This window comes from Citrobacter sp. Ca225 (assembly GCF_030337175.1).
In the GTDB taxonomy this organism is placed as follows: Bacteria; Pseudomonadota; Gammaproteobacteria; order Enterobacterales; family Enterobacteriaceae; genus Citrobacter_A; species Citrobacter_A amalonaticus.
In genome coordinates, this window is record NZ_JAOWCD010000061.1 from 1 (window position 1) to 57,671 (window position 57,671).

The 57,671-nt window shown below is 54.8% G+C and carries 49 protein-coding genes and 2 pseudogenes (1 of these 51 running past the window's edge); 17 read left to right on the forward strand and 34 right to left on the reverse strand.

The genetic code is table 11. The features are described 5' to 3' along the window. Positions 1-37: 37 nt before the first annotated feature. The 19 genes and pseudogenes from OGW13_RS06805 to rpsB all read right to left on the reverse strand — a co-directional run bounded on the left by OGW13_RS06805 (position 38) and on the right by rpsB (position 21,907). Positions 38-1,245, reverse strand: a protein-coding gene (locus OGW13_RS06805) for an IS3 family transposase (protein ID WP_109455549.1) whose coding sequence is annotated in 2 segments (ribosomal slippage) — positions 38-924 and positions 924-1,245 — 1,209 coding nt in all. Because the reading frame shifts where the segments join, the coding sequence is not laid out codon by codon here. Positions 1,246-1,336: 91 nt separating this feature from the next. Then, a pseudogene (gene ldcC, locus OGW13_RS06810) lies at positions 1,337-1,996 on the reverse strand (lysine decarboxylase LdcC); the annotation flags it as partial. Between the two features lie 99 nt (positions 1,997-2,095). Continuing rightward, entirely contained in the window at positions 2,096-3,055 is a 960-nt protein-coding gene (accA, locus tag OGW13_RS06815; protein WP_042997855.1) for an acetyl-CoA carboxylase carboxyl transferase subunit alpha, read from the reverse strand. A 12-nt stretch (positions 3,056-3,067) separates the two neighbouring features. Next, positions 3,068-6,550, reverse strand: coding sequence for a DNA polymerase III subunit alpha (gene dnaE / locus OGW13_RS06820; RefSeq protein ID WP_042997856.1), 3,483 nt, complete (start codon positions 6,548-6,550; stop codon positions 3,068-3,070). A 24-nt stretch (positions 6,551-6,574) separates the two neighbouring features. Then, positions 6,575-7,171, reverse strand: a complete 597-nt coding sequence (gene rnhB / locus OGW13_RS06825; RefSeq protein ID WP_042997857.1) for a ribonuclease HII — start codon at positions 7,169-7,171, stop codon at positions 6,575-6,577. Continuing rightward, the gene (gene lpxB, locus OGW13_RS06830; protein ID WP_042997858.1) at positions 7,168-8,316 is read right to left on the reverse strand and encodes a lipid-A-disaccharide synthase; all 1,149 of its coding nucleotides are present in this window, start codon (positions 8,314-8,316) and stop codon (positions 7,168-7,170) included. Before lpxB ends, rnhB begins: the two co-directional genes overlap by 4 nt. Then, on the reverse strand, positions 8,316-9,104 hold the full coding sequence (gene lpxA / locus OGW13_RS06835) for an acyl-ACP--UDP-N-acetylglucosamine O-acyltransferase (protein ID WP_042997859.1): 789 nt from the start codon (positions 9,102-9,104) through the stop codon (positions 8,316-8,318). Before lpxA ends, lpxB begins: the two co-directional genes overlap by 1 nt. A gap of 3 nt (positions 9,105-9,107) precedes the next feature. Then, complete coding sequence (gene fabZ / locus OGW13_RS06840) at positions 9,108-9,563, reverse strand: 3-hydroxyacyl-ACP dehydratase FabZ (protein WP_003018528.1); 456 nt, start codon at positions 9,561-9,563, stop codon at positions 9,108-9,110. A gap of 103 nt (positions 9,564-9,666) precedes the next feature. Next, positions 9,667-10,692 carry a UDP-3-O-(3-hydroxymyristoyl)glucosamine N-acyltransferase gene (gene lpxD, locus OGW13_RS06845; protein ID WP_042997860.1) on the reverse strand — a complete coding sequence of 342 codons (1,026 nt, stop codon included), beginning with the start codon at positions 10,690-10,692 and terminating at the stop codon, positions 9,667-9,669. A 3-nt stretch (positions 10,693-10,695) separates the two neighbouring features. Beyond that, entirely contained in the window at positions 10,696-11,181 is a 486-nt protein-coding gene (skp, locus tag OGW13_RS06850; protein ID WP_042323679.1) for a molecular chaperone Skp, read from the reverse strand. 125 nt (positions 11,182-11,306) lie between these two features. Continuing rightward, the gene (bamA, locus tag OGW13_RS06855) at positions 11,307-13,736 is read right to left on the reverse strand and encodes an outer membrane protein assembly factor BamA (RefSeq protein WP_044255371.1); all 2,430 of its coding nucleotides are present in this window, start codon (positions 13,734-13,736) and stop codon (positions 11,307-11,309) included. 31 nt (positions 13,737-13,767) lie between these two features. After that, on the reverse strand, positions 13,768-15,120 hold the full coding sequence (gene rseP, locus OGW13_RS06860) for a sigma E protease regulator RseP (protein WP_044255374.1): 1,353 nt from the start codon (positions 15,118-15,120) through the stop codon (positions 13,768-13,770). An 11-nt stretch (positions 15,121-15,131) separates the two neighbouring features. After that, on the reverse strand, positions 15,132-15,989 hold the full coding sequence (gene cdsA / locus OGW13_RS06865; protein WP_042997863.1) for a phosphatidate cytidylyltransferase: 858 nt from the start codon (positions 15,987-15,989) through the stop codon (positions 15,132-15,134). 12 nt (positions 15,990-16,001) lie between these two features. After that, complete coding sequence (gene ispU, locus OGW13_RS06870; protein WP_042997864.1) at positions 16,002-16,760, reverse strand: (2E,6E)-farnesyl-diphosphate-specific ditrans,polycis-undecaprenyl-diphosphate synthase; 759 nt, start codon at positions 16,758-16,760, stop codon at positions 16,002-16,004. Positions 16,761-17,073: 313 nt separating this feature from the next. Further along, the gene (gene ispC, locus OGW13_RS06875; RefSeq protein ID WP_044255378.1) at positions 17,074-18,270 is read right to left on the reverse strand and encodes a 1-deoxy-D-xylulose-5-phosphate reductoisomerase; all 1,197 of its coding nucleotides are present in this window, start codon (positions 18,268-18,270) and stop codon (positions 17,074-17,076) included. Positions 18,271-18,362: 92 nt separating this feature from the next. Then, complete coding sequence (gene frr / locus OGW13_RS06880) at positions 18,363-18,920, reverse strand: ribosome recycling factor (protein ID WP_042323692.1); 558 nt, start codon at positions 18,918-18,920, stop codon at positions 18,363-18,365. 272 nt (positions 18,921-19,192) lie between these two features. Beyond that, the gene (gene pyrH, locus OGW13_RS06885; RefSeq protein ID WP_042997866.1) at positions 19,193-19,918 is read right to left on the reverse strand and encodes a UMP kinase; all 726 of its coding nucleotides are present in this window, start codon (positions 19,916-19,918) and stop codon (positions 19,193-19,195) included. A 152-nt stretch (positions 19,919-20,070) separates the two neighbouring features. Next, a complete protein-coding gene (gene tsf, locus OGW13_RS06890; RefSeq protein WP_042323696.1) occupies positions 20,071-20,922 on the reverse strand; it encodes a translation elongation factor Ts in 852 nt (283 codons plus the stop codon). 259 nt (positions 20,923-21,181) lie between these two features. Beyond that, positions 21,182-21,907: a 30S ribosomal protein S2 gene (gene rpsB / locus OGW13_RS06895; protein WP_012133990.1), complete on the reverse strand. Its 726-nt coding sequence runs from the start codon at positions 21,905-21,907 to the stop codon at positions 21,182-21,184. 322 nt (positions 21,908-22,229) lie between these two features. On the opposite strand from rpsB, the gene map reads away from it, so the two are divergent. The 4 genes from map (at position 22,230) to OGW13_RS06915 (ending at position 27,156) form a co-directional block, all read left to right on the forward strand. Continuing rightward, positions 22,230-23,024, forward strand: coding sequence for a type I methionyl aminopeptidase (gene map / locus OGW13_RS06900; RefSeq protein ID WP_042997867.1), 795 nt, complete (start codon positions 22,230-22,232; stop codon positions 23,022-23,024). Positions 23,025-23,132: 108 nt separating this feature from the next. After that, on the forward strand, positions 23,133-25,805 hold the full coding sequence (gene glnD, locus OGW13_RS06905) for a bifunctional uridylyltransferase/uridylyl-removing protein GlnD (protein ID WP_042997868.1): 2,673 nt from the start codon (positions 23,133-23,135) through the stop codon (positions 25,803-25,805). A 30-nt stretch (positions 25,806-25,835) separates the two neighbouring features. Continuing rightward, positions 25,836-26,660, forward strand: coding sequence for a 2,3,4,5-tetrahydropyridine-2,6-dicarboxylate N-succinyltransferase (gene dapD / locus OGW13_RS06910; protein ID WP_042997869.1), 825 nt, complete (start codon positions 25,836-25,838; stop codon positions 26,658-26,660). Positions 26,661-26,769: 109 nt separating this feature from the next. After that, on the forward strand, positions 26,770-27,156 hold the full coding sequence (locus OGW13_RS06915) for a DUF3461 family protein (protein WP_042997870.1): 387 nt from the start codon (positions 26,770-26,772) through the stop codon (positions 27,154-27,156). A 94-nt stretch (positions 27,157-27,250) separates the two neighbouring features. On the opposite strand, the gene cdaR is transcribed toward OGW13_RS06915, so the two are convergent. From cdaR to dgt, 3 genes are all read right to left on the reverse strand, one after another. Continuing rightward, positions 27,251-28,408 (reverse strand): DNA-binding transcriptional regulator CdaR, encoded by a 1,158-nt coding sequence (gene cdaR, locus OGW13_RS06920; protein WP_044255383.1) that lies wholly within the window; start codon positions 28,406-28,408, stop codon positions 27,251-27,253. Between the two features lie 150 nt (positions 28,409-28,558). Continuing rightward, positions 28,559-29,986 carry a serine endoprotease DegP gene (gene degP / locus OGW13_RS06925; RefSeq protein WP_044255385.1) on the reverse strand — a complete coding sequence of 476 codons (1,428 nt, stop codon included), beginning with the start codon at positions 29,984-29,986 and terminating at the stop codon, positions 28,559-28,561. Positions 29,987-30,115: 129 nt separating this feature from the next. Beyond that, on the reverse strand, positions 30,116-31,633 hold the full coding sequence (gene dgt, locus OGW13_RS06930; RefSeq protein WP_042997873.1) for a dGTPase: 1,518 nt from the start codon (positions 31,631-31,633) through the stop codon (positions 30,116-30,118). 82 nt (positions 31,634-31,715) lie between these two features. Between dgt and mtnN the strand changes: the two genes are divergently transcribed. The 3 genes from mtnN to OGW13_RS06945 are packed head-to-tail and all read left to right on the forward strand — an operon-like array spanning position 31,716 to position 33,867. Next, complete coding sequence (mtnN, locus tag OGW13_RS06935) at positions 31,716-32,414, forward strand: 5'-methylthioadenosine/S-adenosylhomocysteine nucleosidase (protein ID WP_044255386.1); 699 nt, start codon at positions 31,716-31,718, stop codon at positions 32,412-32,414. Then, a complete protein-coding gene (btuF, locus tag OGW13_RS06940; protein ID WP_042997875.1) occupies positions 32,407-33,207 on the forward strand; it encodes a vitamin B12 ABC transporter substrate-binding protein BtuF in 801 nt (266 codons plus the stop codon). The genes mtnN and btuF overlap by 8 nt, the downstream gene beginning before the upstream one ends. A gap of 36 nt (positions 33,208-33,243) precedes the next feature. Continuing rightward, the gene (locus tag OGW13_RS06945) at positions 33,244-33,867 is read left to right on the forward strand and encodes a TRIC cation channel family protein (RefSeq protein WP_042997876.1); all 624 of its coding nucleotides are present in this window, start codon (positions 33,244-33,246) and stop codon (positions 33,865-33,867) included. Positions 33,868-33,933: 66 nt separating this feature from the next. Here the strand turns inward: OGW13_RS06945 and erpA are convergent, their stop codons facing one another. The 3 genes and pseudogenes from erpA to clcA all read right to left on the reverse strand — a co-directional run bounded on the left by erpA (position 33,934) and on the right by clcA (position 35,781). Next, positions 33,934-34,278 (reverse strand): iron-sulfur cluster insertion protein ErpA, encoded by a 345-nt coding sequence (gene erpA, locus OGW13_RS06950; protein WP_042997877.1) that lies wholly within the window; start codon positions 34,276-34,278, stop codon positions 33,934-33,936. Next, positions 34,275-34,328: pseudogene (yadW, locus tag OGW13_RS25690) on the reverse strand (small protein YadW); the annotation flags it as partial. The gene erpA and the pseudogene yadW, both read right to left, overlap by 4 nt. Positions 34,329-34,359: 31 nt before the next feature. Then, on the reverse strand, positions 34,360-35,781 hold the full coding sequence (gene clcA, locus OGW13_RS06955; RefSeq protein WP_042997878.1) for a H(+)/Cl(-) exchange transporter ClcA: 1,422 nt from the start codon (positions 35,779-35,781) through the stop codon (positions 34,360-34,362). A gap of 168 nt (positions 35,782-35,949) precedes the next feature. Here clcA and hemL point away from each other — a divergent pair, with 168 nt between their 5' ends. Then, entirely contained in the window at positions 35,950-37,230 is a 1,281-nt protein-coding gene (gene hemL, locus OGW13_RS06960; RefSeq protein WP_042997879.1) for a glutamate-1-semialdehyde 2,1-aminomutase, read from the forward strand. A 111-nt stretch (positions 37,231-37,341) separates the two neighbouring features. Here the strand turns inward: hemL and fhuB are convergent, their stop codons facing one another. The 6 genes from fhuB to hrpB form a co-directional block, all read right to left on the reverse strand. After that, the gene (gene fhuB / locus OGW13_RS06965) at positions 37,342-39,324 is read right to left on the reverse strand and encodes a Fe(3+)-hydroxamate ABC transporter permease FhuB (RefSeq protein ID WP_109739885.1); all 1,983 of its coding nucleotides are present in this window, start codon (positions 39,322-39,324) and stop codon (positions 37,342-37,344) included. Beyond that, positions 39,321-40,211: a Fe(3+)-hydroxamate ABC transporter substrate-binding protein FhuD gene (gene fhuD, locus OGW13_RS06970; protein WP_042997881.1), complete on the reverse strand. Its 891-nt coding sequence runs from the start codon at positions 40,209-40,211 to the stop codon at positions 39,321-39,323. The genes fhuB and fhuD overlap by 4 nt, the downstream gene beginning before the upstream one ends. After that, positions 40,211-41,008, reverse strand: a complete 798-nt coding sequence (gene fhuC / locus OGW13_RS06975; RefSeq protein ID WP_109739884.1) for a Fe3+-hydroxamate ABC transporter ATP-binding protein FhuC — start codon at positions 41,006-41,008, stop codon at positions 40,211-40,213. The genes fhuD and fhuC overlap by 1 nt, the downstream gene beginning before the upstream one ends. 47 nt (positions 41,009-41,055) lie before the next feature. Beyond that, a complete protein-coding gene (gene fhuA, locus OGW13_RS06980; protein ID WP_042997883.1) occupies positions 41,056-43,308 on the reverse strand; it encodes a ferrichrome porin FhuA in 2,253 nt (750 codons plus the stop codon). Between the two features lie 281 nt (positions 43,309-43,589). After that, positions 43,590-46,118 (reverse strand): bifunctional glycosyl transferase/transpeptidase, encoded by a 2,529-nt coding sequence (mrcB, locus tag OGW13_RS06985; RefSeq protein ID WP_044255398.1) that lies wholly within the window; start codon positions 46,116-46,118, stop codon positions 43,590-43,592. A gap of 124 nt (positions 46,119-46,242) precedes the next feature. Then, a complete protein-coding gene (hrpB, locus tag OGW13_RS06990) occupies positions 46,243-48,672 on the reverse strand; it encodes an ATP-dependent helicase HrpB (RefSeq protein ID WP_287115831.1) in 2,430 nt (809 codons plus the stop codon). Between the two features lie 73 nt (positions 48,673-48,745). Between hrpB and thpR the strand changes: the two genes are divergently transcribed. The 9 genes from thpR to panD all read left to right on the forward strand — a co-directional run bounded on the left by thpR (position 48,746) and on the right by panD (position 55,795). Further along, positions 48,746-49,276, forward strand: a complete 531-nt coding sequence (gene thpR, locus OGW13_RS06995) for an RNA 2',3'-cyclic phosphodiesterase (protein ID WP_287115832.1) — start codon at positions 48,746-48,748, stop codon at positions 49,274-49,276. A gap of 15 nt (positions 49,277-49,291) precedes the next feature. Next, complete coding sequence (sfsA, locus tag OGW13_RS07000; protein WP_042997887.1) at positions 49,292-49,996, forward strand: DNA/RNA nuclease SfsA; 705 nt, start codon at positions 49,292-49,294, stop codon at positions 49,994-49,996. A gap of 177 nt (positions 49,997-50,173) precedes the next feature. After that, complete coding sequence (dksA, locus tag OGW13_RS07005) at positions 50,174-50,629, forward strand: RNA polymerase-binding protein DksA (protein WP_003829221.1); 456 nt, start codon at positions 50,174-50,176, stop codon at positions 50,627-50,629. A gap of 64 nt (positions 50,630-50,693) precedes the next feature. Beyond that, positions 50,694-51,590, forward strand: a complete 897-nt coding sequence (gene gluQRS / locus OGW13_RS07010; protein ID WP_187251088.1) for a tRNA glutamyl-Q(34) synthetase GluQRS — start codon at positions 50,694-50,696, stop codon at positions 51,588-51,590. An 80-nt stretch (positions 51,591-51,670) separates the two neighbouring features. Beyond that, positions 51,671-53,068: a polynucleotide adenylyltransferase PcnB gene (pcnB, locus tag OGW13_RS07015; RefSeq protein WP_205685287.1), complete on the forward strand. Its 1,398-nt coding sequence runs from the start codon at positions 51,671-51,673 to the stop codon at positions 53,066-53,068. Then, positions 53,065-53,544 carry a 2-amino-4-hydroxy-6-hydroxymethyldihydropteridine diphosphokinase gene (gene folK / locus OGW13_RS07020; RefSeq protein ID WP_044255410.1) on the forward strand — a complete coding sequence of 160 codons (480 nt, stop codon included), beginning with the start codon at positions 53,065-53,067 and terminating at the stop codon, positions 53,542-53,544. The genes pcnB and folK overlap by 4 nt, the downstream gene beginning before the upstream one ends. Before the next feature lie 119 nt (positions 53,545-53,663). Beyond that, the gene (gene panB, locus OGW13_RS07025; RefSeq protein WP_042997890.1) at positions 53,664-54,455 is read left to right on the forward strand and encodes a 3-methyl-2-oxobutanoate hydroxymethyltransferase; all 792 of its coding nucleotides are present in this window, start codon (positions 53,664-53,666) and stop codon (positions 54,453-54,455) included. Positions 54,456-54,466: 11 nt separating this feature from the next. Then, the gene (gene panC, locus OGW13_RS07030) at positions 54,467-55,321 is read left to right on the forward strand and encodes a pantoate--beta-alanine ligase (RefSeq protein WP_042997891.1); all 855 of its coding nucleotides are present in this window, start codon (positions 54,467-54,469) and stop codon (positions 55,319-55,321) included. Positions 55,322-55,414: 93 nt separating this feature from the next. Next, positions 55,415-55,795, forward strand: a complete 381-nt coding sequence (gene panD, locus OGW13_RS07035; protein ID WP_042323756.1) for an aspartate 1-decarboxylase — start codon at positions 55,415-55,417, stop codon at positions 55,793-55,795. A 5-nt stretch (positions 55,796-55,800) separates the two neighbouring features. On the opposite strand, the gene OGW13_RS07040 is transcribed toward panD, so the two are convergent. The 3 genes from OGW13_RS07040 to OGW13_RS07050 form a co-directional block, all read right to left on the reverse strand. Then, a complete protein-coding gene (locus OGW13_RS07040; RefSeq protein WP_042997892.1) occupies positions 55,801-57,027 on the reverse strand; it encodes a polysaccharide deacetylase family protein in 1,227 nt (408 codons plus the stop codon). A 64-nt stretch (positions 57,028-57,091) separates the two neighbouring features. Further along, positions 57,092-57,532 carry a PTS sugar transporter subunit IIA gene (locus tag OGW13_RS07045; RefSeq protein ID WP_044255413.1) on the reverse strand — a complete coding sequence of 147 codons (441 nt, stop codon included), beginning with the start codon at positions 57,530-57,532 and terminating at the stop codon, positions 57,092-57,094. A gap of 106 nt (positions 57,533-57,638) precedes the next feature. Continuing rightward, on the reverse strand, positions 57,639-57,671 hold the 3' portion of the coding sequence (locus OGW13_RS07050) for an ABC transporter permease (protein ID WP_042997893.1). 738 nt of this gene lie beyond the right edge of the window; the window shows 33 of its 771 coding nt (coding positions 739-771); its start codon lies off the right edge, out of view — the gene reads right to left on this strand; the stop codon is at positions 57,639-57,641.

The window sequence follows — 57,671 nt, forward strand, 5'->3', positions numbered from 1 at the left end:
TGATCTTGACCCGCCATCTCCGGACAGCTTTTGTATCTTAAGTTAACGATGTCCGCTGCCGCCGATATTCCCTCGGGGAGTGATATCCCAGCGCGCTGTGCGGGTGGTTTTCATTGTAATGTGTGAACGCTGCTGCAAGGTTTCGCAGGGCTGTTCTCACATCTGGTTTTGGCATGAACGCGATATAGTCTTCCTTCATCGTCTTCACGAATCGTTCGGCCATGCCATTGCTCTGCGGGCTGCTCACCGCTGTTGTACACGGCTCCAGATTCAGCTCTCTGGCGAACCTCCGCGTTTCATGCGCGGTATATGCTGAACCGTTATCCGTCAGCCATTGAACCGGTGTGGTCGGCAGCCCGTCGCCGAAGCGCTTTTCCACCGACCTCAGCATCACATCCTGCACCGTCGAACTGTCGTAGCCTCCTGTGCTCGCTGCCCAGTCTATGGCTTCTCTGTCGCAGCAGTCCAGCGCGAACGTGACCCGCAGCTTCTCACCGTTGTCGCAGCCGAACTCGAAGCCATCTGAACACCAGCGCATATCGCTTTCTGCCACCGCGATTTTGCCCTTATGTTCACGCTTCGACCGCTCTGGTTTGTCATGCAGTAACAGCAGATTATGCTCACTCATAAGCCGGTAAAGCCGTTTGGCGTTCACGGGGGGCAGTCCCTCTGTACGGCGTTGCGTACGCAGGATGCCCCACACACGGCGATAGCCGTAACTGGGCATATCGCTGATGATATCGAGGATCTCTGACAGTATTTCAGCGTCTGCTTCGTCATCACGCCGGTTACAGCGCCTGTCCTGCCAGTCGGCAGAACGGTTAATTCGCAGTGACAGCTGCGCACGCGACACGCCCATGGTGCGGCTGACCAGGGCTATTCCCCGTCCTTTGGCAACAAGGGCGCGTGCGCTATCCATTTTCGCGACTGAGCGTACTCCACGGCTTCTTTCAGGATCTCAACTTCCATCGTCTTCTTGCCCAGCAGGCGCTGAAGCTCCCGGACCTGCTTCAGAGCAGCAGTAAGCTCAGAAGCTGGAACAACTTCTTCTCCGGCCGCAACGGCGGTGAGGCTGCCTTCCTGATATTGCTTCTTCCACTTAAACAGCAGGCTGGGCTGGATGCCATGCAGGCGGGCGACATGGGAGACATTCATGCCCGGCTCCATCGTCTGCTGGATAATGGCGATCTTCTCCTGAGGAGTTTTACGTTTACGGACTTCTTGCCCTAACAGGATCCCGGTCATCTCAAAATTGGCGTTAGTGTTAGACATATATTCAAGCCTATCTCTTATCTGGAGATACAGCTACTGTCTGGTGTTTCAGGGGGCTACATCAGGTGCCGTTAGTCACCATATAACTCTGCTCTGCGCCGAACGTTCGGGCGATATACTCTTCAGCCTCCAGATGTGGCCCGGTGTGATCGAGTAACGAACCCAGTTCAGTGACTGATATCGACACATCCGCTTTCAGGGTATTGCCACCGAAAAAGTCATAGAACAGGCAGCCAACCGGACTTTTTTGATAGGCCGTTCCGGCCATGTGACCCGGCGTGCAGAAGGTGTATTTCCCCTCTTTCACATAGGTGAACAGCGCTCTGGTAAAAGGCGGCGTGATATTGTCGAGGTACTCGTTGGTGTACTGGCGAATGCGCGTCGCGATATCTTCCGCCTGCCCGAGCGCATACTCGAAAAACCATAGCGCCATGCGCATGTCGTGAACGCTGACATCCATCGTCGAATGCGTGTTGATAAACGCATACAGCGGTAAATACTCATTGAGCTGGTTAATCTCACTGCACAAATCGAGACTGTACTCATCCCAGTCAAAAATCACCCCACAAATGCGCGGGTTGTGTTCGATAAATTTCAGCAGGTCGACGCTGTTTTGCGGCCAGATAATCTGAAATCCCTGTGATTGCAGCGCACGCTCAAGCTCGTTAATGGGCTCGTCTTTATAAAAAACCCCGTGCGGCCCCATAATGGCGATGATATTCATGCGTTCCTCCTGGAAAAACCTTAGCTAATCATAGCCTGTTCAAACCGCAGGTAAAAAAAAAGGGCCACAAATTGTGGCCCTTTTCGGAATGGTCAACGCTTAGGCGTAGCCGTAGCTCATCAGACGCTGATAGCGACGGTTCTTCAAATCTTCTGTGCTCAATACATCGAGATCCGCGAGGTCAGCCAGCAGCTGCGCTTTCAGCGAAGCCGCCATCGCTTCCGGATTGCGATGCGCGCCGCCCAGCGGTTCCGGGATGATGGAATCAATCAGCTTCAGCTCTTTCAGACGTGGCGCAATGATCCCCATCGCTTCTGCGGCCAGCGGCGCTTTGTCCGCACTTTTCCACAGAATGGAAGCACAGCCTTCCGGAGAGATAACGGAATAGGTGCTGTATTGCAGCATATTCACTTTATCGCCCACGCCGATCGCCAGCGCGCCACCGGAACCGCCCTCGCCGATCACGGTGCAGATAACCGGCACGCTCAGACGTGACATTTCACGCAGGTTACGGGCGATAGCTTCGGACTGACCGCGCTCTTCGGCACCCACGCCTGGGTAAGCCCCCGGAGTGTCGATAAAGGTAATGATCGGCATGTTGAAACGCTCGGCCATTTCCATCAGACGCAGCGCTTTACGATAGCCTTCCGGCGCCGGCATACCGAAGTTACGACGGATTTTCTCTTTGGTCTCGCGGCCTTTCTGATGACCAATGATCATCACCGGACGACCGTCCAGACGCGCAATGCCGCCGACGATAGCTTTATCGTCCGCATAAGCGCGATCGCCCGCCAGTTCGTCAAATTCATCAAACGCCAGGCGAACATAATCCAGGGTGTAAGGACGCTGCGGATGGCGTGCCAGTTGGGCAACCTGCCATGCGCCAAGATCGGCGAAGATTTTACGCGTCAGTTCTACGCTTTTTTCACGCAGACGATGCACTTCTTCATCGATGTTAATATCCAGTTTCTCGTCCTGACGGCTCACCGCAGTCAGAGAATCGATTTTTGCTTCCAGCTCTGCAATCGGCTGTTCAAAATCAAGGAAATTCAGACTCATAGTATTCCTGTATTAGTCAAACTCCAGTTCCACCTGCTCCGAACCAATGAGGCCACGGAGATCGTTAAGCAAACGATCGCTCGGAGAGACACGCCACGTCGCGCCAAAACGCAACCGCGCGCGTGCATCCGCCCTCTGATAGTAGAGATGTACTGGAATTGTCCCCGAGCGGTGGGGTTCCAGAGACTGACGGAGTCGGTTTAAAAGCTGGTCATCAATTTGCCTGTCCGTCAGCGAGATAGCAAGCCCGCGAGCATATTTTTCCCGGGCTTCGTCAATATCCATGACTTCGCGGGCGGTCATTTTAAGCCCCCCGCTGAAGTCATCAAAGCTGACCTGTCCGCTGACGATAAGTATGCGGTCTTTTTCCAGCAATTGCTGGTATTTATCCAGGGCGTCGGTAAATAACATCACCTCCAGACGTCCGGAACGGTCATCCAGCGTACAGATGCCGATACGATTGCCGCGCTTGGTGACCATAACCCTTGCGGCAATGACGAGCCCCGCAGCCGTGGTCACTTTACCACGTTCTGTCGGATGCATGTCTTTCAGCCGGTAGCCTCCGACATAGCGCTCAATTTCTTTCAAATACTGGTTGATCGGGTGACCCGTCAGGTACAACCCCAACGTTTCGCGTTCCCCATCTAACACCACCTGCTCTGGCCACGGCTGGCAGCTGGCGTAGGATTGTTCAATTTGCTCCGGCTCTTCCGCCAGCACGCCGAACATATCTGCCTGACCAATCGCTTCTGCTTTCGCGTGCTGATCGGCGGCTTTCAGCGCATCGCCCAGCGAATTCATCAGCGCAGCACGATGCGGCCCCAGCCTGTCAAAGGCCCCGGACATGATCAATTTTTCCAGCACCCGCCGGTTGAGCTTTTTGGTATCGGTGCGCGCGCAAAGATCAAACAGCTCACGGAAATAGCCGCCGTTGTTACGCGCCTCAATGATCGCCTCGATCGGGCCTTCACCCACGCCTTTGATCGCGCCGATACCGTAGACAATCTCGCCATCGTCGTTGACGTGGAAGTGGTACAGCCCGGAGTTGATATCCGGCGGCAGGATTTTCAGCCCCATGCGCCAGCATTCATCCACCAGCCCCACCACCTTCTCGGTGTTGTCCATATCGGCAGTCATTACCGCCGCCATAAACTCAGCAGGATAGTGCGCTTTCAGCCACAGCGTCTGGTAAGAGACCAGCGCGTAGGCAGCAGAGTGCGATTTGTTAAACCCGTAACCGGCGAATTTCTCCACCAGGTCGAAGATTTTCATCGCCAGTTCGCCGTCAATACCGTTTTTCTTCGCGCCGTCTTCAAAGATGGAGCGCTGTTTGGCCATCTCTTCCGGCTTTTTCTTACCCATCGCACGACGCAGCATATCCGCACCGCCAAGAGTATAGCCAGAAAGCACCTGGGCAATCTGCATGACCTGTTCCTGATACAGGATGATGCCGTAGGTTGGCTCCAGTACTGGTTTCAGGCTTTCGTGTTGCCACTGCACATCCGGATAGGAGATCTCTTCGCGCCCGTGCTTACGATCGATGAAGTTATCTACCATCCCGGACTGCAACGGCCCCGGACGGAACAGGGCCACCAGGGCTATCATATCTTCGAAGCAGTCAGGCTGTAGACGCTTAATCAGGTCTTTCATGCCGCGGGATTCAAGCTGGAAGACCGCCGTGGTTTCCGAGCGTTGCAGCATATCGAAGCTTTTCTTATCGTCCAGCGGGATAGCGGCAATATCCAGCGGCGGCTCACCGTTCTTTTCACGGCGGGCGTTAATCATCTCCAGCGCCCAGTTAATGATAGTGAGTGTACGCAAGCCAAGGAAGTCGAACTTCACGAGGCCGGCATATTCCACGTCGTTTTTATCAAACTGGGTAACCGGGTGCAGCCCCTGTTCATCACAGTACAGCGGCGCAAAATCGGTGATTTTCGTCGGGGCGATAACCACACCACCAGCGTGTTTACCGGCGTTTCGGGTCACGCCTTCCAGCTTACGCGCCATGTCGATCAGCGCTTTAACCTCTTCATCTGCCTCGTAGATTTCTGGCAGTTGCGGTTCAGCCTCGAAGGCTTTCGCCAGCGTCATCCCCGGATCGGGGGGCACCAGTTTCGAAATACGATCGACAAAGCCGTACGGGTGGCCCAGTACGCGACCCACGTCGCGGATCACCGCTTTCGCCGCCATCGTACCGAAGGTAATAATCTGCGATACCGCATCACGGCCGTACATGTCGGCCACGTGTTCAATCACCTGGTCGCGTTTCTCCATACAGAAGTCAACGTCGAAGTCAGGCATCGAGACACGTTCCGGGTTAAGGAAACGTTCGAACAGCAGGTCAAATTCCAGCGGGTCGAGGTCGGTAATTTTCAGCGCGTAAGCCACCAGCGAGCCCGCACCGGAACCACGGCCTGGCCCTACCGGCACGCCGTTATCTTTCGACCACTGGATAAATTCCATCACGATGAGGAAGTAACCCGGGAACCCCATCTGGTTGATCACCTGCAGTTCAATATCCAGACGTTCATCGTAAGGCGGCCGCTTTTCTTTTCGCACGGCTTCATCCGGGAATAAGAAGGCCAGACGCTCTTCCAGCCCTTCTTTCGATTTCTGGACCAGGAAATCTTCCGTGGTCATATCGCCTGTCGGGAACTGCGGCAGGAAATACTCGCCCAGACGTACCGTTACGTTACAGCGTTTGGCAATTTCAACGGTGTTTTCCAACGCTTCCGGAATATCAGAGAAGAGTTCGCACATCTCCTCTTCCGAGCGCATATATTGCTGCGGCGAGTAATTACGCGGACGTTTGGGATCGTCGAGGGTGAAACCATCGTGGATAGCAACGCGAATTTCATGCGCGTCAAAGTCATCACTGTTGATAAAGCGCACGTCGTTGGTGGCGACCACCGGCAAACTGCGCGCTTCCGCCAGCGCAACGGCAGCATGAAGATAGTTCTCTTCATCGGGACGACCAGTGCGGATAAGCTCAAGGAAGTAACGATCCGGGAAGTGTTCTTCATAGAACGCGACACACTCATCAACCAGCGCGCCGTTGCCGCGCAGCAGACTGCGCCCGACGTCACCCATGCGCCCGCCGGAAAGCAGGATCAACCCTTCTTTCAGTTCGATCAGCCAGTCACGATCGATGATCGGCCCCGCCGCGCCATAGCCGCGCTGATAAGCTTTGGATATCAGCAGGGTAAGATTTTGGTACCCGGTGTTATTGGCAGCAAGCACGGTCAGATGCGTCAGTTCATCCCCCATCAGCTCGCTCTGAACATGGAAATCAGCGCCAACAATGGGTTTAATCCCTGCACCATGACCCGCTCCGTAGAACTTCACCAGACCACAGAGGTTAGTAAAATCGGTGATCGCCAGCGCAGGCATGCCCAACGCGGCCGCCTTTTTCACCAGCGGCCCGGTTTTTGCCAGCCCATCGATCATGGAGTAGTCGCTGTGCACCCGCAGGTGGACGAAACGAGGTTCAGACATCTTCAGATTCCTTCGACACAAGAATCAGGACGCGAGTCCCAGTGCGCGTTTAACGGGAGCAAAACTACGTCGGTGATGCTCCGTTGCGCCATGTTCAGCCAGTTTTTCCAGATGGAAAGCGGTTGGATACCCTTTGTGCTGGGCAAAACCATATTGCGGGAAAACGCTATCCAACGCGGCCATTTCGGCGTCACGCGTGACTTTTGCAAGAATAGACGCGGCGCTGATCTCCGCCACCCGACTGTCGCCCTTCACTACCGCCAGAGACGGCACAGGTAATGCCGGACAGCGATTACCATCGATCAGCACATATTCCGGCGCAATATGTAACCCCGCCACCGCTCGCTGCATGGCCAACATCGTGGCGTGGAGTATATTCAGCTCATCGATCTCGTGCGGTTCCGCACGACCGAGGCTCCAGCTCAACGCTTTTTCTTTGATTTCGTCATACAGCGCCAGACGGCGCTTTTCAGATAATTTTTTGGAATCGTTAAGACCCACAATCGGGCGAGCCGGGTCGAGGATCACGGCTGCGGTAACGACCGCGCCAACCAACGGACCACGTCCGACTTCATCCACACCCGCCACTAAGTGCGTGTGTGGATAAACAAATTCGATCATCGTGCTAACTCCAGGACCGCATCCGCCGCCTGCTCATCAGCATTACAGCGGATCTGCTGATGCAGTTCGCGGAAAGTATCGTGCATCGCATGACTGGTTTTACCGTTCGCCAGTAAGGGAAGAAGCGCCTCAGCCAGCTTTTGCGGCTCGCACTCTTCCTGCAACAGCTCTTTCACCAGTTCCCTTCCCGCCAGCAGGTTTGGCAGCGAGACATAATCTGTCTTCACCAGTCGCTTCGCCAGCCAGAACGTAAAGGGCTTCATGCGATATCCCACCACCATCGGGCATTTGGCCAGCATGCACTCGAGCGCAGCGGTACCGGATGCCAGCAACGCGGCATCGCTGGCAATCATCGCTTCTCGCGCCATCCCATCCAACATATGGACGGAAAGCGTCGGGGCGACTTCTGCTTTGATCTGCTCAAACTGCTCGCGCCGTTTGGCGTTCACCAATGGCACCACCACCTCAAGATCAGGATAGGTCTGGCGCAACAATTGGGCCGTTTTCAGGAAGTCGGCACTGAGCATTTCGACTTCCGCACCGCGACTGCCGGGTAATAACGCCAGACAGTGCGCGTCACGGGGGATCCCCAGCACATCTCGCGCCGCGTTTTTATCCGGGTCCAGAGGCATCGCGTCCGCCATGGTGTGACCGATAAAACGGCACGGCACGTTGTACTTGTCGTAAAACGCTTTTTCGAAAGGCAGAAAAGCCAGAACCATATTGGTGGATCTGCCTATTTTGAAAACGCGTTTCTGTCGCCACGCCCAGACGGACGGACTGACGTAATGAATCGTTTTGATACCCTGTTTTTTCAGATTCCCTTCGAGGGTGATATTGAAATCGGGTGCATCTATACCAACGAAAACATCGGGCTGCAGCTCAGTGAATCGACGAGTCAGATCGGCGCGGATATGCAGCAGACGACGCAGGCGTCCAAGCACTTCCACAATGCCCATCACCGCCAGTTCTTCCATTTCATACCAGGCTTCACAGCCTTCGGCCTGCATACGTGGGCCTGCGACGCCGACAAAACGCGCGTCGGGAACACGCGCCTTCAGCGCCCGGATTAAGCCAGCACCAAGAATATCGCCGGAGGTTTCTCCGGCGACCAGGGCAATCGTTAAGGGGCGCTGCTCAGCCATTAACGAATCAGACCGCGCGTTGAGCGGGCAAAGAAATCGCTGAACGCCTGTACTTCCGGATACTGCTTCGCCAGTTCGGCGATTTCCGGTTTTACGTCTTCCAGCGTTTTGCCGCTACGGTACAACGCTTTGTAAGCATTGCGGATGGCGGTGATTGCTTCGCGAGTAAATCCGCGACGCTTCAGCCCTTCGATGTTGACGCCAAACGGCGTCGCGTGGTTGCCCTGCGCAATAACGTACGGCGGAACGTCCTGAGCAACGCCAGAACAGCCGCCAACCATCACGTGTGCACCAATAATGCAGAACTGGTGCACAGCGGTCATGCCACCGATGATGACATAATCATCCAGGGAGACGTGACCCGCTAGCGTGGCGTTATTAGCCAGAATACAGCGATCCCCTATTGTGCAATCGTGTGCCACATGAGCATTGATCATCAGTAAGTTATCGCTGCCCACCTTCGTCAATCCACCGCCCTGCACTGTGCCACGATGAATGGTAACGCTTTCGCGAATGCGGTTACGATCGCCAATTTCCACACGGGTCGGTTCACCAGCATATTTCAGATCCTGGTTCACTTCGCCAATGGAGGCGAACTGATATATCTCGTTATCGCGGCCAATTTTGGTATGACCATTCACGACAACGTGAGACTTCAGTACGGTACCCTCACCAATTTCAACATGGGGTCCAACAAGGCAAAAAGGACCAATGTGAACGTTAGCGCCAAGTGAAGCGCCCTCTTCCACAATGGCGGTCGGATGAACAAAGGCGGAATTATCAATCACGTATCAGGCCTCCCGGCTACGAGCGCACATCATCGTTGCTTCGCAAACTACTTTACCGTCGACCAGAGCAACCCCTTTGAAGCGGGTCAGGCCACGGCGCGTTTTCTCGAAAGTGACTTCCATGATCATCTGATCGCCTGGCACGACAGGACGCTTAAAGCGCGCTTCATCGATACCGGCGAAATAATAGAGTTCTCCCGGCTCCAGTTTACCAACGCTTTTAAACGCCAGAATACCGGTAGCCTGTGCCATGGCTTCCAGAATCAGCACGCCAGGGAAAATCGGTTTACCCGGGAAATGCCCCTGGAAAAACGGCTCGTTAACGGAGACATTTTTCACTGCGCGCAGAAAACGACCTTCTTCAAAGTCCAGCACGCGATCAACCAGTAAAAACGGAAAACGGTGCGGCAGAAGTTCTAAAATCTCTTCAATATGCAGAGTATGAGTGTTAGTAGTCAAAATACTCTTCCTGTCCAAATATGCTAAAAGCCAATAATAACACGGCCTGCCGCAATCGTATGAATGCCGACAGGCCGTAAAGTATGTGTGACCGGGTGAGAGTTTAGTCTTGTTGATTAACCTTGCGCTCAATGGCTTTGAGGCGCTTGCTCATATCATCAATGTTCATCACCAGTGCGGCTGTCTTACGCCATACTTTATTAGGTTGCAGCGGAATGCCTGAGGAATAGACGCCAGGTTCAGTGATGGGACGCATCACCATTCCCATGCCCGTCACGGTAACCTTGTCGCATATTTCCATATGCCCGTTGATTACGCTGGCACCGCCGATCATGCAATAACGGCCAATCTTCAGGCTACCCGCCATGATGACGCCACCGGCAACTGCCGTATTGTCGCCAATCACAACGTTATGTGCAATCTGACACTGGTTATCAATGATAACCCCATTGCCGATCACAGTATCATCCAGCGCGCCACGGTCGATGGTGGTACAGGCGCCGATCTCCACACGATCGCCAATAATAACGCGACCTAACTGCGGGATCTTCACCCAGTTGCCGCGATCGTTGGCATAGCCAAAACCGTCAGCACCGATGACCGTACTGGACTGGATCAGGCAATTCTCACCGATCTGAATGTCGTGGTAAACCGATACATTCGCCCACAGACGCGAACCGGCCCCAATTTTCGTATTTTTCCCGACGAAGCAGCCCGGGCCGATAACCACGTTATCGCCAAGCTCCACGCCAGACTCAATCACCGCATTTGCGCCAATTGAAACATTGCTACCCAGCGTTGCCGTCGCATCAACCACTGCACTCGGTGCAATGTTCTGTGCCGGCTGCGGCGTGGTATCTAAAATTTGCGCCATTCGCGCATACGTCAGGTAAGGATTTTTCACTACCAGCGCAGCACTCTTAGCAAAAGGAAGATCGTCCTGCGTCATGACAACGGCAGACGCCTGGCATAAGGCCAGGTGCTCACGGTATTTTGGATTCACCATGAAGGTGATGTGACCCGTTTGCGCAGATTGCATGGACGCAACGCCGGTGATGACGATATCGCCATCACCGTGTAATTCTGCATCCAACTGTTCTGCTAAATCAGCCAGTCGAATTGAAGGCATTACTTATTTAACCTGTTTCAGTACGTCAGCGGTGATGTCTTTTACATCGCTGCTGTTATAAGCAACGGTGTTTGCGTCAACGACCAGATCGATGCTCTGGCTGCTCGCAACAGATTTCACTGCAGTCTGGATACGGGTAACCAGTTTGCCACGTTCTTCGTTGGAACGACGTGCACGATCCTGCTCAAAAGCCTGCGCTTTCTGAGAGAAGGTCTGGCGCTGAGCCATCACGTCTTTTTCCAGCTTAGTACGATCGCTGCCCGCTTTCATGGACTGCAGACGCTGCATTTTAGATTGCAGATCGGATTCCATACGCTGCAGTTCGCTCGCGCGGCCTTTAAACTCATTTTCCAACGTGTTGGAAACACCGGTCTTCTGTGCAACCTGCTGGAACAGGCTACCCATGTTGACGATAGCAATTTTGTCAGCAGCCTGTGCAGACGTAACCATTGCTAAACCGAGACCTGCCGCTAATAACCACTTTTTCACAATAAACTCCTTACCATCCCATTTGCACCCGAAGGTGCAGTTCTTTGCGTGGCCAGGCGATCCCATGCAAGATGATCGCCTTAAGTCATCGCTACACTACCATTACATTCCTTTGCGAAGAACAATTACCAGGTTTTACCAATGTTAAACTGGAACTGCTCTTTTTTGTCTCCATCGTAATCCTTAAACGGCTGGGCGTAGGAGAAGACCAACGGCCCCAATGGGGACATCCATTGTAATGCGATACCAGCAGACATACGGATATTGCTTGGATCACTGTAGTCTGGATAACCGGAATATGCACTTGAATCCCAGTTAGTATCCCAGACGGTACCCATATCCCAGAAGAACGAAGTACGTACCGAGTTGGCGTATTTATCACTGATGAACGGCGTTGGGGTAATGAACTCCAAGCTGGCGACAGCCATGGCGTTACCGCCCACTGCATCATCCGATTTACACGGCGCCGATTGCGTGCTTTCACATTCGTTATCGTAGTCGCTATCGCCATCATGACGACTGCTGGATGGATAATAAACGGCTTTCGGACCAATGGTATTGGACTGGAAGCCACGCACGGTGCTGGAGCCACCGGCATAGAAGTTCTCATAGAACGGCATCTCTTTACCGCCGATTCCATCCCCATAACCCCAACGGGTACGACCGAGGACCACCCACTTATGATCGTCGTCGATCGGTACGTAGGTTGCGGTATCCAGTGTCGCTTTGTAGAACTCGTTATCAGAGCCAGGGATCGTCACCTTACCGTTCAGGTTGATACGCGTCCCTTCCGTCGGGAAGAAGCCACGGTCAAGCTTGTTATAAGTCCAGCCATAGTTGAAGGTGAAGTCGTTGGCGCTAAAGGAGTTGCGGTCATTCGATTCACTCGGGTATTCACCCACGGAGTTCAAATAACGCCACATCGCGACCTGCGGCTGCATATTAGACAGGGAGTTATGCACATACCCTAAACCCGCACGCAGGGTGTTGTATTCGTTGACCGGGAAGCCCAGCGTGACGTCTGTACCATAACTTTTGTTGGTATAGTCAGACAGATCCGCATCGTTCGCATCAAAGTCGTTATAGAAGATGCGCCCACCCAGACTCACGCCATCAACAGTGAAGTACGGGTTGGTGACGGACAGTTCGCTGTAGGTCTGGTAATCGTTCTTGGTACCGTTAATCCCTACCGCGTAACCCGTGCCCAGCCAGTTATCCTGCTGAACACCGGCCTGGAAGCTTACGCCGCTTTCCGTACCGTAACCGACACCAAAGTTAAAGCTACCGGTGTTACGCTCTTTCACCTTATAGACCACGTCTACCTGGTCCGGGCTGCCCGGAACACGCTGCGTGTCGGTGTCGACCGTTTCAAAGTAACCCAGACGGTTCAGACGCTCTTTACCCTGATCAACCATATCACTGCCCAGCCATGCCCCTTCCATCTGGCGCATTTCGCGACGCAGGACGGCATCTTTGGACGTGTCGTTACCTTCAAAACGGATCTTACGCACGTAGAAACGGTTACCCGCATCAACGTTTACGCGCAGCATAACGGTTTTGTCAGTATCGTTGATTTCCGGCTGTGACTGAACACGCGGATAGGCGTAACCATAGCGACCCAGAAGCTTCTTAATATCATCTTCCATTTTGGTCACTTTGGTGCCGTTATAGAGTTCGCCCGGCTCAATTTTGGTCAGGCTTTCGATCTCCGCAGAATGCCCCGCCAGGTTCCCCGTTACCTGAACGCCAGAAAGCTTATACTGCTCGCCTTCCGTGATGTTCACGGTAATGTAGATCCCTTTCTTATCCGGGGTCAGGCTGACCTGCGTTGAGTCGATGTTGAAACGCGCGTAACCGCGATCCAGGTAGTAACTGCGCAGGGTTTCAAGGTCACCCGCCAGTTTCTGCTTCTGGTATTTGCGATCGCCAACAACGTTCCACCACGGAACTTCATCACGCAACTGGAAGTGAGAGATCAGTTCATCCGTGCTGAAGGCATGATTACCGACGATATTGATCTGCTGGATCTTCGCCGATACCCCTTCCTGGAACACCAGTTTAAGGTCAACACGGTTGCGCGGCAGCGGCGTGACAACGGCTTTCACGCTGGCACTGTATTTACCGACGCTGTAGTAGAAGTCTTCCAGACCTTTCTCGATATCGGCAATGGTGGTGCGATCCAAAGATTCGCCAACACGCACGCCAGAAGCCTCGAGGTTTTGCTTCAGCATGTCATCTTTCACCGATTTGTTACCGGAGAAGGTGATGCTGGCAATAGTCGGACGTTCTTTTACCTGAACCAGAAGCGTATCGCCATCGCGAAGGACACGAACATCCTCAAAGTTGCCAGTGGCAAACAGTGCGCGAATGGTATTACTGATATCTTCATCATTAACCGTGTCGCCTGTGCGCACCGGCATACTGAGGAGGGCCGCACCAACGGCGACACGCTGCAGGCCTTCGAAATGAATGTCCTTCACTACGAACCCTTCAGCACCGTATACGGTCGCGCTGCTAAACAGCAGCGACGCTATGAGCAACTTTTTCATCGCCATCGTTATTATGCGTTCTTCCTAACTAACTCTCTTACAACCGAGAGAAATCATTGAAAAGTGCAAGCCCCATTAACAGCACCAGCAATATCGAGCCAATGCGATAACTAAAGTCTTGAACCCGCTCGGATACCGGTCCGCCCTTAAGCTTTTCAATCGCCAGGAACAGCAGATGCCCCCCGTCAAGAACGGGCAACGGAAACAGGTTGATTATCCCTAAGTTCACGCTAATCAGCGCAAGGAACATCAGATAATAAATCACCCCGAACTCCGCTGACATCCCAGCCCCCTGAGCGATAGAAATCGGCCCACTGAGGTTGTTCAGTTTCACATCACCGGTTATCAATTTTCCCAGCATACTGACCGTCAGCTTCATCAACTGCCACGTTTTATCCGTGGCCTGTGCAATGGCGCTGAATGGCCCATACTGGCGTACTGTCTTGTACTCATCCGGCAGAGGAATGATTTTCGGCACAACACCGGCAAACCCTTCTGCCTTCCCATTACCCGGTTTCGAATCCGGAATTAATGTTAAAGACAAGGCACTGCCCTGCCTTTCAATTTCCAGCGCTAACGGCTGACCCGGATTATCGCGCACCAGGTTCACGAACGTCATCCACTGCGTTAGCGGTTGACCATCGACTTTAACGATCCTGTCGCCAGCTTGCAAACCCGCCTTACTTGCGGCGGACTGAGCCTGGACTTCTGACAGCACCGGTTCAATCTGTGGTCCGCGCGGTCGAATCCCTAAAGAAGATACAGGATCTTCCTTATCAGGCTCAAATGCCCACTGCCGCAAATCCAGCGTTTTTTCCTGTCGCTGGTTGCTGCCGAAAGGCGCCACGCTGATTGTCGTCTGTTCGTCGCCAATTTTTGCGACCAACTGTAAACGCACTGCGTCCCAATCAGGGGTTTCGATACCATCAACGGCTTTAAGTTCCGTGCCAGGAATAATTTGCGCCTGAGCGGCAATCGAGTTGGGCGTAATTTCACCAACAACCGGACGAACACCGGGGACGCCGATGATAAACACCAGCCAGTAAGCGAAGATGGCAAAGAGGAAATTGGCAACCGGACCGGCGGCAATGATCGCGGCGCGCTGGCCGACGGTTTTATTGTTGAAAGCGTGGTGGCGCAGCTCCGGGATCACCGGTTCCGCGCGCTCATCCAGCATTTTGACATAGCCGCCCAGCGGGATCAGGGCGATGACATATTCGGTCCCAGACCGATCGGTACGGCGCCAGAGCGCTTTACCAAATCCAATGGAAAAGCGCTCGACACGGACACCGCAGCGCCGGGCAACCCAGAAATGACCAAATTCATGCACGGTGATCAGCACACCCAGTGCGACAATGAATGCAGCCAGATTCCAGAGAATACTCAGCATAAAACCTTCCGTTAAAGCGTCTTGAATACCAGTAACAACAGGCAAGCAAAGACCGGTACTGCCGCCGTCAGGCTGTCAATACGGTCCAGAATACCACCGTGTCCTGGAATCAAATGACCGCTGTCTTTAATTCCTGCTTCACGCTTAAACATGCTCTCAGTCAGATCGCCCAGCACGGAGGCCAGCGCAGCGACAATAGAACAGATTAATAAGGTGACAGGCGCAACATCCAGATTCGCCCACATGCCGTAACCCCAGGAGATCACAGCCGCTGTGGCAAGGCCACCAAAAAAGCCCTGCCAGGTTTTCCCCGGCGACACTTTCGGCGCCAGTTTATGTTTGCCAAACAGTTTGCCAAACATATACGCCCCGGAGTCCGCCCCCCAGACCAGGATCATGACATAGAGCAGCCATATTGCGCCACTGTAATGATTCTCGTCATAGTGCCATGCACGCAGCGCCAGCATTCCCCAGAAGAAGGGAACGATCGTGAGCACGCCAAAAATTATGCGTAATGTCTTCGAATTACGCCAGATCGTCGCCGAGTCGGGGTAAAAAAACACCAGCACTAACGCAACAACCCACCAGCCCAGCGATGCCCACAACGAGGCTTCGACCATCGGCTGATGAATATTATGATGATATTCCGGCAACAGAAACAGCATCAGTGCGAGCAATAACCCACACAGCACCGCCAGCCAGACGCGTTGCGTGCGCGTGGCAAAACCGCTTAACTGTCCCCATTCCCACGCGGCCAGCATACAAACAACCAACGTCACAATGGCGAACCCCACCGGCGGCAGCAGAAACAGCGCCGCGATGACCACGGGTATTAAAACGAAAGCAGAAATTAGGCGATACTTCAGCAAAAGCGACCCCCATCAGGCTTTGTCATCACCGGGCTCGGTGCCGCCGAAACGACGCTCTCGATTAGCAAAGGCATGCAGTGCACCTTCAAAGTCTTGTTCATCGAAATCGGGCCAAAGAACATCTGTAAAGTAAAGTTCGGCATAGGCAATTTGCCAAAGCAAAAAGTTACTTATTCGATGCTCTCCCCCAGTCCTAATTACTAAATCCACCGGAGCCAGCTCATGCATACAGATTTGTTGGTTGAGCATGTCTTCATCAATCTGATCAGGACGCAGTAAACCTTCCTGCACCTGTTCTGCCAGTTGTCTGACTCCCTGGACAATGTCCCAACGTCCGCCGTAATTCGCCGCAATATTCAGCGTCAGCCCGGTATTCTGGGCGGTAAGCGCTTCAGACTTACGAATACGTTCTTGCAAACGCGAGTTAAATCGACTGGTGTCGCCAATAATGCGCAGGCGGACGTTATGGCGATGCAGGCTTTTCACTTCACTATCAAGCGCCCACACAAATAGCTCCATTAACGCACTCACTTCCTGCGCCGGTCGGTTCCAGTTTTCACTACTAAAGGCATACAGCGTTAACGCATCAATACCATTGTTGGCAGCAAAAGAGACGGCACGGCGGACGGATTTCGCTCCGGCCTTATGCCCAAATGCGCGAATCTTCCCTTGCTTTTTCGCCCAGCGACCATTGCCATCCATAATGATCGCGACATGGCGACAGCCATGTGCAGGCAAATTTTCGCTTACTGGTTGAGTTGCAGACAACATAACGCGTTTATAGTCCCTGAAAGGATTTAGCGGTACTCAGGAATACTGAAGCCTTTTGCTCTTCATCCTTCAGGCTGCCTCTTCGTTGGCTGTGATCATTCGCCTCAGTCACATACTCTTTGTATGCGCCTGGAAACTCATTCACTTGCCACCTTGATGCAACCTGAATGATTTTGTGCATCCACAAAAAAGCCGTGTCAAACCACGGCTTACCTGACCGAAAAAAGCCAAATACCTGCGATCAGGTGGCGCAGACTATATCACTGAAGCACAACGCTAACAAATAGCACGATCTCCTCCGGGAGGATAATCCTCAGCTTGCGAGTCGCATCACTTGTTTTCTGGCGACTTCTCGCGCAATCGCATCGACCTTAAGTACGTCATCGACGCTCTGCGGTTCTTGTAGATCCATCTGCTCCAGCACGGCTAAATTGAGATCGGCGATATCGGTAAAGCGTATTTCTTCAGCAAGAAATGCAGCAACGACAATTTCATTGGCTGCATTCAGCGCGGTTGTAGCGGCCTGCCCCTGCTCAAACGCCTCCATCGCCAGTTTCAGGCACGGGTAACGTTGGTAATCCGGCGCGCTAAACGTCAACGCACTGAGTTTGCAGAAATCGAGCGGTGCAACACCAGAGGTTACGCGATTCGGCCAGGCCATCGTATGTGCGATAGGCGTGCGCATGTCTGGCTCACCCAGTTGCGCCAGAACGCTGCCGTCCTGATAACGCACCATCGAGTGAATCACCGACTGCGGGTGAATCAGCACTTCCATCTGACGGGCACTGGCGTTAAACAACCAACGCGCTTCAATGTATTCCAGACCTTTATTCATCATAGTGGCTGAGTCGACGGAGATCTTACGTCCCATCGACCAGTTCGGATGACGGCATGCCTGATCGGGCGTCATCGACACCAGTTCATGCAGCGGCGTTTCCCGGAACGGGCCACCAGACCCGGTAAGCAAAACGGACATCACGCCATTCTGCTCCAGGTCAGCGTATCCCAGATTGTGTTGAATGGGTTGGGGCATACTCTGAAAAATAGCGTTATGTTCGCTGTCTACCGGTAAAAGTCGGGCTTTACTGTGCTTCACGGCGTCCATGAACAGGCGTCCACAGGTCACCAAAGATTCTTTGTTTGCCAGCAGAATGGTTTTTCCCGCGCGAATGGCGGCAAGCGTTGGCAGCAGGCCCGCCGCGCCAACGATGGCCGCCATGACCTGATCGACCTCATCAAGCGCCGCCATATCACAAGCCGCCTGTTGCCCGCTGAGAACGTCCGTATGGCTACCATGCTGCTTTAGCGCGTCATTGAGAAGGCGCGCGCTGGCGTCATCGTCCATCACGGCATAACGCGGGGAGAATTCCAGGCACTGCTCCACCATACGGCTGACATTTTTACCTGCCACCAGCGCGATAACGCGGAAGTGCTCAGGGTTTTGACGCACCACGTCCAGCGTGCTGCAACCGATAGAGCCGGTCGAACCCAGAATGGTTAATTGCTTCATCAAACATCCGAAAAAATGAGACAGGATAAAAAGCAAAACGCCGCCAGCCGATCGTATGATCTTCTGAGCGGCGTTTTGAGCGTACAGCGGAATCAGAACTGCATCAGTTCTGCTTCTTTATCTGCCAGCGCCGCATCCACTTTCTTGATGGCGGCATCCGTCATTTTCTGTACGTCGTCCTGAGAACGGCGATCGTCATCTTCGCTGATCTCTTTGTCTTTCAGCAGTGCTTTCACTTTGTCGTTCGCGTCACGGCGGACGTTACGTACGGCAACACGCGCCTGTTCAGCTTCACCACGAACGATTTTCGTCAGATCTTTGCGACGCTCTTCCGTCAGCGGAGGCAGCGGAACGCGAATATCGCTGCCTGCGGAGCTCGGGTTCAGACCGAGGTCAGAAGCCATAATCGCTTTCTCAACGGCCGGGCTCATGGAGCGATCAAACACGTTGATTTTCAGGGTACGGGAATCTTCTACCGTTACGCTTGCCAGCTGACGCAACGGCGTTGGCGTGCCGTAATATTCCACGACAATGCCATCCAGCAGGCTGGGAGAAGCACGACCCGTGCGTATTTTGCTGATTTGGTTTTTGAACGCTTCTACGCATTTTTCCATGCGTACTTCAGCATCTTTTCTGATATCGCTAATCACGTTACGAATCCTTGGATACTAGTCTCAGTCAGACCAGACAGCACACAATACACTTCATCCTTCAAGCTGCCTCTGCGTTGACTGCAAGCGTTCACTCCAGTCACGTACTCAGGTACGCTCCTGGAGATTCACGCTCTTGTCGCCTTGACGCAGCATGAATGACTTTGTGTATTCAGAATGTGCTCAGTATAGTCTCGTTTAATTTATGACACAGGATATAAAAGTCCCGCCGGGTAAAGGCAAATCTTACCCGTAATTGGCCAATACGGGAATTATTCCGTAATTAATGTGCCTTCTTTTTCACCCATGACGACGCGACGCAGTGCGCCAGGTTTGTTCATGTTAAAGACACGAATCGGCAATTTGTGGTCACGCGCCAGCGTAAACGCCGCCAGATCCATCACTTTCAGTTCTTTATCCAGAACTTCATTGTAGGTCAACTGCTCGTACATCGTAGCAGCAGGATCTTTCGCCGGATCGGCAGTAAAGACGCCATCGACTTTCGTCGCTTTCAGCACCACGTCGGCTTCGATTTCAATGCCACGCAGGCACGCCGCAGAGTCAGTGGTGAAGAAAGGATTACCGGTACCCGCAGAGAGGATAACCACGCGGTTATTACGCAGCAGGCTGATAGCCTCTGCCCAGCTGTAGTTGTCGCATACGCCATTCAGTGGGATAGCGGACATCAGGCGGGCGTTCACATAGGCGCGGTGAAGCGCATCGCGCATTGCCAGGCCGTTCATCACGGTGGCCAGCATGCCCATGTGGTCGCCCACAACTCGGTTCATACCCGCTTTCGCCAGACCAGCACCACGGAACAAGTTACCGCCACCAATCACCACACCAACCTGAATACCCAGTTCAACCAGTTCTTTGATTTCCTGAGCCATACGATCCAGTATGCTTGCGTCAATACCGAAGCCTTCCGAACCCTGCAGAGCTTCGCCACTTAACTTAAGCAGAATGCGTTTATAGACGGGTTTTGCATTGGTAGCCATGTTTCTTTCCTGAGACTGTCAACGATTAAAAATGGGGGTAAATTCTGGCGACAATGATATGTCGCTACTCAGTACAACGAAATAAGAGCCATACTGATTTTGCGAGACGGGTGACAAAAAGAAGCCGCCCTCAGGCGGCTCCTTTTCGACAATTAAGACTGCTTGGACATCGCAGCAACTTCTGCTGCAAAGTCAGTCTCAACTTTCTCGATGCCTTCGCCCACTTCGAAGCGGATGAAGCCAGTAACGTCAGCGTTGTGCTCTTTCAGCAGCTGACCAACAGACTTGCTTGGCTCCATAACGAAAGGCTGACCCGTCAGAGAAACTTCGCCGGTGAATTTCTTCATGCGGCCTTCAACCATTTTCTCTGCGATTTCTTTCGGCTTACCAGACTGCATCGCGATGTCCAGCTGAACCTGGTATTCTTTTTCTACCACTTCAGCAGACACGTCTTCCGGCTTAACAAATTCAGGCTTGCTTGCAGCAACGTGCATTGCCAGCTGCTTAACCAGCTCTTCGTCTGCGCCTTTAGCGGCAACCAGAACACCGATGCGCGCACCGTGCTGGTAGCTACCCAGAACGTCACCTTCCAGGGAAGCGATACGGCGGATGTTGATGTTCTCACCGATTTTCGCTACCAGCGCAACGCGCTCTTCTTCGAACTGCGCTTTCAGCACTTCAACGTCAGTGATTTTGCCAGCAACAGCGGCATCCAGCACTTTGTCAGCAAATGCCTGGAAACCACCATCTTTAGCAACGAAGTCAGTCTGGCAGTTAACTTCCAGAATGAAAGCGATGTTGCCGTCGATTTTGGTTTTGATCACGCCGTCAGCAGCAACGTTGCCTGCTTTTTTCGCCGCTTTGATAGCGCCGGACTTACGCATGTTTTCGATTGCCAGCTCGATGTCGCCATTAGCTTCAGTCAGTGCTTTTTTGCAATCCATCATGCCTGCGCCAGTACGCTCACGCAGCTCTTTTACCAGGGATGCGGTAATTTCAGCCATTCTAAAATCCTCGGAAGATTTGATCTGCCCGGCGTCAAACCGCACAGATTTAAAAGTGAAAAAGGGGGCCATATACAGGCCCCCTAACCAAACATGATACTACCTGGTTTATAAGGGCTCTTCCCCTTCATATTCCGAACCGCAGGAACGTTTTCTTCGCTCGCTCATCCCAGTCACTTACTGATGTAAGCTCCCGGGAATTCTCGAGCTTGCCGCCTTCCTGCAACTCGCACTATTTCAGGGAAGTTATCAAGCCTTATTATTCAGCTTCTACGAAGCTTTCTTCCGCCTGGGAAGCCAGATCCTGAGAACGGCCTTCACGAACGGTTGCAGCAACAGCGCCCAGGTACAGGCTAACAGCACGGATTGCGTCGTCGTTACCCGGGATAACGAAGTCAACACCATCCGGATCAGAGTTGGTATCAACGATAGCAAATACCGGAATACCTAGGTTGTTTGCTTCTTTGATAGCAATGTGCTCGTGGTCAGCATCGATGACGAACAGAGCGTCCGGCAGACCGCCCATGTCTTTGATACCGCCCAGGCTGTTTTCCAGTTTCTCAAGCTCACGAGTACGCATCAGCGCTTCTTTCTTGGTCAGCTTTTCGAAAGTACCGTCCTGAGACTGAGTTTCCAGGTCTTTCAGACGTTTGATGGACTGACGAACGGTTTTCCAGTTAGTCAGCATACCGCCCAGCCAGCGATGGTTCACGAAGAACTGGTCGCAGCTGTTAGCAGCGTCTTTCACCGCTTCGCTTGCAGCGCGTTTAGTACCAACGAAAAGGATTTTACCTTTACGAGAAGCAATCTTGTTCAGTTCAGCCAGCGCTTCGTTGAACATCGGTACAGTTTTCTCAAGGTTGATGATGTGAACTTTGTTACGCGCACCGAAGATGAACGGCTTCATTTTCGGGTTCCAGTAACGGGTCTGGTGACCGAAGTGAACACCAGCCTTGAGCATGTCGCGCATGGAAACAGTTGCCATGATTAAAACCTCTATAGATAAAGTTGGGGTTATGCCTCCACGTATCCCATATTACCGACCCCAAAGGGCACCCCGGAATATGTGCCGATACGTGTGTGTTGTTACACAAAGTGAGATTTGTCGCTTCCGTCCATTCTGTGTATACGAAATGAGATCGGAAGTCCGGCGCGCTTTATACCACAAATACGCCGTGGACACCAATAATTGTTGGCTTGCTGTGCTGTTAATGATTCTCAATTTGGCAGCATGTATGCTGGACTGATACCATTGACAGCACTTACACAATTATTGTCGAAATAATCGACACTGATGGACAGAATTCATGGCTATCTCAATCAAGACCCCTGAAGAAATCGAAAAAATGCGCGTCGCGGGCCGTCTGGCCGCGGAAGTGCTGGAGATGATCGAACCGTATATCAAACCGGGCGTTAGCACGGGTGAACTGGATCGTATCTGTAACGACTACATCGTTAACGAGCAGCATGCGATCTCGGCCTGTCTCGGCTATCACGGTTATCCGAAATCCGTCTGCATCTCTATTAATGAAGTGGTATGTCACGGGATTCCGGATGATGCCAAACATCTAAAAGATGGCGATATCGTCAACATCGACGTGACCGTCATTAAAGACGATTACCACGGCGATACCTCCAAAATGTTTATCGTTGGCAAACCGACCATACTGGGCGAGCGTCTGTGCCGCGTCACCCAGGAAAGCCTGTATCTGGCGCTGCGAATGGTGAAACCAGGTATCCGTCTGCGTACGCTCGGTGCGGCGATCCAGAAATATGCGGAAGGAGAAGGTTTCTCCGTGGTGCGTGAATACTGCGGACACGGCATTGGTCGTGGCTTCCACGAAGAGCCGCAGGTGCTGCACTATGATGCGGATGACGGCGGCGTGGTGCTGAAACCGGGCATGACCTTTACCATCGAACCGATGCTCAACGCCGGTGATTACCGTATCCGCACAATGAAAGACGGCTGGACGGTCAAAACCAAAGACCGGAGCTTGTCTGCACAATACGAGCATACTATTGTGGTGACCGATAACGGCTGTGAAATTCTGACGTTACGTAAGGATGACACCATCCCGGCGGTCATTACGCACGACGCATAACTTTTTTGCCTGATGGCGCTCTCGCTTATCAGGCCTACAAATGGCACTATTCCGTAGGCCGGATAAGGCACTTTCGCCATATCCGGCTTTTTTAATGGGTGGCGCATAATGAATACACTTCCTGAACAACACGCGAATACCGCACTCCCCACCCTCCCCGGTCAGCCGCAGAACCCGGGGACCTGGTCTCGCGACGAACTCACCGTCGCCGGAATCAAAACGCATATCGACGCGTTCCAGCAATGGCTGGGCGATGCCTTCGACAGCGGGATTTCCGCCGAACAGCTAATTGAAGCCCGGACCGAATTTATCGACCAGTTGCTGCAACGTCTGTGGATCGACGCCGGTTTTGGGCAGATTGCCGATCTGGCGCTGGTCGCCGTCGGTGGCTACGGACGCGGTGAGCTGCACCCGCTTTCTGATATCGACCTGCTCATCCTGAGTCGTAAAAAATTACCGGACGATCAGGCGCAAAAGGTCGGCGAGCTGCTGACATTGCTGTGGGACGTCAAACTGGAGGTCGGGCACAGCGTACGTACGCTGGAAGAATGCCTGCTGGAAGGGTTGTCGGACCTGACCGTCGCCACCAACCTGATTGAAACCCGTCTGTTGATTGGCGACGTGGCCCTTTTTCTGGCGCTGCAAAAACATATCTTCAGCGAAGGTTTCTGGCCCTCCGACAAGTTCTACGCCGCCAAAGTGGAAGAGCAGCATCAGCGCCACCAGCGCTATCACGGCACCAGCTATAACCTCGAGCCGGATATCAAAAGTAGCCCCGGCGGTCTGCGCGATATCCACACGCTGCAGTGGGTCGCCCGTCGCCATTTCGGCGCTACCTCGCTCGACGAAATGGTCGGCTTCGGCTTTTTGACTCAGGCAGAACGCGCTGAGCTCAACGAGTGCCTGCACATTCTGTGGCGCATTCGTTTTGCCCTGCATTTAGTGGTCAGTCGTTACGATAACCGCCTGCTGTTCGATCGCCAGTTGAGCGTCGCTCAGCGCCTGAATTACAGCGGCGAAGGCAACGAGCCGGTTGAGCAGATGATGAAGGATTATTTCCGCGTCACCCGCCGCGTCACGGAACTCAACCAGATGCTGCTGCAGCTGTTTGACGAAGCGATCCTCGCGCTGTCCGCCGACGAAAAGCCGCGTCCTATTGATGACGATTTCCAGCTACGCGGCACGCTGATCGATCTGCGTCAGGACGATCTGTTCATCCGCGAACCGGAAGCGATCCTGCGGATGTTCTACACCATGGTACGCAACAGTGCGATCACCGGGATCTACTCCACCACCCTGCGCCATCTGCGCCATGCGCGCCGCCATCTGAATCAGCCGCTGTGCTACATCCCGGAGGCGCGATCGCTGTTTCTTAGTATGCTGCGCCATCCTGGTGCGGTCAGCCGCGGTCTGCTGCCGATGCACCGCCATAGCGTGCTGTGGGCCTACATGCCCCAGTGGTCACGTATTGTCGGGCAGATGCAGTTTGACCTGTTCCATGCTTACACGGTGGACGAACACACGATTCGCGTGATGCTGAAGCTGGAAAGTTTTGCCAAAGAAGAGACCCGTCAGCGCCACCCATTGTGCGTGGATCTCTGGCCGCGTCTGCGCCAGCCTGAGCTCATTTTTATCGCCGCGCTATTTCATGATATTGCCAAAGGACGCGGCGGCGACCACTCGGTGCTGGGCGCACAGGACGTGCTCAAGTTTGCGGAACTGCACGGCCTGAACTCGCGCGAAACGCAGCTGATTGCCTGGCTGGTTCGCCAGCACCTGCTGATGTCGGTGACCGCTCAGCGCCGGGATATTCAGGATCCCGAAGTGATTAAGCAGTTCGCCGAAGAAGTACAGACGGAACATCGCCTGCGCTTCCTGGTTTGCCTGACGGTGGCGGATATATGCGCCACTAACGAAACGCTATGGAACAGCTGGAAGCAAAGTTTGCTGCGCGAGCTGTACTTCGCCACGGAAAAACAGCTGCGTCGGGGAATGCAAAACACGCCGGATATGCGTGAACGCGTGCGCCATCACCAGTTGCAGGCGCTGGCGCTGCTGCGGATGGATAACATTGATGAAGAAGCATTGCACCATATCTGGTCGCGCTGTCGCGCCAACTACTTCGTGCGCCACAGCCCGAACCAGCTGGCCTGGCATGCGCGTCATCTGTTGCAGCACGATCTCAGCGAGCCGCTAATTCTGCTCAGCCCGCAGGCAACACGCGGCGGGACGGAAATCTTCATCTGGAGTCCGGATCGCCCGTATCTGTTTGCCGCCGTTTGCGCCGAGCTGGACCGACGTAACCTCAGCGTCCACGATGCGCAGATTTTCACCACCCGCGATGGCATGGCGATGGATACCTTTATCGTACTGGAACCGGACGGCAGCCCGCTGTCGTCAGACAGGCATGAAGCCATCCGCTTTGGGCTGGAACAGGCAATCACCCAGCGCAGCTGGCAGCCGCCGCAGCCGCGCCGACAGCCGGCAAAATTACGCCACTTTACCGTCGATACCGAGGTCACATTCCTGCCCACGCACACCGACCGCAAATCGTTCCTCGAGCTTATCGCGCTCGATCAGCCAGGGCTGCTGGCGCGGGTCGGGCAAATTTTTGCCGATCTGGGAATTTCGCTTCATGGCGCCCGAATTACAACCATTGGTGAGCGAGTAGAAGATTTATTCATAATCGCTACAGCAGACCGGCGTGCACTTAATAATGCGCTGCAGCAGGAAGTGCATCAACGGTTGACAGAGGCCCTCAATCCAAACGATAAAGGGTAGTGTGTTTATTTATAGGGAAAGAGTTTAACAATGCAGCAGTTACAGAACGTTATTGAGACCGCTTTTGAGCGCCGTGCCGACATTACTCCGGCCAATGTGGATACCGTGACCCGTGAAGCGGTGAATCAGGTGATTTCCCTGCTGGACTCCGGCGCGCTGCGCGTGGCAGAAAAGGTAGACGGTCAGTGGGTGACTCACCAGTGGTTGAAGAAAGCGGTGCTGCTCTCTTTCCGTATCAACGATAACCAGGTGATCGATGGCGCGGAAAGCCGCTACTTCGATAAAGTGCCGATGAAATTCGCCGACTACGACGAAGCACGCTTCCAGAAAGAAGGCTTCCGTGTGGTTCCGCCTGCGGCAGTTCGTCAGGGTGCGTTTATCGCCCGTAACACCGTGCTGATGCCGTCCTATGTCAACATCGGCGCTTACGTTGATGAAGGCACGATGGTCGATACCTGGGCAACCGTCGGTTCCTGCGCGCAGATCGGTAAGAACGTTCACCTGTCCGGCGGCGTCGGCATCGGTGGCGTACTGGAGCCGCTGCAGGCGAACCCGACCATCATCGAAGATAACTGCTTTATCGGAGCACGTTCTGAAGTCGTAGAAGGCGTGATTGTCGAAGAAGGCTCGGTGATTTCGATGGGCGTTTATATTGGTCAGAGCACCCGCATTTACGACCGTGAAACCGGTGAAGTCCATTATGGTCGCGTTCCGGCAGGCTCCGTTGTCGTTTCCGGCAACCTGCCGTCGAAAGATGGCAAGTACAGCCTGTACTGTGCGGTAATTGTGAAAAAAGTCGACGCCAAAACCCGTGGCAAGGTCGGCATCAACGAGTTATTGCGTACCATCGACTAACGGCGATTTGAAAAAGCGGGCTAAGCCCGCTTTTTTTACATCTGCGAGTGGCAGAAACAGGGCTTTTCGTTAATTATTCAATAGTTATAGTGAGCTTAAGGGTACCGCTATGTATGACAATCTGAAAAGTCTGGGCATTACTAATCCTGAAGAAATCGATCGTTACAGCCTGCGGCAAGAAGCCAATAACGATATCCTGAAAATCTATTTCCAGAAGGATAAAGGTGAGTTCTTTGCCAAAAGCGTGAAGTTTAAATACCCCCGCCAGCGCAAAACCGTGGTTGCCGATGGAGTGGGTCAGGGATACAAAGAGGTACAGGAGATCAGTCCCAACCTGCGCTATGTGATCGACGAACTCGATCAGATCTGCCAGCGCGATCGCACGGAAGTGGATCTGAAACGTAAGATCCTTGATGATTTACGCCATCTGGAAAGCGTGGTGGCGAATAAGATCACCGAAATCGAAGCCGATCTGGAAAAACTGACGCGAAAATAAGCAGTTTGTTGCCGGATGGCGGCGTCATACGCCTTATCAGGCCTACAGGCACATCCGGGTAGGCCTGATAAGCGTAGCCCCATCAGGCAATGAATCAATGCTGCTCATCCAGCTGTAACGCCACATACAGCAGCAGCCGATCGTCGAAATTCCCCAAATCCAGCCCGGTTAATTCCGAGATGCGATTCAGTCGATACTCCAGCGTATTCCGGTGAATAAACAGCGCCTTAGAGGTTGCCAGTGGCTGCACGTTGTGGCGAAACCACGCCGCCAGAGTGCGGCGCAACAGGCCGTTATTGTCCATCGCCTTCAGCCGCACCAACGGACGCGCCAGCTCATTGGCCTGCCAGCCGCCGCGCAGACTGTCGAGCAGTACCGGCAGCATTAAGTCCTGATAAAAGTAGCTGCGGCTTTCCGGCATTCGTTGTTTGCCGACCATCATCGTCGTGCGCGCAGTACGGTACGAACGCGCGATACTGCCAGGCCCGGTAAAATAGTTGCCCAGCGAAACGCGAAAGCGCAACTGTCCGTTCTCTTTCATGCGCGCAATCAGCTGCTCAACGCGCTTGCGGTGATCTTCGGCATCCCAACGGCCAAACGAATTCAACGCCGGTTTTAACACCACCATCTCGGTCAGCGAAACGATCGCAATCAGGTTATTACGCTCCGGGGTGGTCAGTGCGTTCTGTAACTGCTGCAACTCCGCCATAGCGCTGTCCACGCCGAGTTGTCCGCTGTCCACTTCCACCACCGCCACCACGCGCGGCTGGTTGAGGTCGATCCCTAAACGTTGCGCCCACTCGGTCAACGCTGGCGTGTTCTCTTCCGCCTGAATCAGGTTCATCACCAACTCTTCACGCAGGCGACTGTCCTGGGCCAGCAGATGCATCAGGCGCGACTGCTCCAGCATCATCTCCGCCGTCATGCACACCAGTTCGCCATATTTGCGCAGATGTTCCGGTTCGCCGGTCAGGCCGATCACGCCCACAATTTCGCCTTCCAGGCGCAGCGGCAGGTTGATCCCCTGACGAACGCCATGCAGATGACGCGCAACGGCATCATCGATGTCCACCACGCGGCCCTGAGAGAGGACTAACAGCGCGCCTTCGTGCAATTCCCCAATTCGCTCGCGATCGCCGCTGCCGATGATCCGTCCACGGGCATCCATCACGTTGATATTGGTATCAATAATGCGCATCGTGCGTGCCACGATATCCTGCGCCATTTTGGTATCAAGATGCCAGCCAGCCATAAAGCCCTCCTGTGAGCAGAGCTCCAGCATAAAGAAGATAACAAACGCTGACATTGTGCAGATGCACAAAGCAAAGGGAAGAAGTATGGAGTTGTGGGAAATATCACAAAAAGAAACCCCTTCCTGTGGCAGGAAGGGGTTTTGGGGAGATTACTGCATCAACAGGTAGATATTGCTGTCGCCACGCTGAATGTTCAACGCCAGGACAGACGGTTTGCTGTCGAGGATTTTACGCAGTTCGGCGATGTTTTTCACCGGCTGCTGGTTAGCGCCGACAATCACATCCCCTTTCTTGAGGCCAATCTGCGCCGCCGGGGTGTTCGCTTTCACGTTGTTCACCACGACGCCTTTATCCTGACCTTTATTACTCATTTCAGCCCCTTCAATACCGCTGAAGATGGAGCTGGAATCAACCTGAGTCTGGCTGCTCTGCTGCAGTTCCAGATTCACGGTAACCGGCTTACCGTCGCGCAGCAGGCCGAGGGTAATTTTGCTGCCCACCGGCATGGTGCCAACCTGCGCACGCAGTGCGGCAAAGCTGCTGATCGGCTTACCGTTCAGGGAGGTGATCACATCACCGGCTTTAATACCGGCCTTCGAAGCGGACGAGTTCGGCATGACCTGGCTGACAAAGGCACCGCGCTGTGCATCGACTTTCATCGCTTTCGCCAGTTCGGAGCTCAGTTCGGTACCCATGATACCCAGTTCGCCGCGTTTCACCTGGCCGAATTCCACCATCTGAGAGGTCAGGTTTTTCACCATATTGCTCGGGATCGCAAATCCGATACCGATGTTGCCGCCGTCCGGCGCGAGGATCGCCGTGTTAATACCGATCAACTCGCCGTTCAGGTTAACCAACGCGCCGCCGGAGTTACCGCGGTTGATCGCCGCATCGGTCTGAATGAAGTTTTCATAGTTCTGCGCATTCAGGCCGCTACGGCCCAGCGCAGAGACGATACCGGAAGTGACCGTCTCGCCGAGACCAAACGGGTTACCGATGGCGACAGTGTAATCCCCCACTCGCAGGGTGTCGGAGTCAGCCAGCTTAATCGCCGTCAGGTTTTTCGGATCCTGAATCTGGATCAGCGCAATATCAGAGCGCGGGTCTTTGCCGACGATCTTAGCGTCGAATTTACGGCCATCGCTCAGTTGAACCTTAATCACCGTGGCGTTATCCACCACGTGGTTGTTGGTGACGACATAGCCTTTCGCGGCATCAATGATGACACCGGAACCCAGTGCCATAAACTTCTGCTGCTGGCCGCCGCCATTACCGCCCTGCGGGCCGCCCTGGCAGAAAGGCGAACTCTGGAACGGGGAACCGTCCTGGCAGAACGGGGAATCATCACCAAAGAACTGCTGGAAATTACGCGGCATCCGCGGCGTATTGACGGTTGTGCTACCTTCCACGTTAATGCTGACCACCGATGGCATCACTTTTTCGAGCATCGGTGCCAGACTTGGCATCTGCTGTGCGGTCGTCGCTGATGCAGTTTCAGCCGCCGTTGCAGAAAGCGGGGATAACGCCAAACCTAAACTCAGAGCCAGTGCACTCATTGCTAATGTGGTTTTTTTCATGTGTCTCAATCTCAATTAACAGATAACGCAAAATTGCTGTGTACGTCAGATTCATTTTATAGCGCTAAGTTCCGGACAGAAGTTTATGGAAAAGGTAAAAATTTATTGTCCGTCTTTACAAAACTCAGTCTATTGTTCGACCGCCATCAGGCGGCGGTATTCATCCCATGCATAGAGGTCTGTCATGCCACTGATATAATCCTGGATCAGCCGGCAACGATAATAATATTCCAGCACGGGATACTCAGGCGAATCTGGTGTTAATTTACCCACGGCCTCCACATAGGCCAGTCGGTGACGCGTTGACAATTTCTGAAATAAGCGGGATTCGATAGGAAAGCGCTGCAGACGTTCTTTTTCCACCAGCTCACTGAAATCCGCAAGCGGCAGGCTTAATAAAGGACGGTAGATATCGAGTAAGCCACTGATCACCCGATAGCCCTGTAATTCGAGTTGCTCCACATCAGGATGGCTAAACACATGTTTCATCGCAACATTTTTATAGATTTTCAGCAGGCGACTAAAGCTGCTGCCGTCTTCCAGCAATGCCTGATTAAACCTTCCGTCAAAGATTTGTTCCAGGTTATCAATAAAACGCTGCGCGGCGTAGGGCACCAGTTTATTAAGTGTATTCACCCGCAAATACATGAAAAATTGATCTTCAGTACTGCGGCTCAGATAATTCGCCCGTGATTTGTCCCAGGCATTTTCGACAACCTGCGCAAAGAGCGAACCTTTCTCATGCTCCCCCCAGGCCTCATATAAATGATGATAGAGTTGCTCAACGCTGAAGATTCTTTTCTCTACCGCATCTTCCAGATCGGCGACGCAATAAGAGATATCGTCGGCGGCTTCCATTATCCACGTTAACGGAAAGCGACTGTAAACCGCGAGATCGAGTTCTTTACGTAACCTCGCAATATACGGTTCTTCAGAAAGGTAATAGCCGGGTTTTTTCATTAAATAGTTGTGCGTCGCGGGCGTTTCTCCCCGCCACCATGCCGGACGGGTATATTTTAAGATCCCGCCGACCTGGGCCCATGTCAGGTTCATTCGCATCAAGGTATGTACCAGCCGAATCCCCTGAGCATTCCCTTCGAAATGACACAGGTCCTGGCGTACTTTACGGCGGATATCGTTCAACGACTCCTCGCCTTCGCGCAGACGCAACGTCGCCACAATGCAACGATCTTCGGTTAAGGGTTGGCTTTCCGCATCCGCCGGATGTAAGCGCTGGCGAAACCAGTCGTTGATCGCCGCCTCGCCAAAATGCCCAAACGGCGGGTTGCCAATGTCATGCATCAGGCAGGACATTTCGACGATGCTCTCAAACGGTCCCGTTAACTCATCCAGGCCGTATGGTTCCAGCAGTTTTTGTTCTTTGAGGCGGCTTAAAATCTCTTTGGCGATATAACGCCCCACCTGCTGAACTTCCATCGAATGGGTAAGGCGCGTACGCACGGCGGCATTACGCTCAAGGGGAAACACCTGGGTTTTCTGCTGCAGGCGACGGATCGCCGGAGAGTTAATAATGCGTCCACGGTCGCTTTCAAAAATGCGCAGGATCTCATGCTCAGTTTTGACCCCTTGCGGTGAACGAAAACGACGGTGCCAGTTTATTTTTTTCCGGAAATCAATCTGTGACATGTCCTCTCCCGCGTGAGAATGCACTTCGCCTTAAGCGCATGATAGACTATGCCTTTAAATCTCACCTGGCGCGAGTAAATCTATGAAAATCGGCATCATTGGTGCAATGGAAGAAGAGGTTACGCTGCTGCGTGACAAAATCGAAAACCGTCAAACTCTCACCCTGGGCGGTTGTGAAATTTACACCGGTCAGCTTAACGGAATCGACGTTGCGCTGCTGAAATCCGGTATTGGTAAAGTGGCGGCGGCGCTGGGCGCTACGCTGCTGCTTGAACGCTGCAAGCCGGACGTCATTATTAACACCGGTTCCGCAGGCGGCCTCGCTCCAACCCTGAAAGTGGGCGACATTGTGGTCTCTGATGAAGCGCGCTATCACGACGCTGACGTCACCGCATTTGGTTATGAGTTCGGCCAACTGCCGGGCTGCCCGGCCGGTTTTAAAGCCGATGAAAAACTGATTGCCGCAGCGGAATCCTGCATCGCTGAGCTGAACCTGAACGCGGTACGCGGCTTGATTGTCAGCGGCGATGCCTTTATTAACGGCTCCGTGGGGCTGGCGAAAATCCGTCACAACTTCCCGCAGGCCATTGCCGTTGAGATGGAAGCCACCGCGATTGCGCACGTTTGCCATAACTTCAAGGTACCGTTTGTGGTGGTCCGCGCGATCTCGGACGTTGCCGATCAGCAGTCCCATCTCAGCTTTGATGAGTTCCTGGCCGTTGCCGCGAAGCAATCCACGCTGATGGTTGAATCGCTGGTACAGAAACTGGCGCATGGCTAAATCCTTCTCCAGGGCGCTTGTCGCCCTGCTGTTAGCCCTCCCGGTGTGGCTGCATGCCGCACCGCGCGTGATTTCACTCTCTCCCGCCAACACGGAACTCGCCTTTGCCGCCGGGATCACCCCCGTTGGCGTCAGCAGCTATTCAGACTATCCGCCACAGGCGCAACGTATCGAGCAGATCTCGACCTGGCAAGGCATGAATCTGGAAAGGATTGTGGCGCTGAAGCCGGATCTGGTCCTCGCCTGGCGCGGCGGTAATGCCGAACGACAGGTCAATCAACTCTCCTCGCTGGGCATCAAGGTCATGTGGATCGATGCCGTCACCATCGAACAGATTGCCGACACGTTGCAGAAGCTGGCCGACTTTAGCCCGCATCCCGAAATGGCAAAGCACGCCGCGCAAACCTTGCTGGACGACTATTCGCAGCTAAAATCTCAGTATGCAGGCAAAGCGAAAAAACGCGTGTTTTTGCAGTTTGGTATCAATCCGCCCTTTACCAGCGGAAAAGGATCGATTCAAAACGAGGTTATTGAGCTCTGCGGGGGAGAAAACATCTTTGCCGGCAGTCGGGTTCCCTGGCCGCAGGTCAGTCGTGAACAGGTGCTGGCGCGCGCGCCGCAAGCGATCGTTGTCGCCGGCGATGCAGGTGAAATTCTCAAAATTAAGCAATACTGGGGTGATCAACTACAAATTCCGGTAATTCCTCTCAACAGTGACTGGTTTGAACGCGCAAGCCCGCGTATTATCCTCGCCGCAAAACAACTCTGTAATGCGCTTTCCCTGGTGAATTAGCGCCTGCCCCAACAGGTGTGTTGTGAGGATTTGATCATGCTCGTCTATTGGCTGGATATTGTAGGCACAGCAGTATTTGCTATCTCTGGCGTGTTACTGGCCGGGAAACTGCGTATGGACCCGTTTGGCGTGCTGGTATTGGGCGTCGTTACCGCCGTGGGCGGCGGGACGATCCGTGATATGGCATTAGATAACGGTCCCGTTTTCTGGGTTAAAGACCCAACCGATCTGGTGGTGGCGATGGTCACCAGCATGTTGACGATCCTGCTGGTGCGTCAGCCCAGACGCTTGCCTAAATGGATGCTGCCGGTGCTGGACGCCGTCGGCCTGGCGGTGTTTGTCGGGATCGGCGTCAACAAAGCGTTTATAGCAGGGACGGGGCCGCTGGTGGCTATCTGTATGGGTGTCATCACCGGCGTGGGCGGCGGTATTATTCGCGATGTGCTGGCACGAGAAATCCCGATGATCCTGCGTACGGAAATCTACGCAACGGCCTGTATTATCGGCGGGATTGTCCACGCAACCGCGTATTACACCTTCGCGATGCCGCTGGAAGCCGCCAGTATGATGGGGATGGTTGTGACGCTGGTCATTCGCCTCGCGGCGATCCGCTGGCATCTGAAGCTGCCGACATTTGCGTTAGATGAGAATAGCCGTTAAATCCAGGCCGGATTAGGCGCTTTGCCCGGTAGCGCCTGCGCTTACCGGGCGCATTACAGACAGCACTCAGATGCTGAAGGAAGAGCCACACCCGCAGGTGCTTTTCGCATTCGGGTTGGTAACTACAAAACGAGAACCTTCCAGACCTTCGGTGTAGTCAACGGAACCGCCGACCAGATACTGCAGGCTCATAGGGTCAACCACCAGGCCAACGCCCTGTTTCTCGATGGTCATATCGCCTTCGTTGACCTGGTCATCAAAGGTAAAACCATACTGGAAACCGCTGCAACCGCCACCGGTGATATAGACACGCAGTTTCAGGTTCGGGTTTTCTTCGTCCGCGATCAGGCTTTTTACTTTATTGGCTGCTGCTTCAGTAAATTGCAGTGGCAGCGCTACGTCATCACTCATATTTTTGCTCCAAACGACATCGGCAATTGGGCAAATTCTGACCCAATATTAACGCCATTATCTAATACCCTGGTATTTCATTCAAGTATTCTCGCCAGCGGTGGTCGTCTGACTTTTTGCCGCCTGCTCCGCTTCCTGCTTCGCCAGCGTGCGGGCAAGGATAGTGGAGTATAGCGGTTTTCCGCCCAGGAATTGTGCTAATAGTGTTGCGCCAAGACAGGTAATAATCATTGGCAAAATGAGCTGATAGTTATCGGTCATCTCCAGCACCAGCACAATCCCGGTCAACGGCGCGCGCACCGATGCCGCCAGCAACGCGCCCATTCCGGCAATGGCGAACGTTCCGGCCTCAAGCTGATAATGCGGAAAGCCTGCCGCTGCTGCCATACCAAATGCGGTGCCCAACAACGTACCCAGCGCCAGCATCGGCGCAAAGATCCCGCCGGGCGCACCGGAAGAAAAACAGAGCAACGTGGTGATCACTCGCGCGATAAAGATAAACAGCAACAGTCCGACGCTAAAATTGCCCGCCGCCGCAATAGGGATAAGGTTAAAACCGCCGCCAGCCGCCGCTGGTTCAATCAGCCCCAAAATGCCACACAGACCGCCAATCGCCCCGCCCATCAGCACCCATTTAGTGGTGTTTCCATGGTGAAAGCGCTGGAACATATCCTGAGTACGCAGCACCAGCTTATTGAAAACCGGTCCTACACAGCCAAAAATCATCCCGAGGATCAGATACAGCCACAGCGTATTGACCGGTGCGTTGGACAGTTTCCCCACTTCGATGATCGGCGATTCACCGTTGAAAATGCGGAAAACAATGCTCGACATGATCACGCCGGTAAAGACGGCTTTGATCGAGATAAGGTTATAGCGAAACTGCGGGCGCATCTCCTCAATGATAAACAGAATGCCCGCCAACGGTGCGTTGAAGGCGGCAGAAAGCCCTGCCGCTGCCCCGGTTGCCAACAGCGTATGGCGCGCTTCGGCGCTACGCATGCGGAAGATATCCAGCACCATGCGGCCAATATTTCCGCCGATTTGTACCGTCGGCCCTTCGCGTCCCAGCACCATCCCTGCACCCAGCGTGCCCATCCCACCGATAAACTTCACCGGCAGCACACGCCACCAGCGGACGGGGCGAAGCTCTTCCAGCGCCCCTTCGATCTCCGGGATCCCCGACCCGCCAGCTTCCGGCGCAAATTTACGCACCAGAAAATAGCCGACCATCGCCAGTAATGCAGAGAGAATAAACGCCAGCGGCCAGAGCAGCATCGGATGGTCAGCCACATTCACTAGCGCACCGATACGCAGGTTTTGCACCCAGCTCACCGCTTTTTCGAACGCCACGCCTGCCAGACCGGTAAGCGTCCCCACCACTGCCGCCATCATTAAGATCGCCAGCGGCGTTTTATCTCGTTCCAGCAGTCGACGGATTTGGTCCCTGCGCCGTAAGCGCACAATTTGCTGTGCTTCAAAAGAGGGAGTTTCTGTCTTCATCAGATGATCATTAATTGGTAATACAAATGCAGAGGCGGCATTGTACTCGCCTCTTACCCGAAAATCCCCTGCAAATCGTAATGTTTCAAATGCGCAAAACTTTCATAACCTTCTCTGAATAACTAGAATAGCGGGCATTCACTTTTTCTACGAACCAGGAACCCATCCATGAGTAAGTCTGAAAACCTCTACAGCGCAGCACGCGAGCTAATCCCCGGCGGCGTTAACTCCCCTGTTCGCGCCTTTACTGGCGTGGGTGGTACTCCGCTGTTTATCGAAAAAGCGGACGGCGCGTATCTGTACGATGTCGATGGCAAAGCCTATATCGATTACGTCGGCTCCTGGGGACCGATGGTGCTGGGACACAACCATCCGGCGATCCGCAACGCGGTGATCGAAGCGGCTGAGCGCGGCCTGAGCTTCGGCGCGCCGACCGAGATGGAAGTCAAAATGGCGGAGCTTGTGACCGAACTGGTACCGACGATGGACATGGTACGAATGGTCAACTCCGGTACCGAAGCGACCATGAGCGCCATTCGTCTGGCGCGTGGTTTCACTGGCCGCGATAAGATCATCAAATTTGAAGGCTGCTACCACGGCCACGCGGACTGTCTGCTGGTAAAAGCCGGCTCCGGCGCACTGACGCTGGGCCAGCCGAACTCTCCCGGCGTGCCGGCAGATTTTGCAAAGCATACCCTGACCTGTACTTATAACGATCTCAATTCCGTGCGTGCCGCGTTCGAGCAGTTCCCGCAGGAGATCGCCTGTATCATCGTTGAGCCAGTGGCAGGCAATATGAACTGCATCCCGCCGCTGCCGGAATTCCTGCCGGGTCTGCGCGCACTGTGCGATGAGTTCGGCGCGCTGCTGATTATCGACGAAGTGATGACCGGCTTCCGCGTGGCGCTGGCTGGCGCACAGGATTACTACAGCGTGGTGCCGGATCTGACCTGTCTGGGCAAAATCATTGGCGGCGGTATGCCTGTAGGAGCGTTCGGCGGTCGTCGCGACGTGATGGACGCGCTGGCCCCGACCGGCCCGGTTTATCAGGCGGGCACCCTCTCCGGCAATCCCATTGCCATGGCGGCCGGTTTTGCCTGTCTGACCGAAGTGGCGCAGCCGGGCATTCACGAAACGCTGGATGAACTCACGACGCGCCTGGCGGAAGGTCTGCTGGAAGCGGCAGAGGAAACCGCGATCCCGCTGGTCGTTAACCACGTTGGCGGCATGTTCGGGATTTTCTTCACCGACGCGAAAACTGTCACCTGCTATCAGGACGTGATGGCCTGTGACGTGGAACGCTTCAAGCGCTTCTTCCACATGATGCTGGACGAGGGGATTTACCTTGCGCCATCCGCGTTTGAAGCGGGCTTTATGTCCGTAGCGCACAGCATGGAAGACATCAATAACACTATCGACGCCGCGCGTCGGGTGTTTGCAAAGCTGTAATAGAGTACGTTTTAAACCGTAGGCCGGGTAAGGCGAAGCCGCCACCCGGCTTTTTTATTGCCGGATGGCGACGCGAAGCGTCTTATCTGGCCTACACGAAAAACATCCGAATCAACGACTCTGCTTACGTAACAGATAAATAAAGTACGGCGCACCGATAAACGTCGAGAGTATCCCCGCCGGGATCTGATACGGAAACAGCACCATCCGCCCGCACCAGTCGGCAAAGATGAGCAATAATCCTCCCGCCAGCGCCGACATCACAATATGCGGCATCGTTCGACGAAAACCTAACATCCGCGCGATATGCGGCGCCATCAGCCCGACAAAACTCAGTGGGCCGATTGTCATTGTGGCGGCAGCCGTCAGACTGGCTGCCAGCAGCAGCAGGCCAACCCGCGACGGTGTCAGCGCGATACCGACTGCACGGGCGGTATCACCGCCCAGCGGCAAAATCGTCAACCAGCGACGGCACAGTGGCGTGATCGCCAGCAGGATCGCCATCACCACCCCTGTATGCAGCACCTGCTGACCCGTCGCATTATAGGTCGAACCGGAGATCCAGGTCAGTACCCCGGCCATGCGCGGATCGCCGCTTGCCTGTAGCATCATCAGCAGCATGGTGAAGGCCGTGCTGAGCGCCATCCCGGCCAGCAGCATACGGTGGGGGGAGAACCCTCCCCGTCCGGCGGCAATCATAATGATCAACAGCGTGGCGGCAGCACCGAGACTCCCGGCGGGCAACAGCCAGCCAAACGCATCGCCCGGCACCAGAAACAGCATCAGCACAACGCCGAACGCCGCGCCGGAGCTGATCCCCAGCACCTCAGGACTCGCCATCGGGTTCCCGGTCAGCCGCTGGATGATACACCCCGCCACCGCCAGCATCACCCCGGCGATCATCGCCGCCAGAATGCGCGGCCAGCGCCAGGGCATCAGTTCTTCCAGTTGCACGCCGCTGGCCAAGCTCCAGCCCTGCGCGTCACGCCCCAGCGACAGCGCTACATATGCCCCGATCAACAGCAGCACGCCGCCGATCAGCGCATAACCCAGCACATGCTGACGTTCCGTCGTCACCCGGTCGCTGACGTTCATGTCCGGCGCGCTCATACTACGCAGGCGCGGTAGCAGCCACAGCAGCAGCGGTGCGCCGATCAGTGCCGTCACAGAACCGGTGGACACTTCCATCCATACGCGGGTCAGCCAGAGAATAACCTGATCGGACAGCCACAGAATCAGCGCCCCAATCAGCGGAGCCAGCATCAGGCGCGCCAGCAGACGACGCGCGCCCAGCATTTTCGCCAACAGCGGCGCAAACAGACCGATAAAACCGATAATCCCTACCGCATTGACCAGCAGCGCGCTAAGTACAATCGCCAGCGTCAGCGCCGCCAGACGCGCCAGCGACAGCGCCAGCCCTAAGTTGCGCGCAACGCCATCATCCAGCCCCATCAGGGTTAGCGGGCGCAACAACAACAGAGTGAGCATGACGCCGCCCAGCAGCTGCGGCCACAGACGCTGCACACCGCCCCAGTCAGTTTGCGTCAACGTTCCGGTACTCCACAGGAACATGCTCTGCAACTGATCGTGGTGAAAGATGACTAACAGTTGGTTGATGGCCCCGCAGTACAGACTGACCACCAGACCGGCGAGGATCAGCGTGACGGGAGAAAGTCGTTTTCCCCAGGCGACGCCAAACACCAGCGCCCCGACAATACAGGCGCCCGCCAGAGCGGCAAACTGCCCGGCCATCACGCCCGGTATCGCCCACAATGTCGTGACCGTCATCCCTAACTGTGCGCCGGTCGCCACGCCCAGCGTGGTCGGTTCGGCCAGCGGGTTACGCAGCACCTGTTGAAAGAGCACGCCAACCAGACCCAGCCCGGCCCCAACCAGCAGGGAGATCACCAGACGAGGGAGAAGGCTGTAATGGAAAATCATCTGCTCGATGACGTCGATATCCGGTGACCACAGCGCCTGCTGCCACTGGGTACGCGGCAGCGCAATGGTGAAATTCGTCCAGGTTAACCCTACGGCGACGATAAACAACAGCGCCAGCAATAACGCCGGGAAACGTGCAATACGTTGACTCACGCCTTGCCCCCCAGCGCATTATCCAGAATACGGACAAAATTCATGGTCGACAGTGTGGCGCCATAAAACCACACGGGCGGTACGCGCTGGAAACGCCCTTCACGCACGAACGGCATCGCCTGCCAGAGCGGCGTTGCCATCAGCGTGGCCATTTCTTTGTTATTCCCATGATCAAAGCAAAGCACATCGGCATCTTTGTAGGCTGCAAGGCGATCGATCCCGACCACCGTACTGCCCCAGAAATTGGTTTCTCCCTGCCAGGCGTTGCGAATCCCGTATTCATCCAGCACGTCCTGGAACAGGCAGTTCGGGCCGAAAACCAGCATATGGCGAGGATCGAGGAGAGTGATCAACAGCAGCGGGCGTTCTCCACGCTGCACAAAGCGCGATTTCCGGCTGGCGATAAACTGGTCGTATTCCGCCAGATGTCGCTCAGCTGCAGATTCCAGATTCAGCATCTGCGCCATATCGATCAGAGATCGACGCGCCACGGCTAAGGGCTGTTTGCCATCGCTGAAGTTGAAGCCACGTCCGGGCGCAATTCGCGCCAGCGTTTCGGGAGAAGGGCCGTACCCTGTCGACCAGAACATATAGGAGGGTTTCATTTCGGTCAGCAGCTCAAGGTTCGGCTCAGTGCGTAATCCGACATCAATCACCGACGCAGGCAGCGGCGGTTCATTCACCCACAGGCGGTAGTTAGGAATGTCTGCCACGCCATAGGGCGTCACGCCAAGCGCCAGCAACAGCTCGACCGGCAGCCACTCCAGCGCCACGATACGATGTGGATCGACAGCGGCTGCGCGCGCCGGTTTCATCTGCCAGAGCAGCGGGGAAAGTGCCATCGCCGTTAATAAACGACGACGTGTTATGTGGTGTAAGCCGCTCATCAATACACAAAACTCACAGGTGCAGCGCCTGCCGGATGCGGCAGGATCCCCATCGGGATGCCATAAATACGTTCCAGGGTTTCGCTACGCATTAGGTCGGCGGGCGTTCCCTGGGCAATCATTTCGCCCCCGCGCAAGGCGACTAAGTAGTCACAGTAGCGGGCAGCCATGTTGATATCATGCAGCACAGCGATCACCGTCAGGCCACGCTCCTGGCTGAGTCGATGAACCAGCGCCAGCACATCCACCTGGTGGGCAATATCCAGCGCCGAGGTGGGTTCATCGAGCAGCAGACAGCGACTGTCCTGCGCCACCAGCATCGCAATCCACGCGCGCTGACGTTCACCGCCGGAAAGACTGTCGACCAGACGATGCGCCAGGGGTTTTAACCCAACCAGCGTGATCGCCTCTTCCACTTTTTCTCTGTCTGCGACGCCAAAACGGCCCAGCGCCCCGTGCCACGGATAGCGACCAATCGCCACCAGTTCACGTACGGTCATCCCTTCCGCCTGCGGCAACTGCTGCGGTAAATACGCCACCTTACGGGCAAACGCTTTGCTGTTCCAACTGTTCAGCGGTTGCGCATCGAGCAGGATATCCCCTTCTGACGGCGGCTGATGGCGACCCAACATTTTTAACAACGTGGATTTACCTGAACCATTGTGACCAATCAGGCCAGTCACTTTACCGACGGGAAAAGTTAACGACAGAGGGTGCAGAAGCGTGCGACCTGGCACGCGAAAGGAGACATCACGCAGTGCAAACGTGGTATCGGGATGATGAGTCTGTTCCTGCATAGCGGCCAACTTGTAAAGCGGGCACGCAATGCGTGCCCAAAGAAAAATTAGAAACGGAAGGTTGCGGTAGCAACGACCTGACGTTCCGCGCCCCAGAAGCAGCCATAGGTGTTAAAGCAGCTGGCGACGTATTCGCGGTCAAACAGGTTGTTGACATGCAGCGCGACGTTGGAACCTGCCATGCCAAGGCGTGCCAGATCGTACCGAACCAGCGCATCCACCAGGGTGTAGCTGCCGACTTTAAAGGAGTTAGCCGGATCGCCATAGCTGGAGCTGGTATAGCGAACGCCGGTGCCCAGAGTCAGACCGGAAAGCGGGCCGTCAAACATCGTGTAATCGCCCCATAGCGACGCCATATGTTTTGGCACCTGCGCCGGGGTGTTGCCTTTGTAGTTGGTGTCGGTGGTGTATTCCGCATCCGTATAAGTGTAGGAACCGACCACGTTAACGCTGGCAGACAGCGCCGCTTTTGCTTCCACTTCAACGCCGCGTGAACGAATCTCACCGCCTTCAACCGAGAAGAACGAACCGTTAGGATCGGCCATCAGGTTGTTGGTTTTGGTCAACTGATAGACCGCACCGGTGATCACGATCGGACGATCGTTCGGGACATATTTCACGCCCGCTTCGTACTGCTTGCCTTTAGACGGCGCAAAGATGCTGCCGTTCGCGCCCACGGTAGAAGCCGGTTCGAACGACTCGCTGTAGCTGAAGTACGGAGTCACGCCGTTGTCGAACAGGTAGTTTACGCCGCCGCGCCAGGTAAACTCGTTATCATTACGCGAGTGCTGAGTATTCGCTTCACGATCCAGAGTATCCTGCTGCGCCCAGTCATAACGTCCGCCCAACGTCACCAGCACTTTATCCCACTGCATCTGATCCTGGGCGTACACGCCGGTCTGCTTCTGCTTGTTCAGCACGCGATAGGCGGCGCCAGGCCCTGGATGGGATCCGAAGTCGAAATCACTGCGATCAAGGTTGTAGATGTCAGATGGCGCAACTGAACCAGCCCAGCCAAACCAGGAGTCGATGTCGTTACGCATACGCATAAAATCAACGCCGGTCAGCAGGGTATGATCCAGAGAACCGGTCGCAAACTTGCTTTGCAGTTGGGTATCCACAGAGAAGTTCTGCAGTTTTTCGTTATCATCCACATACTGACGGGTCAGCGTATGCCCCCACTGTGACTGCGGTACGCTGGCGCAAGGGCTGGTGCTCGGGTTGCTCGAATAGAGCGGATCGGAACACATGCCGTAACCATATACACTGTTCTGCGACACTTTGTTTTCCGCGTAACGCAAGTTCTGACGCACGGTAAACGTATCGTTGAATTCATGGTCGAAGCTATAACCGACCATCTTCTCATTACGAGAGTAGGTATTGTTTTTCGCGCCTTCGTTGAAGTCTGTCGACAGACGCTTACCGTTCGGCAGCGTGCTGACAGTCCCCTCTTTCGGCAGCCAACCGTAGTAACCGGTCTCAGGTTCGTTCTGGAAGTAGGACAGGAACGTGAAGTTGGTTTTGTCATCCGGACGCCAGCTAAAGGACGGCGCAATAGCATAACGCTGTTCTTCCGCCCCCTGCTGCTGCGCATTCGCCGAGCGGGCCAGACCCGTTAAGCGATAAGAGTAAACGCCGTCGTCATCCAGCGCATCGCTGAAGTCAAAACCGGTCTGGAACAGGCTGTTAGTGCCCATTTTAAACTGAACTTCTTTCAGCGGCTCGGTGGTTGGACGCTTGCTGACCATGTTCAACAAACCGCCTGGGTTGCTCTTACCGTACAGAACAGAAACCGGCCCACGCATCACTTCCGCGCGTTCCAGCATATAAGGATCAATCACCGCATCGTTGTAAAAGTTCCCCTGCATCTTCAGGCCATTCAGATAGTTATTCTGGCTTTGGCCGTCGGCAGCGAAACCGCGAATGATCAGGTAGTCATAGGTGTTAGATGCGCCACGCGTGCCCACGGCAACGCCTGGGGTATAGCTGAGCGCCTCTTTCACGGACTTCGGCTGGTGTAGCGCCATCTCTTCGGCAGTCACCACAGAAATAGACTGGGGAACTTTCTGAATCGGGGTATCCGTTTTGGTCGCGGTGGCTGACTGGCGTGCCGCGATGGTTGCCGCCGGTCCCCATGCACTTTCCTGCGGAGCAGGAGCCGCAGTGACGGTGATAGTGTCTTCTTTTTTCGGTTCAACCGCCGCCTGTGCATAGACAGACATGCCGCTAACCGCTGTGGCTACTACGACTGCAATTTTACGCAGCGAGTGTTTTGGCTGAGCAGTTTTTTGACGCGCCATTGGTATATCTCTGATGGAAAGTGAATGATAACGTAAACGAGAATTATTATTATGACGGCAGAATAATATTCGAAACGCGGCCGCGATAGCAAGCGATACGCGTCCCTACCAAAACTGAGGGGTTAAGAAATATCCAGATGAAAAGAAAGGGTTAAAAAGAAGCCGGAAATGTTTCTGTGAAGGCATTGCCGGATGGCGGCGAAAACGCCTTATCCGGCCTACCACCCAAAACCTGCATGAGCCGGTAGGCCGGATAAACGAAGCGCCATCCGGCACGGCGGTTAGTTACCGCCAAACATATCCTTAATCCATCCCGCCACGCCATCGCTGTCTTTCTTCTCTTCCTTCGGCGGCTGTTGCTGCGGTTGCTGTGGCTGAGAGGATTGATCGAACGGGTTCCCGGTCGGCTGCTGCATCATTTCGCCCTGCTGGCAGAGCGAGTCGGGATCGGAGGTCCAGACTGGCAACGTGCGCATACCGCCACTGCAGACAAAGTTGCCGTCATAGTCGACGCCCATCTCCGCAATATCTTCCGGTGGCGTCAGCGTGAGCGGCGTTGGCGTCTGGTTAGCCAGATAGCGCTGATAAATCGACATCGCCCCGCTCGCCCCGTACAGCTTCGTCGGCTGGTTGTTATCGCGACCCACCCAGGTGATGGTCACCTGACTACCGTCAATACCGGCAAACCAGGTATCGACGTTGTTGTTGGTGGTCCCGGTTTTACCCGCCAGATGCAGATTCGGGTACTTCGCGCCCAGCTGACGACCAGTACCACGCTGCACCACCTGCTGCATCGTCCACAGCGTCATATAGGCGGCCTGCGCCGGAACGGCACGCTCCGCCTGCGGGAAGCTCTGATACAGCACAGTGCCGTCTTCAGCGATGACCGAACGCAGCGCGGAAAGCGGCGCACGATTACCGCCGCTGGCGATCGTCTGGAACGCCTGTGCCACTTCGATCGGCGTCAGGTTCAGTGCCCCCAGCAGCATAGCCGGAACCGGATGCAACTGCTCTTTCGGCACGCCCAGCTTCAGCCAGGTGTCGGTGACAGCCGGCAAGCCAAGCGCCATCCCCAGATTGACCGTCGGCACGTTCATAGAACGCGTCAACGCATCCACCAGCATCACTTTTCCGCTTTCGCTGTAGCGACGGTCATCGTTCTGCGGCGACCACACCTGGCCGTTTGGTTGACGCAGCGCAATCGGCGCATCGGCAATCCAGGTGTTCAGGCGATAGATTTTCGGCTGGCTCAGCGCGGTCAGATAGGTTGCCGGTTTGGCCAGTGAACCAATCGAGCGACGTGCCTGCATCGCGCGGTTATAGCCTGCAAACTGCGGCTCAGCGCCGCCGACCATAGCGCGGACTTCGCCACTGAAGCGGTCTACCACTACAATCGCCGTTTCCAGATCGCTCAGTTTGCGCTGTTTCTTCAGTTCCGGAATGCCATCAACGGCGGCTTTCTCAGCGGCATCCTGGGCGACAGAGTCAAAGGTGGTGAAGATCTTCACGCCGGAGAGATCTTTTACTTTATCACCCAGCTTCGCCTGCAACTCCTGACGCACCATCTGCATAAACGCGGGCTGTGGTGAGATCACCCCACCGCGCGGCTGCACGCCTAACGGACGCGCGCTCAGCATGTCGTAAAGTTCCTGATCGATCACCTGTTGTTGTTGCAGCAGGCGCAGCACCAGGTTACGACGTTCAAGTGCCAGTTTCGGGTTGCGCCAGGGGTTGTAGATTGAGGCCCCTTTCACCATCCCTACCAGCAGCGCCTGCTGATCAAGGCTCAGTTCCTCTACCGGACGGCCAAAGTAGTACAGGCTCGCCAGCGGGAAGCCACGGATCTCATTATCACCGCTCTGACCGAGATACACCTCGTTCATATACAGCTCAAGAATACGATCTTTGCTGTAGCGCGCATCCATCAGCAGCGCCATATAGGCTTCGTTAGCCTTACGCCAGTACGAACGTTCGCTTGAGAGGAACAGGTTTTTCACCAGCTGTTGGGTCAGGGTACTTGCCCCCTGTACCGTGCGTCCGGCGGTCAGGTTTGCCAGCACGGCGCGACCGATGGAGTACAGACTCACCCCGTCATGTTCATAGAAATGACGGTCTTCCGTCGCCAGCAGCGTATCCACCAGCAGATCCGGGAAGCCACTACGCGGGACAAACAGACGCTGTTCACCGTTTGGCGACGACAGCATGGTAATCAAACGCGGATCGAGACGGAAGAAACCGAACTGACGGTTGTTGTCCATGTTGACGATGGTATCCAGGCGGCCGCCATCGAACGTCAGACGCGCGCGCACCTGACCCTCCTTGCTGTCCGGGAAATCAAACGGACGGCGGATCATCTCAATACTGTTCGCCTGCACGGTAAACTCGCCAGGACGCGTCATTTTGCTGACCTGACGGTACTGGGTGGCTTCCAGCAGCTTAACCATTTCGTTTTTGCTGACCGACATCTCAGGCTCAAGGTTGACCATCCGGCCATATACCGCCGCCGGCAACTGCCAGACTTTGCCATCGATACGGCTACGGATTTTTTGATCCAGATAGACGCCGTAAATGGCAAGCAGTACCGCAAAAACAATCGCAATTTTCAGCAGCAGCCACAACCAGCCGCGCTTACCACGAGGCTTACGCCCTTTGCCTTTACCTTTACGCGGCATCGGTTCTTCATCCTCATAGTCATCATCATATTCGTCGTCGTACTCATCATCTCTGAGTTGGCGACGGCTCACCTTTTGTTTCACCGGACGCGTGGGTTTCCCTTTGCGTCCAATTGGCTCGCGGTCATTCCCGGCCATGCTTTTTCTCCGCAACATTCAGGCGCAAAGGCCTGATTCTCTGTTCTTCCGTCAGAAGACAGAAGAAGAAATCTCTCAATTTTACTGCTCTTTTGCCGGATGCGGCATAAACGCCTTATCCGGCCTACGAATACTTTTTGGTTCGCCGCGTCGGCGCCGTGTTCGCCGGATCGTCCGGCCAGACATGTTTGGGGTAGCGCCCTTTCATCTCTTTTTGCACGTCGCGATACGACCCTTGCCAGAACGCGGCCAAATCCTGAGTAATCTGCAACGGTCGCTGCGCGGGGGATAAGAGCTCCAGCACCAGTGGCACGCGGCCCTCCGCAATAGTCGGCGTTTTGGCCTCGCCAAACATCTCCTGCATTCTGACCGCCAGCGCCGGCGGGTTATCTTCGTGATAACGAATGGCTATCCGACTTCCCGTCGGCACAGTGTAATGTGTGGGTAACGAACTCACCAGACGTTGCTGCAGGGAATAATCCAGTAATCCGCTCAATGCCTGGTGAACATCCAACGATTTCAGGCCGCGCAGCGAATGCACGCCGCTCATATGCGGCAGCAGCCAGTTCTCCAGCGTGGCCAGCAATGTCCTGTCGTCCACCGCAGGCCAGTCATACTCCGGCAGCCATTTCGCCGCACAATGCAAACGTAACCGCAGTTGTTCTGCCGCAGGCGTCCAGTTGAGCACGCTCAGGCCTTTATCGCGGATACCGTTAAGCATCGCCAGATGCAACTCGTCTTCAGACGGTTTTGCCAGCGGCTGGACTTTAACCGTCAGTTCGCCTATCCGCATTCTACGCCAGGCTTTCAGCGTCCCCTGCGCCTCATCCCACTCAATGGTATCAGACTGCTGTAGCAGTTCAGGACAACGCGAGATAAGCGCGTCGATATCGAGCGGCAGCGCCAGCAGGATCCGCGCATCCGGCGACGCGCTCCCCTGCAGCAACAGAGGCGCAATCAACCATTCGTGCCGCCCCAGCGCATCATCGACATCCAGCGCCGCGCCCATACCGTTCGCCAGTTGATAACGCCCGTCCTGGCTGCGTCGACGCGCGATGCGATCGGCAAAGGCCTGGGCCAGCAGTGGGGCGATGCGCGACGCATCCGCTTCGCCGTTACGAACATTCAGACGTTTGAGAAGTTGCTGACTGCGCTGCTGCCAGGCAGGCTGATGGCGGGAAAACGCCACGCCCAGATCGGTATTGCCCATCCGCGGCGGCTCCTCAAGAATGGCTGCCAGCTTTGCTGCCGTAGCTGCATCGTCGGGCGTGGCAGCACTGACTAGCATCGCGGCCAGGCGCGGATCGTTACCCAACGCCGCCATTTTTTGCCCTATCGCACTGAGCTGCTCGCCATCCAGCGCGCCCAGCATGTGCAGTAATCGTTTCGCCGCCTGTACGTTGACGGCGGGTGGCAAATCCAGCCAGGTGAGTTGCGCGGGATCGCGACATCCCCACTGCAACAACTCCATCAGCAAACCGGAGAGATCGCTGTGCAACATCTCAGGATCCCCCTGTGCTGCCGCGCGTTCCGCCTGCTCTTTCGCCAGCAGATGCAGACAAATCCCCGGCTCCAGACGCCCGGCACGCCCGGCGCGCTGGGTCATTGAGGCCTGGCTAATGCGCTGAGTGATAAGCCGAGTCAACCCGGTTCGCGCATCAAACCGCGCCACCCGCTCCTGCGCGCAATCCACCACCAGTCGAATCCCCTCAATGGTCAGACTGGTTTCCGCAATATTGGTTGCCAACACAACTTTGCGCATCCCGTCCGGGGCCGGCAAAATCGCTTTGCGCTGATCGTTGAGCGACAGCGCGCCATACAGCGGACACAGCAGCACACCGGTGCCGACTCGCGTACTTAATTGCTCCTGTACGCGCAGGATCTCCCCGACACCGGGTAGAAACAGCAGCAGCGAGCCTGGCTCTCTGCGCAGCAGCTCGGCGCAGGCGACCGCCACGGCTTCGTCGAAACGCAATTGCGACGCCAGCGGTTGATAACGCCGCTCAACGGGAAAGGCGCGCCCTTCGGAAACGATCACCGGCGCATCCGGCAGGCACTGTTGCAGGCGATCGTTATCCAGCGTAGCGGACATGATCAACAGTTTGAGATCGTCGCGCAGCCCCTGCTGCACATCCAGCAGCAGCGCCAGCGCGAGATCCGCCTGCAAACTGCGTTCGTGAAATTCATCGAGGATCACCAGCCCAACGCCACTGAGTTCCGGGTCACGCTGGATCATACGCGTCAGAACCCCTTCGGTAACCACCTCAAGCCGTGTTGCTGGCCCGACGCAGGATTGTGCCCGCATCCGGTAACCGACCGTCTCACCGGGCTTTTCATTGAGCAGTTCCGCAAGCCTTTGCGCCACGTTTCGTGCCGCCAGACGACGCGGTTCCAGCAGGATAATCCGCCCTTCGAACCCTTTATGTGCCAGAAACTGTAGCGGTAACCAGGTTGACTTACCGGCACCCGTCGGCGCGCTCAGCAGAACCTGCGGCGCAGAATCCAGGGCGGTAAGCAATTCAGGCAGTACAGCGGCAACAGGTAACGACGTCACAAATGGCTCCAGAGGGTTAACATTCTTCGCGCCGCATTGTAGCATCGCGTTAATTCATAACCGAGTACCTAAGATGTCTGAGCCGAAACGGCTGTTTTTTGCCCTCGAACTCCCCACCACCGTGCGCGAAGAGATAATACAGTGGCGAGCGGCGCATTTCCCCCCTGAAGCGGGGCGACCGGTCGCGGCCGAAAACCTGCATTTAACGCTGGCGTTTTTAGGCGATGTGAGCGCAGACAAACAACAGGCGTTGATCGCCCTTGCCGGACGCATTCGCCAGCCCGGTTTTACGCTCAATCTCGATGATGCCGGGCAGTGGTTACGCTCTCGCGTAGTCTGGCTGGGGACGCGTCAGTCCCCACGTGGGCTGTTGCAACTGGCCAATATGCTGCGAGCCCAGGCAGCGCGTAGCGGTTGTTATCAGAGTCCGCAGCCGTTTCACCCTCACGTCACGCTGCTGCGCGATGCAAGCCATACGGTGGCGATCCCGCCGCCGGGCTTTTGCTGGTCCTTTCCGGTGACAGAATTTGCCCTCTATGCCTCGACCTTTGCACGCGGTCGCACGCGTTATACGGAACTTCAGCGCTGGACGCTCAGCGACTAATTAAGGAAATGCGCGATGCAATTTACTCCTTCTCTCCAGCGCGCGACGCTGGTTCAGCGGTATAAACGCTTTTTAGCCGATGTGATCACACCTGACGGGACTGAACTCACGCTACACTGCCCTAACACCGGGGCGATGACCGGGTGTGCAACGCCCGGTGATACGGTCTGGTATTCGACGTCGGAGAATAGTAAACGCAAATATCCGCACACCTGGGAATTAACGCAAACCCAGACGGGCGCGTTAATTTGTGTGAATACGTTATGGGCTAACAGGCTGACGAAAGAGGCCATTGAACAGGGGCGAGTTTCAGAACTTTCAGGTTATTCCACGCTGAGAAGCGAAGTAAAATACGGCGCCGAACGGAGCCGCATTGATTTTATGTTACAGGCAGATTCGCGGCCTGACTGCTATATTGAAGTGAAATCGGTAACGTTAGCGGAAAAGGATTTTGGTTATTTTCCCGATGCCATCACTGAACGAGGTCAGAAACATCTTCGGGAACTGATGAGCGTAGCGGCTGAGGGCAAACGCGCAGTGATTTTCTTTGCCGTCCTGCACTCCGCCATTACACGGTTTTCACCCGCGCGCCATATTGACGCGAAATATGCGCAACTATTGTTCGAAGCACAGCGTAAGGGGGTAGAAATTCTGGTTTATAAAGCGGAACTTTCTGCCGATAGTATGACTCTGATAGAGCCATTAACTGTCACTTTATAGTGTTGTAAACAATTGGTTATTTAGTATTCTGGTCGCGTGCGCAAATACGCTTTTCCTCACAGGGTTGTCAAGTGTTACGTTTAGTTAATTGCTATCCGGAAAAGCATCTGCTATTTATAGCGACCTGATTTTTCCCCCGAACATGGGGATCGATAGTGCGTGTTAAGGAGAAGCAACATGCAAGAAGGGCAAAACCGTAAAACATCGTCCCTGAGTATTCTCGCCATCGCTGGGGTGGAGCCGTACCAGGAGAAACCGGGCGAAGAGTATATGAACGAAGCCCAGCTGTCGCACTTCAGGCGTATTCTTGAAGCATGGCGTAATCAACTTAGGGATGAAGTCGATCGCACCGTTACTCATATGCAGGATGAAGCTGCCAACTTCCCGGACCCGGTAGACCGTGCCGCACAGGAAGAAGAGTTCAGCCTCGAACTGCGTAACCGTGACCGTGAGCGCAAACTGATCAAAAAGATCGAGAAAACGCTGAAAAAGGTTGAAGACGAAGATTTCGGCTACTGCGAATCCTGCGGTGTGGAAATTGGTATTCGTCGCCTGGAAGCGCGTCCAACAGCCGATCTGTGCATCGACTGCAAAACGCTGGCTGAAATTCGCGAAAAACAAATGGCGGGCTAAAGCCTGGCGTTTGAAACGTTTACAACAGGCGGGGCTTTCCCCGCCTGTTCATTTTTACACAAAGATGACTGACTCACACTACATTGGCCGATTCGCTCCATCGCCTTCCGGTGAACTGCATTTTGGCTCCCTCATTGCTGCGCTGGGCAGCTACTTACAGGCTCGCGCCCGTCAGGGAATATGGCGAGTACGTATAGAAGATATTGATCCCCCTCGTGAAGTTCCCGGTGCCGCTGACACTATTCTGCGTCAACTGGAACATTACGGCCTGCACTGGGATGGCGACATTTTATGGCAGTCACAACGCCATGACGCCTACCGCGAAGCGCTCGCCTGGTTATACGACCGGGGGCTGAGCTACTACTGCACCTGTACCCGTGCGCGGATCCAGAGCATTGGCGGAATATATGATGGTCATTGCCGTGAGTTACATCACGGGCCGGAACAGGCGGCGGTGCGGATTAAACAGCGGCATCCTGTCACCCGTTTTCACGATCGGCTGCGCGGAGACATTCAGGCTGACGAACGACTGGCGAGAGAGGATTTTATTATCCATCGCCGTGATGGGCTGTTCGCCTATAACCTGGCGGTGGTGGTGGATGACCATTTTCAGGGGGTCAGCGAAATCGTGCGCGGCGCCGATTTGATCGAACCGACGGTGCGACAAATTTCACTGTACCAGCAGTTCGGCTGGACGCCTCCCGACTATATTCATCTACCGCTGGCGCTCAATGAACAAGGCGCTAAACTTTCCAAACAGAATCATGCCCCTGCCTTGCCGCACGGCGATCCACGCCCTGTTCTTATCGACGCGCTACGCTTTCTCGGGCAACAGAGCGATTTGCCGTGGCAGGAGATGCGCGTCGATGAGATCCTGGCATCCGCCGTGACAAACTGGACGCTTTCGACGATACCTGAATCAGCGATTGTAAATCCGGCATTCTCAAATACGTCGTGCTGAGCTATGATTAGCCGCTATTTTTACACAGCCAACGATTTGAACTGAATTCTGAATATTGTTTGACACTACCGAGGTGCACTATTTTTACCCGAGTCGCTAATTTTTGCCGCAAGGTGCTAAGCCGCGAGGAGAGCGAGGCCGAAATTGCCGTCGCCCGTCCGCGTATGACGGTCATCCCGCGCGAGCAGCACGCTATTTCACGCAAAGATATCAGTGAAAATGCCCTGAAGGTAATGTACAGGCTGAATAAAGCGGGATATGAAGCCTGGCTGGTTGGCGGTGGCGTCCGCGACCTTCTGCTCGGCAAAAAACCGAAAGATTTTGACGTCACAACCAATGCGACGCCGGACCAGGTGCGCAAGCTGTTCCGCAATTGCCGTCTTGTTGGCCGCCGTTTCCGTCTGGCGCACGTCATGTTTGGCCCTGAAATTATTGAAGTCGCCACCTTTCGAGGTCACCACGAAGGCAGCGAAAGCGACCGCACCACGTCCCAGCGCGGACAAAACGGCATGCTGCTGCGCGACAACATTTTCGGTTCCATCGAAGAAGACGCCCAGCGCCGTGACTTCACCATTAACAGCCTTTATTACAGCGTCGCCGATTTCACCGTTCGCGACTATGTCGGCGGCATGCAGGATCTGGAAGATGGCGTGATTCGCCTGATCGGCAATCCGGAAACCCGCTATCGCGAAGATCCGGTGCGGATGCTGCGCGCCGTGCGTTTCGCAGCCAAGCTCGATATGAAGATCAGCCCGGAAACGGCAGAGCCGATCCCGCGCCTGGCCACGCTGCTCAACGATATCCCGCCTGCGCGTCTGTTTGAAGAGGCGCTGAAGCTGCTACAGGCGGGCTACGGCTATGAAACTTATAAAAAGCTGCGCGAATACAGCCTGTTCCAGCCATTGTTCCCGACCATTACGCGCTATTTTACCGAGAATGGCGACAGCGCAATGGAACGTATCATCGCGCAGGTACTGAAAAATACCGATAACCGCATTCATAACGATATGCGCGTTAACCCGGCCTTCCTGTTTGCCGCGATGTTCTGGTATCCGCTGCTGGAAATGGCGCAGAAAATCGCCCAGGAAAGCGGTCTGGCCTACTATGACGCGTTTGCGCTGGCAATGAATGAAGTGCTCGATGAAGCCTGCCGTTCGCTGGCAATCCCGAAACGCCTCACGTCGCTGACTCGCGATATCTGGCAGCTACAGCTGCGCATGTCCCGTCGTCAGGGTAAACGCGCGTGGAAGCTGATGGAGCATCCGAAATTCCGCGCCGCATATGATTTACTCGCTCTGCGTGCTGAAGTGGAAAACAATGCCGAACTGCAGCGTCTGGCGCAGTGGTGGGGAGAATTCCAGGTTTCTGCGCCACCCGAGCAGAAAGGCATGCTGAACGAGCTGGATGAAGATCCATCGCCGCGCCGTCGTCACCGTCGTCCGCGCAAGCGTGCGCCGCGTCGTGAAGGAACGGCATGACCCTCGTTTATATCGCACTGGGCAGTAATCTGGCCTCTCCTCTGGAGCAGGTCAATGCTGCCGTCAACGCGATAGGCGAGATCCCCGAAAGCCAGATTGTCGCCATCTCTTCTTTTTATCGAACCCCGCCGCTGGGCCCGCAGGATCAGCCCGATTACCTGAACGCCGCCGTGGCGCTGGAAACAACGCTCGAACCAGAAGCCCTGCTCGACCACACCCAGCGCATCGAACTCCAGCAGGGCCGGGTACGCAAGGCCGAACGCTGGGGACCGCGCACGTTAGACCTGGATATCATGCTGTTTGGCGATCGCGTCATCAACAGCGAACGCCTGACCGTGCCACACTACGATATGAAAAATCGCGGTTTTATGCTCTGGCCGCTGTTCGAAATCGCCCCTGACCTGCACTTCCCTGACGGTATCTCACTGCAACAGAGACTCACTCATCTTGGTGCAGAAAAACCCGCACACTGGTAATGGCCCTCACCTCATTTCCTGTTTATTGCTTTCGCGCAAACAGTTGCTTAAAACAATTGCCCCCCTGAATGTGACTGTTAGAATGCCGGTAAATATGACGTTCACCATCAGGAAATGTTATGAAACCGACCACCCTCTCGCTGTTGCAGAAGTGCAAACAAGAGAAAAAACGCTTCGCCACCATTACTGCTTATGACTACAGTTTCGCCAGACTGTTTGCCGACGAAGGGATCAATGTGATGCTGGTCGGGGATTCCCTGGGGATGACAGTACAGGGGCATGACTCCACCCTGCCGGTGACGGTTGAGGATATCGCTTACCATACGCAGGCGGTGCGTCGCGGCGCGCCGAATTGCCTGCTGCTCGCCGATCTGCCGTTTATGGCTTACGCGACGCCGGAACAGGCCTTTGAAAATTCGGCCACCGTCATGCGCGCGGGCGCGAACATGGTCAAGATTGAAGGTGGCGCCTGGCTGGTGGAGACCGTGAAAATGCTCACCGAGCGCGCGGTCCCCGTCTGCGGACACCTGGGCCTGACGCCACAGTCGGTCAATATTTTCGGCGGCTATAAAATTCAGGGCCGTGGCGATGCCGGACAGGTTTTGCTGGACGATGCCCTGGCGCTGGAAGCCGCAGGCGCGCAGCTCATCGTTCTGGAATGCGTTCCGGTTGAACTGGCCAAACGCGTGACGGAGGCACTCTCCATTCCGGTTATCGGTATCGGTGCCGGCAACGTGACCGACGGACAAATTTTAGTCATGCACGACGCCTTTGGCATCACCGGCGGCCATATTCCGAAATTTGCCAAAAATTTCCTTACGCAAGCAGGCGACATGCGCGCCGCGGTACGGCAGTATATTGCCGAGGTTGAGTCCGGCGTCTATCCGGGCGAAGAACACAGTTTCCATTAAGGAGTCTTGTTGTGCTGATTATTGAAACCCTGCCGCTGCTGCGCCAGCATATCCGCAGAGCCCGTCAGGAAGGGAAGCGCATTGCGCTGGTGCCGACGATGGGCAACCTGCATGATGGTCACATGAAGCTGGTGGATGAAGCCAAAGCCCGTGCGGACATCGTGGTGGTGAGTATTTTCGTCAACCCAATGCAGTTTGACCGTCCGGACGATCTGGTGCGCTACCCCCGCACGCTGCAGGAAGACTGCGAAAAACTGAACAAGCGTAAGGTGGATTTCGTCTTTGCTCCCGCACCGGACCAAATCTATCCTCAGGGCACCGACGGGCAGACCTACGTGGATGTCCCCGGCCTTTCGACGATGCTGGAAGGCGCCAGCCGCCCGGGCCATTTCCGTGGGGTTTCAACCATCGTCAGCAAGTTGTTCAATCTGGTACAACCGGATGTCGCCTGCTTTGGCGAGAAAGACTTCCAGCAACTGGCGCTGATCCGCAAAATGGTTGCCGACATGGGCTACGACATCGAGATCGTCGGCGTGCCGATTATTCGCGCCAAAGACGGTTTAGCCCTGAGTTCGCGTAACGGTTATCTGACGGCCGAACAACGCAAAATCGCCCCAGGTTTGTACAAAGTGATGGGCCGCATCGCGGAGAAACTGCAGGCCGGCGAGCGTGAACTGGAAGAGATTATTGCCATCGCTGAACAGGAGCTGACGGAAAAAGGCTTCCGCCCCGATGACATTCAGATCCGCGATGCTGACACGCTGCTTGAGCTAACCGAAAGCAGCCAGCGTGCGGTGATTCTGGTTGCCGCATGGCTTGGCCAGGCACGGTTAATTGACAATCAGACGGTTGCATTAACCCAGTAGACAGGGGTTAAAAATCGGGCAATACTGCCTGAGAAATTTCTCAAAGCAGGTTTCGACCTGCTTCGTTATCGATACGAGTTTAAGGTAGACGTTATGATTCGCACTATGCTGCAGGGCAAACTCCACCGCGTGAAAGTAACTCAGGCGGACCTGCACTATGAAGGTTCCTGCGCCATCGATCAGGATTTTCTGGATGCCGCCGGGATCCTTGAAAATGAAGCCATCGATATCTGGAACGTGAGCAACGGTAAACGCTTTTCCACCTATGCGATTGCCGCCGAGCGCGGTTCCAGAATCATCTCCGTCAACGGCGCAGCGGCACACTGTGCCAGCGTGGGCGACATTGTGATCATCGCCAGCTTCGTGACCATGTCTGACGAAGAAGCGCGCCGCTGGCAGCCAAAGGTCGCTTACTTCGAAGGCGACAATGAAATGAAACGCACCGCGAAAGCCATTCCGGTTCAGGTTGCGTAAGCGAACTACCCCTGCGGCTGATTGCTAATCAGCCGCGACATCGTCTCCAGCGAATCCGTTCTTAAGATATACAGGCGTTTCAGTAAAAACGGATTATCCCCCGGCTTCACCTTCCCTTTCATCGTAGTCACCGCCAGGTGAAATCCAGCCTCTTCCGCGGCTTTTACAGCCGTCGCGTTATAACCGCCAAACGGATACGAAAGATAAAGGACGTGGGGATTAAACGGGGCCAGCGCGCGCCGGGAGCGTGCAAAATCAAACAGAATATTGTGATGGCTGCGGCTGAGCAGGATTGGCCGGTGATAGCCGTCGACCCGATGTAAAAAGTGCGTATGGGACTGAAAGTCAAACACGTCGCGGATACCATTAAGCTCTGAAATACTCATGAACTGCAGCGATTTGGGGTCCCATTTTTGTGGGCGAACTTTAATTCGCGACGAGATAATAAACGCCGTGGCCTTCATCCCATACTGCTTCAGCACCGGATAAGCATAACGACTCACTGACTTCAGGCCGTCATCAAAGGTAATCACCACCGCTCGCGCGGGCAGATTCATGTTGTTACGCACATAGCCTTCCAGTTGCGCCATCGTCAGCGTACGGTATCCGCGATCGCGCAGCCAGGTCATCTGGTTGCTGAAGGCGCGAACTGACGTGGTGGTGGAGGTATGACGAAAACGGGTGTTCTCTTCATCGCGCAGAATATGGTGATAGGTCAGCACCGGCAATCCACGGTCTTCCTGGGCATCGAGGGCACTTATCCAGGCCAGCCGGTCGCCAATGCGAATCTGATACCAGGTTTGATTCAGCCGGTCTTTCAGTTTACTGATGATGGGATAACGCAGGTTATCCGCCAGTACGCCAAACGGCGCACTACCAATATTCGGTGCGTTATAAACGGGAGTGGCTTGCCAGGTGATCAGATTCTGATTGCTGAGCGGTTTATTAAGATCGCCGAGGCTGTCCTCAACGCGTTGTTTACCCTGCACCGGTTCCAGATGGCCTTTGTCAATAAACCCGGTACCGAAGCCGAATTTGAATTCGTAATAATCCGCCGCGACCGGAATGACAGAAATAATCTGTCCGGCGCGAATATTTCCCACGGTCACCATGTCATCGCCTATTTGCGCCCAAATAGCCGCATCTTCAGTGGTTTGCATATAGCGAGCAGGCAACGCCGCACTGACGACTGTAGAGAGGGACAGCAGCAGCAGAAACAGATATTTCATCATTAACCATAACCGGGGCAAGAAACAACGCAGCGATTGTATCAATTCACCTCATTAATAAGAATGATCAATACTCATACAAATCGTGCAGCAGAACAAAGGGAGGATTTTTCTGTTGCTGATGCCAAAGACTGGTCACCTCTGGCCCACCAAGAGCAACTATCTGGTCGCGAAACGCCTGACTACTCATGGATTCTCGTGTTGGGAGCATTTGCTCCAGCAACGTTACAGAAATGCCGGAAATGACTTCACACTGCGGATGTTTATGGCTCAGCAGTGAAGCCACGCGATACGGCGCCGCACCGGGCTGGTCGGTCAGAAAGATGACGCCATCACCGGAATCCGTAGCATGCAATGCGTCGCACATCATCCGACTCAGCATGTTCGCGCTCAATCCACGCCAAAAATTCACCGCCCGGCATTGCGCCAGTGGGCCGTGTTTTTTTTCCAGAAGGCTCAGCAGTTCCTCAGCCTTATCGTCATGACAGGTTATGACCCAGCCTAGCATTTCTCACCTCATTAGCAGGCAAGTAGTTTATCAGAGTGACAAATGGAGAATGATGACAATGGTCAACAATCACCCTCTCCTCACCGGGAGGAGAGGGTGAAAACGGTCAGCTACGCAACCCGCGACCGCGCTGGATTAA

Bases quoted from the DNA above. Each gene is read 5' to 3' on its own strand.
- folK (WP_044255410.1), top strand. From the start codon at position 53,065: ATGACCCTCGTTTATATCGCACTGGGCAGTAATCTGGCCTCTCCTCTG.
- lpxD (WP_042997860.1), bottom strand. From the start codon at position 10,692: ATGCCTTCAATTCGACTGGCTGATTTAGCAGAACAGTTGGATGCAGAA.
- OGW13_RS07040 (WP_042997892.1), bottom strand. From the start codon at position 57,027: ATGATGAAATATCTGTTTCTGCTGCTGCTGTCCCTCTCTACAGTCGTC.
- gluQRS (WP_187251088.1), top strand. From the start codon at position 50,694: ATGACTGACTCACACTACATTGGCCGATTCGCTCCATCGCCTTCCGGT.
- cdaR (WP_044255383.1), bottom strand. From the start codon at position 28,408: ATGGCTGGCTGGCATCTTGATACCAAAATGGCGCAGGATATCGTGGCA.
- OGW13_RS06945 (WP_042997876.1), top strand. From the start codon at position 33,244: ATGCTCGTCTATTGGCTGGATATTGTAGGCACAGCAGTATTTGCTATC.
- rseP (WP_044255374.1), bottom strand. From the start codon at position 15,120: ATGCTGAGTATTCTCTGGAATCTGGCTGCATTCATTGTCGCACTGGGT.
- fhuA (WP_042997883.1), bottom strand. From the start codon at position 43,308: ATGGCGCGTCAAAAAACTGCTCAGCCAAAACACTCGCTGCGTAAAATT.
- rpsB (WP_012133990.1), bottom strand. From the start codon at position 21,907: ATGGCAACTGTTTCCATGCGCGACATGCTCAAGGCTGGTGTTCACTTC.
- dksA (WP_003829221.1), top strand. From the start codon at position 50,174: ATGCAAGAAGGGCAAAACCGTAAAACATCGTCCCTGAGTATTCTCGCC.
- thpR (WP_287115832.1), top strand. From the start codon at position 48,746: ATGTCTGAGCCGAAACGGCTGTTTTTTGCCCTCGAACTCCCCACCACC.
- dgt (WP_042997873.1), bottom strand. From the start codon at position 31,633: ATGTCACAGATTGATTTCCGGAAAAAAATAAACTGGCACCGTCGTTTT.
- panD (WP_042323756.1), top strand. From the start codon at position 55,415: ATGATTCGCACTATGCTGCAGGGCAAACTCCACCGCGTGAAAGTAACT.
- tsf (WP_042323696.1), bottom strand. From the start codon at position 20,922: ATGGCTGAAATTACCGCATCCCTGGTAAAAGAGCTGCGTGAGCGTACT.
- sfsA (WP_042997887.1), top strand. From the start codon at position 49,292: ATGCAATTTACTCCTTCTCTCCAGCGCGCGACGCTGGTTCAGCGGTAT.
- rnhB (WP_042997857.1), bottom strand. From the start codon at position 7,171: ATGATCGAATTTGTTTATCCACACACGCACTTAGTGGCGGGTGTGGAT.
- bamA (WP_044255371.1), bottom strand. From the start codon at position 13,736: ATGGCGATGAAAAAGTTGCTCATAGCGTCGCTGCTGTTTAGCAGCGCG.
- hemL (WP_042997879.1), top strand. From the start codon at position 35,950: ATGAGTAAGTCTGAAAACCTCTACAGCGCAGCACGCGAGCTAATCCCC.
- pyrH (WP_042997866.1), bottom strand. From the start codon at position 19,918: ATGGCTACCAATGCAAAACCCGTCTATAAACGCATTCTGCTTAAGTTA.
- OGW13_RS07045 (WP_044255413.1), bottom strand. From the start codon at position 57,532: ATGCTAGGCTGGGTCATAACCTGTCATGACGATAAGGCTGAGGAACTG.
- accA (WP_042997855.1), bottom strand. From the start codon at position 3,055: ATGAGTCTGAATTTCCTTGATTTTGAACAGCCGATTGCAGAGCTGGAA.
- dnaE (WP_042997856.1), bottom strand. From the start codon at position 6,550: ATGTCTGAACCTCGTTTCGTCCACCTGCGGGTGCACAGCGACTACTCC.
- degP (WP_044255385.1), bottom strand. From the start codon at position 29,986: ATGAAAAAAACCACATTAGCAATGAGTGCACTGGCTCTGAGTTTAGGT.
- dapD (WP_042997869.1), top strand. From the start codon at position 25,836: ATGCAGCAGTTACAGAACGTTATTGAGACCGCTTTTGAGCGCCGTGCC.
- btuF (WP_042997875.1), top strand. From the start codon at position 32,407: ATGGCTAAATCCTTCTCCAGGGCGCTTGTCGCCCTGCTGTTAGCCCTC.
- ispU (WP_042997864.1), bottom strand. From the start codon at position 16,760: ATGTTGTCTGCAACTCAACCAGTAAGCGAAAATTTGCCTGCACATGGC.
- OGW13_RS06915 (WP_042997870.1), top strand. From the start codon at position 26,770: ATGTATGACAATCTGAAAAGTCTGGGCATTACTAATCCTGAAGAAATC.
- mtnN (WP_044255386.1), top strand. From the start codon at position 31,716: ATGAAAATCGGCATCATTGGTGCAATGGAAGAAGAGGTTACGCTGCTG.
- lpxB (WP_042997858.1), bottom strand. From the start codon at position 8,316: ATGGCTGAGCAGCGCCCCTTAACGATTGCCCTGGTCGCCGGAGAAACC.
- glnD (WP_042997868.1), top strand. From the start codon at position 23,133: ATGAATACACTTCCTGAACAACACGCGAATACCGCACTCCCCACCCTC.
- clcA (WP_042997878.1), bottom strand. From the start codon at position 35,781: ATGAAGACAGAAACTCCCTCTTTTGAAGCACAGCAAATTGTGCGCTTA.
- fhuD (WP_042997881.1), bottom strand. From the start codon at position 40,211: ATGAGCGGCTTACACCACATAACACGTCGTCGTTTATTAACGGCGATG.
- fhuC (WP_109739884.1), bottom strand. From the start codon at position 41,008: ATGCAGGAACAGACTCATCATCCCGATACCACGTTTGCACTGCGTGAT.
- ispC (WP_044255378.1), bottom strand. From the start codon at position 18,270: ATGAAGCAATTAACCATTCTGGGTTCGACCGGCTCTATCGGTTGCAGC.
- map (WP_042997867.1), top strand. From the start codon at position 22,230: ATGGCTATCTCAATCAAGACCCCTGAAGAAATCGAAAAAATGCGCGTC.
- mrcB (WP_044255398.1), bottom strand. From the start codon at position 46,118: ATGGCCGGGAATGACCGCGAGCCAATTGGACGCAAAGGGAAACCCACG.
- erpA (WP_042997877.1), bottom strand. From the start codon at position 34,278: ATGAGTGATGACGTAGCGCTGCCACTGCAATTTACTGAAGCAGCAGCC.
- panB (WP_042997890.1), top strand. From the start codon at position 53,664: ATGAAACCGACCACCCTCTCGCTGTTGCAGAAGTGCAAACAAGAGAAA.